Source organism: Bradyrhizobium sp. B025 (assembly GCF_042257955.1).
GTDB lineage: Bacteria > Pseudomonadota > Alphaproteobacteria > Rhizobiales > Xanthobacteraceae > Bradyrhizobium > Bradyrhizobium diazoefficiens.
Map to the genome: position 1 here is coordinate 3034308 of NZ_CP170150.1, position 55969 is coordinate 3090276.

At 64.2% G+C, this 55969-nt stretch carries 55 protein-coding genes (2 of these 55 only partly in view); 36 read left to right on the forward strand and 19 right to left on the reverse strand.

Annotated features, from left to right (window positions below):
- The 8 genes from ACE10W_RS13885 to ACE10W_RS13920 all read left to right on the forward strand — a co-directional run.
- Positions 1-291, forward strand: partial view of a Rieske 2Fe-2S domain-containing protein gene (locus tag ACE10W_RS13885; RefSeq protein ID WP_304552203.1) — the end only. 1050 nt of this gene lie to the left of the window's left edge; the window shows 291 of its 1341 coding nt (coding positions 1051-1341); its start codon lies beyond the left edge, outside the window; the stop codon is at positions 289-291.
- On the forward strand, positions 288-764 hold the full coding sequence (locus tag ACE10W_RS13890) for an aromatic-ring-hydroxylating dioxygenase subunit beta (RefSeq protein ID WP_304552205.1): 477 nt from the start codon (positions 288-290) through the stop codon (positions 762-764). The genes ACE10W_RS13885 and ACE10W_RS13890 overlap by 4 nt, the downstream gene beginning before the upstream one ends.
- Positions 765-771: 7 nt before the next feature.
- Positions 772-2388, forward strand: a complete 1617-nt coding sequence (locus ACE10W_RS13895) for an ATP-dependent acyl-CoA ligase (protein ID WP_304552207.1) — start codon at positions 772-774, stop codon at positions 2386-2388.
- Positions 2389-2407: 19 nt separating this feature from the next.
- Positions 2408-3136: an SDR family NAD(P)-dependent oxidoreductase gene (locus ACE10W_RS13900; protein ID WP_304552209.1), complete on the forward strand. Its 729-nt coding sequence runs from the start codon at positions 2408-2410 to the stop codon at positions 3134-3136.
- A 747-nt stretch (positions 3137-3883) separates the two neighbouring features.
- Entirely contained in the window at positions 3884-4540 is a 657-nt protein-coding gene (locus ACE10W_RS13905) for an antibiotic biosynthesis monooxygenase (protein WP_271613344.1), read from the forward strand.
- A gap of 17 nt (positions 4541-4557) precedes the next feature.
- The gene (locus ACE10W_RS13910; RefSeq protein WP_304552213.1) at positions 4558-5667 is read left to right on the forward strand and encodes a D-alanine--D-alanine ligase family protein; all 1110 of its coding nucleotides are present in this window, start codon (positions 4558-4560) and stop codon (positions 5665-5667) included.
- A gap of 164 nt (positions 5668-5831) precedes the next feature.
- Positions 5832-6317 (forward strand): GNAT family N-acetyltransferase, encoded by a 486-nt coding sequence (locus ACE10W_RS13915; protein ID WP_060911374.1) that lies wholly within the window; start codon positions 5832-5834, stop codon positions 6315-6317.
- 128 nt (positions 6318-6445) lie between these two features.
- Entirely contained in the window at positions 6446-7327 is an 882-nt protein-coding gene (locus ACE10W_RS13920; protein ID WP_304552216.1) for a DMT family transporter, read from the forward strand.
- A gap of 138 nt (positions 7328-7465) precedes the next feature.
- Here ACE10W_RS13920 and ACE10W_RS13925 read toward each other — a convergent pair whose 3' ends face one another.
- The 4 genes from ACE10W_RS13925 to ACE10W_RS13940 all read right to left on the reverse strand — a co-directional run bounded on the left by ACE10W_RS13925 (position 7466) and on the right by ACE10W_RS13940 (position 12319).
- Positions 7466-7948, reverse strand: coding sequence for a MarR family winged helix-turn-helix transcriptional regulator (locus ACE10W_RS13925; RefSeq protein WP_011086192.1), 483 nt, complete (start codon positions 7946-7948; stop codon positions 7466-7468).
- Entirely contained in the window at positions 7948-8442 is a 495-nt protein-coding gene (locus tag ACE10W_RS13930) for a MarR family winged helix-turn-helix transcriptional regulator (RefSeq protein WP_011086193.1), read from the reverse strand. The genes ACE10W_RS13925 and ACE10W_RS13930 overlap by 1 nt, the downstream gene beginning before the upstream one ends.
- Before the next feature lie 155 nt (positions 8443-8597).
- Positions 8598-10163 (reverse strand): indolepyruvate oxidoreductase subunit beta family protein, encoded by a 1566-nt coding sequence (locus tag ACE10W_RS13935; RefSeq protein WP_304552219.1) that lies wholly within the window; start codon positions 10161-10163, stop codon positions 8598-8600.
- Positions 10160-12319 (reverse strand): indolepyruvate ferredoxin oxidoreductase subunit alpha, encoded by a 2160-nt coding sequence (locus tag ACE10W_RS13940; protein ID WP_011086195.1) that lies wholly within the window; start codon positions 12317-12319, stop codon positions 10160-10162. The genes ACE10W_RS13935 and ACE10W_RS13940 overlap by 4 nt, the downstream gene beginning before the upstream one ends.
- 367 nt (positions 12320-12686) lie before the next feature.
- On the opposite strand from ACE10W_RS13940, the gene ACE10W_RS13945 reads away from it, so the two are divergent.
- From ACE10W_RS13945 to ACE10W_RS13960, 4 genes are read left to right on the forward strand one after another with little or no spacing between them, the layout of a single operon-like run.
- Positions 12687-13793, forward strand: coding sequence for a cupin domain-containing protein (locus ACE10W_RS13945; RefSeq protein WP_304552221.1), 1107 nt, complete (start codon positions 12687-12689; stop codon positions 13791-13793).
- A 43-nt stretch (positions 13794-13836) separates the two neighbouring features.
- Complete coding sequence (locus ACE10W_RS13950; protein ID WP_011086197.1) at positions 13837-14745, forward strand: fumarylacetoacetate hydrolase family protein; 909 nt, start codon at positions 13837-13839, stop codon at positions 14743-14745.
- Positions 14745-15182 carry a thioesterase family protein gene (locus ACE10W_RS13955; RefSeq protein ID WP_304552224.1) on the forward strand — a complete coding sequence of 146 codons (438 nt, stop codon included), beginning with the start codon at positions 14745-14747 and terminating at the stop codon, positions 15180-15182. Before ACE10W_RS13950 ends, ACE10W_RS13955 begins: the two co-directional genes overlap by 1 nt.
- Complete coding sequence (locus ACE10W_RS13960; protein WP_304552226.1) at positions 15179-15901, forward strand: hypothetical protein; 723 nt, start codon at positions 15179-15181, stop codon at positions 15899-15901. Before ACE10W_RS13955 ends, ACE10W_RS13960 begins: the two co-directional genes overlap by 4 nt.
- A gap of 2 nt (positions 15902-15903) precedes the next feature.
- On the opposite strand, the gene ACE10W_RS13965 is transcribed toward ACE10W_RS13960, so the two are convergent.
- The 4 genes from ACE10W_RS13965 to ACE10W_RS13980 form a co-directional block, all read right to left on the reverse strand.
- Positions 15904-16791, reverse strand: coding sequence for an alpha/beta fold hydrolase (locus ACE10W_RS13965; protein WP_304552227.1), 888 nt, complete (start codon positions 16789-16791; stop codon positions 15904-15906).
- Between the two features lie 101 nt (positions 16792-16892).
- Complete coding sequence (locus ACE10W_RS13970; RefSeq protein ID WP_304552230.1) at positions 16893-17348, reverse strand: carboxymuconolactone decarboxylase family protein; 456 nt, start codon at positions 17346-17348, stop codon at positions 16893-16895.
- 76 nt (positions 17349-17424) lie between these two features.
- A complete protein-coding gene (locus ACE10W_RS13975; protein ID WP_304552232.1) occupies positions 17425-18759 on the reverse strand; it encodes an epoxide hydrolase family protein in 1335 nt (444 codons plus the stop codon).
- Positions 18760-18806: 47 nt separating this feature from the next.
- On the reverse strand, positions 18807-19484 hold the full coding sequence (locus ACE10W_RS13980) for a VOC family protein (RefSeq protein ID WP_028172004.1): 678 nt from the start codon (positions 19482-19484) through the stop codon (positions 18807-18809).
- Positions 19485-19633: 149 nt separating this feature from the next.
- Here ACE10W_RS13980 and ACE10W_RS13985 point away from each other — a divergent pair, with 149 nt between their 5' ends.
- A complete protein-coding gene (locus ACE10W_RS13985; RefSeq protein WP_231166677.1) occupies positions 19634-20140 on the forward strand; it encodes a MarR family winged helix-turn-helix transcriptional regulator in 507 nt (168 codons plus the stop codon).
- Positions 20141-20194: 54 nt separating this feature from the next.
- Here ACE10W_RS13985 and ACE10W_RS13990 read toward each other — a convergent pair whose 3' ends face one another.
- Positions 20195-20701, reverse strand: coding sequence for a peptidoglycan-binding domain-containing protein (locus ACE10W_RS13990; protein ID WP_304552235.1), 507 nt, complete (start codon positions 20699-20701; stop codon positions 20195-20197).
- Positions 20702-21183: 482 nt separating this feature from the next.
- Between ACE10W_RS13990 and ACE10W_RS13995 the strand changes: the two genes are divergently transcribed.
- Complete coding sequence (locus ACE10W_RS13995) at positions 21184-21426, forward strand: hypothetical protein (RefSeq protein ID WP_028172001.1); 243 nt, start codon at positions 21184-21186, stop codon at positions 21424-21426.
- Between the two features lie 397 nt (positions 21427-21823).
- On the opposite strand, the gene ACE10W_RS14000 is transcribed toward ACE10W_RS13995, so the two are convergent.
- The 4 genes from ACE10W_RS14000 to ACE10W_RS14015 are packed head-to-tail and all read right to left on the reverse strand — an operon-like array spanning position 21824 to position 26534.
- Entirely contained in the window at positions 21824-22537 is a 714-nt protein-coding gene (locus tag ACE10W_RS14000) for an ABC transporter ATP-binding protein (RefSeq protein ID WP_011086207.1), read from the reverse strand.
- Positions 22534-24303, reverse strand: a complete 1770-nt coding sequence (locus tag ACE10W_RS14005) for an ATP-binding cassette domain-containing protein (RefSeq protein WP_011086208.1) — start codon at positions 24301-24303, stop codon at positions 22534-22536. Before ACE10W_RS14005 ends, ACE10W_RS14000 begins: the two co-directional genes overlap by 4 nt.
- Positions 24300-25343: a branched-chain amino acid ABC transporter permease gene (locus ACE10W_RS14010; protein WP_028172000.1), complete on the reverse strand. Its 1044-nt coding sequence runs from the start codon at positions 25341-25343 to the stop codon at positions 24300-24302. Before ACE10W_RS14010 ends, ACE10W_RS14005 begins: the two co-directional genes overlap by 4 nt.
- Positions 25344-25385: 42 nt before the next feature.
- Positions 25386-26534, reverse strand: a complete 1149-nt coding sequence (locus ACE10W_RS14015; protein WP_304552239.1) for an ABC transporter substrate-binding protein — start codon at positions 26532-26534, stop codon at positions 25386-25388.
- Between the two features lie 631 nt (positions 26535-27165).
- On the opposite strand from ACE10W_RS14015, the gene ACE10W_RS14020 reads away from it, so the two are divergent.
- From ACE10W_RS14020 to ACE10W_RS14050, 7 genes are all read left to right on the forward strand, one after another.
- Positions 27166-27957, forward strand: coding sequence for an aspartate/glutamate racemase family protein (locus ACE10W_RS14020; RefSeq protein ID WP_038965978.1), 792 nt, complete (start codon positions 27166-27168; stop codon positions 27955-27957).
- 21 nt (positions 27958-27978) lie between these two features.
- Positions 27979-28416 (forward strand): organic hydroperoxide resistance protein, encoded by a 438-nt coding sequence (locus ACE10W_RS14025; RefSeq protein ID WP_060911388.1) that lies wholly within the window; start codon positions 27979-27981, stop codon positions 28414-28416.
- 16 nt (positions 28417-28432) lie between these two features.
- The gene (locus tag ACE10W_RS14030) at positions 28433-29611 is read left to right on the forward strand and encodes a thiolase family protein (RefSeq protein WP_304552241.1); all 1179 of its coding nucleotides are present in this window, start codon (positions 28433-28435) and stop codon (positions 29609-29611) included.
- 125 nt (positions 29612-29736) lie between these two features.
- Positions 29737-30849 (forward strand): SDR family NAD(P)-dependent oxidoreductase, encoded by a 1113-nt coding sequence (locus tag ACE10W_RS14035; RefSeq protein WP_369525320.1) that lies wholly within the window; start codon positions 29737-29739, stop codon positions 30847-30849.
- Positions 30850-30883: 34 nt separating this feature from the next.
- Positions 30884-31666, forward strand: a complete 783-nt coding sequence (locus ACE10W_RS14040) for a cyclase family protein (RefSeq protein ID WP_304552245.1) — start codon at positions 30884-30886, stop codon at positions 31664-31666.
- A 57-nt stretch (positions 31667-31723) separates the two neighbouring features.
- Complete coding sequence (locus ACE10W_RS14045) at positions 31724-32881, forward strand: ABC transporter substrate-binding protein (protein WP_028171993.1); 1158 nt, start codon at positions 31724-31726, stop codon at positions 32879-32881.
- A 9-nt stretch (positions 32882-32890) separates the two neighbouring features.
- On the forward strand, positions 32891-34555 hold the full coding sequence (locus ACE10W_RS14050; protein ID WP_304552248.1) for an ATP-dependent acyl-CoA ligase: 1665 nt from the start codon (positions 32891-32893) through the stop codon (positions 34553-34555).
- A gap of 13 nt (positions 34556-34568) precedes the next feature.
- On the opposite strand, the gene ACE10W_RS14055 is transcribed toward ACE10W_RS14050, so the two are convergent.
- Entirely contained in the window at positions 34569-35075 is a 507-nt protein-coding gene (locus ACE10W_RS14055; protein ID WP_011086218.1) for a MarR family winged helix-turn-helix transcriptional regulator, read from the reverse strand.
- Positions 35076-35368: 293 nt separating this feature from the next.
- Between ACE10W_RS14055 and ACE10W_RS14060 the strand changes: the two genes are divergently transcribed.
- From ACE10W_RS14060 to ACE10W_RS14070, 3 genes are read left to right on the forward strand one after another with little or no spacing between them, the layout of a single operon-like run.
- The gene (locus ACE10W_RS14060; protein ID WP_304552252.1) at positions 35369-37687 is read left to right on the forward strand and encodes a bifunctional salicylyl-CoA 5-hydroxylase/oxidoreductase; all 2319 of its coding nucleotides are present in this window, start codon (positions 35369-35371) and stop codon (positions 37685-37687) included.
- A 16-nt stretch (positions 37688-37703) separates the two neighbouring features.
- Complete coding sequence (locus ACE10W_RS14065) at positions 37704-38882, forward strand: acyl-CoA dehydrogenase family protein (protein WP_271555385.1); 1179 nt, start codon at positions 37704-37706, stop codon at positions 38880-38882.
- An 18-nt stretch (positions 38883-38900) separates the two neighbouring features.
- A complete protein-coding gene (locus ACE10W_RS14070) occupies positions 38901-39341 on the forward strand; it encodes a RidA family protein (RefSeq protein ID WP_161535544.1) in 441 nt (146 codons plus the stop codon).
- Between the two features lie 11 nt (positions 39342-39352).
- Here ACE10W_RS14070 and ACE10W_RS14075 read toward each other — a convergent pair whose 3' ends face one another.
- The 3 genes from ACE10W_RS14075 to ACE10W_RS14085 all read right to left on the reverse strand — a co-directional run bounded on the left by ACE10W_RS14075 (position 39353) and on the right by ACE10W_RS14085 (position 41360).
- Positions 39353-39652 carry a hypothetical protein gene (locus ACE10W_RS14075; protein WP_060913022.1) on the reverse strand — a complete coding sequence of 100 codons (300 nt, stop codon included), beginning with the start codon at positions 39650-39652 and terminating at the stop codon, positions 39353-39355.
- Between the two features lie 75 nt (positions 39653-39727).
- Positions 39728-40222, reverse strand: coding sequence for a flavin reductase family protein (locus tag ACE10W_RS14080; RefSeq protein ID WP_304552257.1), 495 nt, complete (start codon positions 40220-40222; stop codon positions 39728-39730).
- Positions 40223-40277: 55 nt separating this feature from the next.
- A complete protein-coding gene (locus ACE10W_RS14085) occupies positions 40278-41360 on the reverse strand; it encodes an LLM class flavin-dependent oxidoreductase (protein ID WP_011086224.1) in 1083 nt (360 codons plus the stop codon).
- A 123-nt stretch (positions 41361-41483) separates the two neighbouring features.
- Between ACE10W_RS14085 and ACE10W_RS14090 the strand changes: the two genes are divergently transcribed.
- On the forward strand, positions 41484-42401 hold the full coding sequence (locus tag ACE10W_RS14090) for a LysR family transcriptional regulator (RefSeq protein ID WP_028171985.1): 918 nt from the start codon (positions 41484-41486) through the stop codon (positions 42399-42401).
- A gap of 12 nt (positions 42402-42413) precedes the next feature.
- On the opposite strand, the gene ACE10W_RS14095 is transcribed toward ACE10W_RS14090, so the two are convergent.
- Positions 42414-43298, reverse strand: coding sequence for an SMP-30/gluconolactonase/LRE family protein (locus tag ACE10W_RS14095; RefSeq protein WP_304552261.1), 885 nt, complete (start codon positions 43296-43298; stop codon positions 42414-42416).
- 109 nt (positions 43299-43407) lie between these two features.
- Here ACE10W_RS14095 and ACE10W_RS14100 point away from each other — a divergent pair, with 109 nt between their 5' ends.
- Complete coding sequence (locus tag ACE10W_RS14100) at positions 43408-44082, forward strand: TetR/AcrR family transcriptional regulator (RefSeq protein WP_011086227.1); 675 nt, start codon at positions 43408-43410, stop codon at positions 44080-44082.
- 26 nt (positions 44083-44108) lie between these two features.
- Here the strand turns inward: ACE10W_RS14100 and ACE10W_RS14105 are convergent, their stop codons facing one another.
- On the reverse strand, positions 44109-45086 hold the full coding sequence (locus ACE10W_RS14105; RefSeq protein ID WP_304552263.1) for a tripartite tricarboxylate transporter substrate binding protein: 978 nt from the start codon (positions 45084-45086) through the stop codon (positions 44109-44111).
- A 188-nt stretch (positions 45087-45274) separates the two neighbouring features.
- Here ACE10W_RS14105 and ACE10W_RS14110 point away from each other — a divergent pair, with 188 nt between their 5' ends.
- The 10 genes from ACE10W_RS14110 to ACE10W_RS14155 form a co-directional block, all read left to right on the forward strand.
- Complete coding sequence (locus ACE10W_RS14110) at positions 45275-46045, forward strand: enoyl-CoA hydratase/isomerase family protein (RefSeq protein WP_271613332.1); 771 nt, start codon at positions 45275-45277, stop codon at positions 46043-46045.
- Between the two features lies 1 nt (position 46046).
- Complete coding sequence (locus ACE10W_RS14115; protein WP_304552265.1) at positions 46047-48179, forward strand: acetate--CoA ligase family protein; 2133 nt, start codon at positions 46047-46049, stop codon at positions 48177-48179.
- A gap of 62 nt (positions 48180-48241) precedes the next feature.
- On the forward strand, positions 48242-49456 hold the full coding sequence (locus ACE10W_RS14120; RefSeq protein WP_304552267.1) for an ABC transporter substrate-binding protein: 1215 nt from the start codon (positions 48242-48244) through the stop codon (positions 49454-49456).
- A gap of 57 nt (positions 49457-49513) precedes the next feature.
- Entirely contained in the window at positions 49514-50725 is a 1212-nt protein-coding gene (locus ACE10W_RS14125) for an acyl-CoA dehydrogenase (RefSeq protein ID WP_304552268.1), read from the forward strand.
- A gap of 46 nt (positions 50726-50771) precedes the next feature.
- Positions 50772-51542: an SDR family NAD(P)-dependent oxidoreductase gene (locus ACE10W_RS14130; protein ID WP_028171978.1), complete on the forward strand. Its 771-nt coding sequence runs from the start codon at positions 50772-50774 to the stop codon at positions 51540-51542.
- Positions 51543-51581: 39 nt separating this feature from the next.
- Positions 51582-52607 carry an acyl-CoA dehydrogenase family protein gene (locus ACE10W_RS14135; RefSeq protein WP_231166678.1) on the forward strand — a complete coding sequence of 342 codons (1026 nt, stop codon included), beginning with the start codon at positions 51582-51584 and terminating at the stop codon, positions 52605-52607.
- A gap of 11 nt (positions 52608-52618) precedes the next feature.
- Complete coding sequence (locus ACE10W_RS14140; RefSeq protein ID WP_011086235.1) at positions 52619-53392, forward strand: SDR family NAD(P)-dependent oxidoreductase; 774 nt, start codon at positions 52619-52621, stop codon at positions 53390-53392.
- A 13-nt stretch (positions 53393-53405) separates the two neighbouring features.
- A complete protein-coding gene (locus ACE10W_RS14145) occupies positions 53406-54221 on the forward strand; it encodes a carboxymuconolactone decarboxylase family protein (protein ID WP_304552269.1) in 816 nt (271 codons plus the stop codon).
- A complete protein-coding gene (locus ACE10W_RS14150; protein WP_028171976.1) occupies positions 54218-54685 on the forward strand; it encodes a tripartite tricarboxylate transporter TctB family protein in 468 nt (155 codons plus the stop codon). The genes ACE10W_RS14145 and ACE10W_RS14150 overlap by 4 nt, the downstream gene beginning before the upstream one ends.
- Positions 54686-54697: 12 nt before the next feature.
- Positions 54698-55969 carry the 5' portion of a tripartite tricarboxylate transporter permease gene (locus tag ACE10W_RS14155; RefSeq protein WP_304552270.1) on the forward strand. It continues 228 nt past the right edge of the window, so 1272 of the gene's 1500 nt are visible here — the first part of the coding sequence; it begins with the start codon at positions 54698-54700; its stop codon lies beyond the right edge, outside the window.

The window sequence follows — 55969 nt, forward strand, 5'->3', positions numbered from 1 at the left end:
GGCGCGCCCGACAAGCTCTACGAGCGGGCGCTGATGTACAACCGCTTCATCAACGCGCCGACCTCGATCGTCGGCCACGACGACCTCGAAATGTACGAGCGGGCGCAGGAAGGCCTGAAATCCAACGGCAATCAATGGGTCAATCTGCGGCGGCTCTACGAGAGCCATGAAGAGCAGGACGTCACGGCGGTGATCAACGGCACCTCCGAGCGGCAGATGCGCAACCAGTTCCACGCCTGGGCGAAATTCATGACCATGGATATGGACAAGCGTGTCGAGGCCGCCGAATGATCACCGAGAAGACGATCACGGACTTCATCTATCGCGAGGCCGAGCTGCTCGACACGATGCAGTGGCAGGCCTGGCTCGATCTGTTTCACCCCGAGGGGCGCTACTGGATGCCGCTCGAATGGCAGCAGCAGGACCCGGTGCTCCAGCCGTCGCTGATGTACGAGGACCTGCTGCTCCTGAAGGTGCGGGTCGAGCGTCTGGCCGGCGAGCGCACCTTCAGCCAGAAGCCGAAGAGCCGTTGCCATCATCTTTTGCAGGCGCCGCAGATCGTGGAGTGCGACACGGCTGCCGGCGTGTTCAAGGCGCGGACGTCCTACATCTACACCGAGACGCGCGGCGACATGCTGGAGCGCTATTCGGGATGGGCCTCGCACGATCTCGTCCAGGTCGGCGATGCCCTGAAGATCAAGCTCAAGCGCGTCGATCTCGTCAATTTCGACGCGCCGTTCGGCAACATCCAGCTCTTCATGTGAGACGAATTTGACCGCAGCGACCACAGTCTACGCCCGCTTTCGCGAGACCGCGCTTCGCCGCGGCGAGGCGGGCTTCCTCAACGTCCTGCCGGAGACGGCCGCCATCTACGGCATCGCGGCAGGCGAGATCTCCTATCGCGCCATGCTCGATCGGGTCGAGCGCTGGCGCGCCGCGTTCGCGGGCCGCGGCTATGGCGAGGGCCACAGGGTCGGGCTGCTGCTCCAGAACAGGCCGGCGTTTGTCGAGCTGTGGTTCGCGCTCAACGCGCTCGGCGTCTCCGTGGTGCCGATCAATCCGGATTTGCGGCTGAGCGAGCTGGAATACATCATCGCGCATTCCGAGATGAACGCCGCGTTCGTGCTTGTCGAGCGGCGCGACGAGGTCGAGACGGCGGCGCGCCAGGCCGGTCGGCCGATCCCCGTCGTGACCAGCGAGGACGACGTGCCCGCGCCATTCGGCGGCGTGCGGCCGGCGAGCACGGGTGACGGCTCGACCGAATGCGCGCTGCTCTATACGTCGGGGACGACAGGTCAGCCCAAGGGCTGCGTGCTCACCAACACCTATTTCCTGCATTCCGGAAACTGGTATCGCGACGTCGGCGGGCTGATCGCGCTCAAGCCCGACGGCGAGCGCATGATCACGCCGCTGCCGCTGTTCCACATGAACGCGATGGCGGTGTCGCTGATGGCGATGCTGTCGGTCGGCGGCAGCCTGACCATGCTCGATCGCTTCCATCCGCGCAGTTGGTGGGCTTCCGTGCGCGACAGCCGCGCGACCTGCCTGCATTATCTCGGCGTCATGCCCTCGATGCTGATGAGCGCGCCGCCGTCGGAGCAGGACCGCGCGCGCACCGTTCGCTTCGGCTTCGGTGCCGGCGTCGACAAGCTGCTGCACGCGCCGTTCGAGGACCGCTTCGGCTTTCCGCTGCTGGAGGCCTGGGCGATGACCGAGACGGGCAGCGGCGGCGTCATCGCCGCCAACGTCGAGCCGCGCAAGATCGGCACCAGCTGCTTCGGGCGACCCGCACCCGAAGTTGACGTTCGTATCGTTGATGACAGCGGCAATGACGCCCCAATTGAGACGCCGGGCGAGCTCCTGGTGCGGCGGGCAGGCGCCGACCCGCGCTACGGCTTCTTCCGCGAATATCTGAAAAACCCGGAGGCGACCGCCGAGGCGTGGGAGGGCGGCTGGCTGCATACCGGCGATATCGTGTCGCGCGATGTGGATGGCGATCTCCATTTCGTCGATCGCAAGAAGAACGTGATCCGCCGTTCCGGCGAGAACATTGCCGCGGTCGAGGTCGAGTCCGTCCTCAACCGCCACCCCGCGATCCGGCAGGCCGCGGTTGCGGCGACGCCCGATCAGGTGCGCGGCGACGAGGTTGCCGCCGTCATCATCGCCGAGGAGGCCGGCGCCGGCCGCGCGCTCGCCGAAGACATCGTCCGCTGGAGCCTGGAGCAGATGGCCTATTACAAGGCGCCGGGCTGGATCTGCTTCACCGACAGCCTGCCGCTGACCGCAACCGAGAAGATCCAGCGCGGCGGGCTGAAGGATTTTGTCGCAAGGTTGATGCGCGATGGCGCTTTCTTCGACCTCCGCGACCTCAAGCGGCGTCAGGTCTGACGCGGGGAGGGAGGCGATCATGAGCGAGATACGCACCACACTCATCACCGGCGGCAATTCGGGGATCGGCGAGGCGCTGGCGAGAAAGCTGGTCGAGAAGGGGCAGCGCGTGGTCTCGGTCGGGCTGGAGAAGCCTGATTGGACCCATGATCTGCTCGCGGCCTATCGCGCCGATCTGACCGACATCGCGGAGACGCGCGCGATCGCGCAGGAGATCGGCCGCGATCACGCCATCGACTGCCTCGTGCACAATGCGGGCGTCATCCTGCCGAACCTGCTGCCCGACGCGAAGCCGGAAGACATTCTGATGCTGGCGCAGTTGCACCTCGGCGCGCCGATGCTGCTGACCCAGGCGGCGCTGGAAGGGATGCTGTCGCGTCGCTTCGGGCGCATCGTGTTCGTCTCTTCGCGGGCGGCGATGGGCGCGGTGACGCGCTCGGCCTATTCGGCGACCAAGGCCGGCGTGCATGGCATGGCGCGGACCTGGGCGCTGGAGCTCGCCGCGAGCGGCATCACCGTGAACGTGGTCGCGCCGGGGCCGATCCTGACCGACAATTTCTGGGGCGTCATTCCCAAGGGCTCCGAGCAGCAGGCGCGGATGGCGCGCAACGTCCCGGTCGGGCGGCTCGGCTCGCGCGAGGACGTGGCGCACGCCATCACCTTCTTCCTCGACGAACGTTCCGATTTCGTCACCGGCCAGGTGCTCTACGTCTGCGGCGGTACCAGCCTCGTGGGCCTGGGGCCGTAAGCGCTATTCGGCGGGCAAAATTGGACGCCGCCGATTGACGGTCATCTAGCGGGAGCTATCCGGCCGACACTCCGCGCTGCATGACGGCCCCGCATTGTGCACGTCAACGGATTATCCGGTCGACAACCCGTGTGGCACGGTCGATCTCCCTCTCATTCCATGCCGCAAATCCAAGAAACAATCCTCGCTCTTTTGATTTGTGAAACAGCTTGCCCGACAACCGGCGATATTGCGCCAGCCTCGAAGAGTTGTGCCGTAAGTTTCCCCGGCTTGAAGGGCGTGGACGCCATCGGCGGCCAAGCTGCGCGGCACATGGAGGCGTTGGCCGGTGGTCGGGCGTCCGCTCGTAATGAGCGTCCTCACCCCCCAAGACAGTTGCAGCAACAAGGTCCGCTCACTCCCGGCGACAAGAGCAGCGTCCCCTCCAGCAAGAGCATCTTTCTGGCTCTCTGTATTTTTTAGAACTGGCCCTTTTCATAGAGCCACCTGAAACCTTATGCAAAATGCAAATTTGGTCGCGCTATTTGAGCGGAATGTCCCAGGGTTTACTTGCGATTCCAGACGTTGGCATCATGAGCGCCGCCATCAGCCTCAATGACCCCGTTGAGCCATCGTAGTTTCTGGCAATGGGCCTAATCATCGGCGGGATCGCTCTTGGCGCATCAAGAACGGAACTCAGAGTGATGATATGCGGTCCCACCTCCAACCGCGCGGTGCATGCAGACCCGACAATCTAGTGGAGCGGATATGATTGGATTGTTCTTCGAAGTTATGCCGCGACCAGGACACGAGCAGGCCTATTTCGATATTGCCGCCGGTCTACGACCCGAATTGGACAAGAATCCCGGCCTTCTGTTCATTGACCGCTTCAAAAGCGTCGGTCGGCCAGGCATCGTGCTTTCGCACTCTCACTGGCGCGATGAGGCAAGCCTTGCCGGATGGCGTACCCACGCAAAGCATCATGCCGCGCAAATCGCGGGAAGAAAGCTGCACTTCGAGGACTATCGCCTGCGCATCGGCCAGCTCGTCTGCGAGTGGACTCCTCAAGCCGGCGCTCCGCGTCAATTCGAAACCACCAACAGCTACAACGACCCGGTTCTGCGGCCGGAACGATTCATGATCGTTTCCACCGCCAACTCGCCCATCCAAGCGGGCGTTGAAGGTGACATTCTGGCGAGCATTTCTCGCGAGCGAGAATACATCGTCCTGGCCCTGGCATCGTCGCTTGCAGACGGGCTTCGAATGGCAGAGGAATTCTTGTTGGCAGGCGTCGTGACATCGATCCGATTGTATCTCGTGTCTCGCGACTACGGCATGTTCGATCGAAAGGAGGCGCCTCAATATTATCCGCCCGTGACCCAGGTTCAAGAGCTTGGCTCGAAGCCGACTGATGCTGGTTTGTGACAGCATACGGTGGAGAGATGACGAAAGAGCGACGTAAGATTACTGTCGGGCTGCTGTTTGGAGGGCGCTCGGCTGAGCACGAAGTCTCCAGGGCATCCGCTGCCAATATCCTTCGAGCTCTGAACAGCGATCGCTATGACGTTTATCTCATAGGCATATCGCGAGATGGTCGCTGGTTTGCCTGCGATTCAGGGAATGGCGCGGGAACGGGTTCTAAGGCGCTCACAATTTCGGACGAGGCACCGGAGATCGGCCTTGTGCCGGGCGGGCGAGGCCGCCTCGTTCATTGCGACGGACCAACAGGAAGTGACGCGGGGAGTATCGACGTTGCATTTCCGATCTTGCACGGGCCGAACGGAGAAGATGGGACGGTGCAGGGAGCACTGGAATTAGCCGACGTGTCGTTCGTCGGTTCGTCGGTGACGGGTTCTGCCGTGGCGATGGACAAGGAAGTTTCCAAGCGGCTGATGCGCGACGCTGGCCTTCCCGTGGTGCCGTTCCTAACAACGACTGCCTCGTCCCGAATCGAATACGCTGCGGCAGTTGCCGCGCTCGGGACGCCGGATTTGTTCGTAAAGCCCGCCAATCTGGGATCATCGGTCGGCGTCTCCCGCGCGCGGTCCGAGGAGGAATTCGCAGCGTCGTGCGCTCTCGCGTTCCGCTACGACCGCAAGATCCTGGTCGAGCAAGCTCTGAACGGAGCGCGGGAGATCGAGTGTTCTGTCCTGGAGGAATCGACAGGTGATATTCGAGCGTCTGGGCTCGGCGAGATTGTTCCCGCGAGCGAGCACGGCTTCTATTCGTATCAGGCAAAATATATCGACGCCGATGGCGCCGCTCTGCACATCCCGGCAGACCTTCCCCTGCTACAGGCTCGCCGTCTTCAGGAACTTGCCGTTGAAGTCTTCAACGTGCTCTGCTGCGAAGGTATGGCCAGAGTCGACTTCTTTGTCCAAGGCGATGAAGTCTTTGTCAACGAGGCGAACACGTTGCCAGGGTTCACATCGAGCAGCATGTACCCCAAGCTTTGGGAAGCAAGCGGCTTGTCTCAAACCGACCTCATGGACAAGCTAATCGCGCACGCGTTTGCGCGCCACGAGGGACGTCGTGCCTTAAGCTTCGGTTGACAAGAATGCGGCGGATAGGACCCAACCAAGGAGCCCTCTGATCTCGCCGCGGAACCAGAGCGACGCGTTACATCTGCATCCGCGTGTTGCCGGCTGGGGAGTCACGCCGAGGGGAAATATGAGGAAGACGGTGTGACGCACGATCTATTTGAAGGCATGGACCGATGATGAACCTTAAGATCGAGCGCGCGTTCAAGACGGATTTGCCATTCGTGATGATGACCGAACGGTCGGAAGGATACCATACACTCGTCGGCCGGTGGGACGAGGCGCGGCATCTGGCGGCTATCGATGACAATCACTATGCCTATTTCATTGCCAGGGATTGCGCGGCTTCTGTTGGATTCGCCATTGTCCGGGATTGGGGGGCTCCGGAGAGAGTGACCTGTCTGAAACGGATAGCGGTGTCGAACCCTGGCAAGGGGCTAGGGAGGCGGCTTGTTCGCGCGGTTGTTGGCACCGTCTTTCGGGAAACCGAAGCTCACCGTGTTTGGCTAAGCGTTTTTCCAGAAAATGAACGAGCCCGCAGAGCGTATGAAGCTGTGGGCTTCAAGGCAGAAGGCATCGCACGTGGCAGCGCCTATTTTGGAGGAATCCATCGCGATGAATTGATAATGGCCGTCCTCAGAACGGAGTGGACTGCGGTTTAGGCAGGCGACGTAGCCCCATGATCGACTTGCCGGGGGATCTCCATACTCATTTCAAACGCAAAGAAACGCTGATCGAGAATGGGTAATCGTCATCTTGGCCTGCAGCCCGGCCCCCCGAGGTTTCTGCAATGACCACAGCGAAAACCCGCCTTGCATACATGGGCGCCGGCGTCGCCGTCGTGATCTGGGGAGCTACTCCTGCAGCAACCGCCATCGTTGCCCGCGAATTGTCACCTGGGTTGATCGGGTTGGCGCGGCTGTTGCTATCGGCTGCCATTCTCATCCCCATCGCCGTCTCATTGAAGCCAGAACTCCCGAGCGACCGGGGTGGTTGGATCGCGCTGCTGATCAGCGCCCTGGTCGGGTTCGCCGGATCATTCGTCCTGCAGGGCGTCGGCATTGCACGCACCAGCACCTCGCACGCCGCCCTCGTCCTTGCCTTGGCTCCGATCTTCACGGCGACCGTCCATTTCCTGCTTTCCCGCTGCTGGCCAAGGCCGCTCTGGTGGCTTGGAAGCGCGATCGCGCTCATGGGCGTGGCAATTCTCATTCCCGGCCGCAACCCTGCCGGAAGCGTGGCAGCGCCGACGCTCTTCGGCGACCTTCTTGTTCTTGCCGGTACGGTCACGGTCAGCGTTGGCTATGTCGCAGGCGCACGGCTCTCAGCGCGGATCGGCCTGTTCGCGGCGACCTGCTGGTCGCTTCTTCTCGCTGGGTTGATCACTCTTCCCGCATTTCCGGCCTTGGCTGCCGGTCTTGGTCAACTCTCGTTCGCCGTCTGGGGCGCGCTCGGTTTCCTGGCCGTCTTCTGCACGCTGATCGGCTTTGCAGTGTGGTTTTGGGCGCTTGAGCACGGTGGCGTCACCTCGATCGCCCCGCTTCAGTTTGGCCAGCCGCTGGTGAGCCTCGTGATCGCCGTAGCTTTCCTGTCCGAGGATATTTTCCCGGCGACCTTGTTGGCGTTGAGCCTGGTCATCCTCGGCGTCCATTTATCACGTCGAGCTGCTTGATCCTGCTCCACTTTCTGGAGAGGAAGGCTGTCAAAACGAAGCTGGATGTATCCATCAGGGAAACCGCGTCCCCAACCTCTGGTTTTCCCCGCGACAAACGCGGAACGCGATTTGGGCGGAGATGCTCAAGCAACAACGTCAGATCTGGTTCTGGCGGATGTTCTCGACCATCTTGGCCAGCACCCGCGCGCAGACCTCGATGTCGTCAGGGGCGATGCCTTCGATCAGCTTGTCGTAGTTGTTCGCCATGACCGGCCAGATCTTGCGCAGCAGCGCTTCGCCGTCAGGCGTCAGACCCACGACGCGGCGGCGCTGGTCCTCCTCCGCGATCTCGCGCTTGACGAGGCCCGACGTCACCATGGATTCGACCATGCGGCTCGCCGTCGACTGCTCGGTCACCGCGAGAACGGCGATCTCGTTGACGGTGAGGGTCTTGTAGATGAACAGCACCGACAGCGTCCGGAACACGACATTGTTGACGCCGTGCTCGCTCAGGTCGCGGTTCTGGTCGAGATTCCAGCGATTGGCGAGCCGGTTGAACAGATACGGGATGTAGGTCTGCAGCTGGTCCCTGGTCCTCGGCGGACCCGACTTCCATCTGCTCTTGGATTCTCTGGCCATTATCTCTTGCGACTTTGCTTCTTGCCGTCAGTGTGAAGTTTTGAAGAAAGGGATTTCAGCACGGACAGCGCGGTGTCCAGCTCCTGGGCCGAAACGTTCTCGAGCCGTTTGCCGAGATGCTTCTTGTGGATTTCGGCTGCCTTCCTGAACAGCGCTTCGCCTTTCGGCGTCAGGCGCACGATGAAGGACCGCCGGTCCTCGCTCGACATCTCCCTGCTGATGAGGTCGTCGGCGAGAAGACGCTGCACGAGGCCCGACACATTGCCGCCGGTCACTTTCAGGTTTTGCGACAACTGACCGAGCGCAAGCCCATCCCGGTAGCGATCGAGCTGGGCCAGCACGTCGAATTTTGCGAGCGACAGGCCGAACTCGGAGTTCAGCATCGAATTCAGCGAGGCGAACAGCTCGCCATGCAGCGACAGCAATTGGAGCCAGAGCCGGGTTTCAATCTGCCCGGGGACGGGAACAATGTTCTCTTTGAGTGCTGCCGGCATCGCATGACCATCGAGGACAAGGTGTCTCGTCAATTGGAGGGATTATCGCGGGTCTTTCGCTCCGATTAGCAACCTGAGAATCGCAGTCAAGCCGTTTGATCCTGACGTTCTCCGGTCCGAACGGCAATCCAATCCTGTGCTGGGCTCGACCCGCATCACGCAAAAGTCTTGATGGTCTGGATCACGCCGTCGAGCTCCTTGCCGGCGCTGTCCTTCAGCGCAGCCTCGCGCAGGCGCCGCGCCCAGTCGGCGGCATCCTCGCGTCGCTCGACCAGCTTGATCGCCGCCAGCGTCTTGTCGAATTTCGACAGCCCCCGGCTGTGAGTATCGGAATAGCCTTTCACGAGGCGGCGGCATTGCAGGATCTCGACACCGAGCTGGTAGTTGGTGCCGACCGCGTCGATGGCGGCCTTGAGCCATCCGTCCCGATGCGCCGTCTCGATGGCGTGACGCAGCGAGCGGCGGCGCAGGCCGCGCATGCCGCCCACGAGATAAAGCGCCAGGAACCAGGGCAGCGAATAGGTCCGCACCCGGCGCCCCTTGTTGACGCGGCGATCGAGCCAGCCGAGCAGGCGTGGCCGCGCGCCAAGCCAGCGGCCGAAGCCCGCGGGAAGCACGCCCATGACCTCCTCCATGCGGGGATGCATGAACTCGGTGGTCTGGAGCACCTGTCCTTCCGACATCTCGAGCTCGCTCTCGATGCGCGCCCGGCGACCGGCGCGCGTCTTGAGGTCGGCGACGCGGATGACGTCGTCATAGCTCATGGCGTTGGCAAGATACTTTGCCGCGGCTTCCGTGAAGGCATAGGTCCGGGCCGCACCGCCGGCGCTGCGGTCGGCCGCGTGCAGCGTCCTGAGAATGTCGAGATACTCGGTGCCATAGGCGACGTCCTGGAAGTCGACCACCTTCTTCAGGCCGGCGCGGGCCATGGTGAGCGCGGGCTCGGGTAGCTCCTGCGTCAGCCTTGCGACAAGCCCGGCGAGATCCGGATCGGGCGTTGCGGGAGAGGGGATATTGCCGGCCTGTTTCGGTTGCGGCGGCGCCACAACGTCGGGTGAGCCGGTCTTGACCCGGTCGAAGGCGGCCTCGAAAGTCCCGATGCTGGCCTTCGCGCCTTTCCCACCCGCGCGGATGACGTCGAGATAGCTGTCGCGGCTGAAGGGCAGCACACCGGCCGCCGCGAGCGCGCCGAACATCGCGGCCGAGATGACGCTGCCATGCGCGATCGCCAGCGCGTTCAGGTCGAAGATGATCTCCGTCTTGGCGGCGATCCCGATGGCGCCGGTGACGGCGCCGCCGTCGGCGATGCCGTTGCCCGGCGCGATCTTCTCGCCGATCGCAAAGGACCGGTGGTTGGATGCGATCAGCGTGGTGCGGTCCGGCGTCACAAGGCCGCGCAGGATCGATCGGCCGGCCTCCATGAATTCCGCCGCCATCACCACGTCGACGTCGCCGGGCGTCGGCATCAGCGACAGGATCGGCTTGCGGCCGTCGAGCGGCGGCATCGTCTCGATATAGTAGATCGTGGCGCCGGTGCGCTGCGCGACGCCGGGCACCGAGGTCGACTGCGCGACCCAGCCGTGGTTCTCGGCAAGCTGGACGATCCAGTCGGTCAGGACGCCGCCGCCCTGACCGCCCATCGCGACAATCGCGATCGAGATCGGCCGCTCAGTTGCCTCGCCCGCGGCGGGGAGGGCCAGCCGGATCGTCTCGTCCCTCATGCCAGTGCCTCGAGCGCCGGACGCCGGCGATCGCGCCGCCGTTGCAGCCAGCCGATCACGGCCATCGCGACTTTGGATTTGAACATGTCCCAGCGGGTCGGATTATGGATGACGTCGGCGCGGTAGAACGAGGGGCAGAGCACGGCGGCCTCGGAGACCTCGCCGCAATTGCCGCAGCCGACGCAGGAATTGTCGATCGCCGCGACCGGATCATCGCGCAAGGGATCGTCGAGCTGCTTCACCGACAGCGATGGGCAGCCGGAGAGCCGGATGCAGGCGTGGTCGCCGGTGCACACGTCCTCGTCGACGCCGAAACGCTCCTTGACGGTACGGACGCCGTCCTTGATCGCCTTGTTGATCAGCGGCTTCACGCGGCGCTGCTTGTTCAGCATGCATTCGGAGGACGCGACGATGACCTTGGGACCTTCGTCCTTGGTCGTCAGCGCTTCCTTCAGCGTGTCGCGCATCTTGCCGACGTCATAGGTGCGGTCGATCTGACGCACCCATTGGCCGCCGATGCCCTTCACGGCCTGCACGATCGAATTGTTGGTCTTGCGCCGCTTGTTGGTCGCGCGCGACGACAGGATGTCCTGACCGCCGGTCGCCGAGGTGTAGAAATTGTCCACGATGACGAACACGCCGTCATGCTTGTTGAACACGGCATTGCCGATGCCGCTGGTCAGTCCGTTGTGCCAGAAGCCGCCGTCGCCCATCACCGCGATCGAGCGCTTGTCGGCCTTGACGTTGAAGGCCGAGGTCGAGGCCGGGCCGAGGCCGAAGCCCATGGTGGTCGCGCCGATATTGAAGGGCGGCAGGATCGAGAACAAATGGCAACCGATGTCGGCGGAGACGTGGTGCTGGCCGAGCTCTTCCTCGACCAGCTTCATGGCGGCGAAGATCGGCCGCTCCGGGCAGCCGGTGCAGAGCCCGGGCGGGCGCGCCGGCACGACCTGCTTGAGCTTCTCGACCGCGGGGTGATTGAGCACGGGCGCGGCATCCGGCGCCGGCGGCCGGTTGCCGAGCAGCCGCGGCTCGGTCTTCTCCAGGAATTCCCTGACGCCGCCGAGCAGGACCTGCGCGGTGTAGTCGCCGCCCATCGGCAGCACGTCCTTGCCATGGATGCGCGCCTGGATGTCCCTGCGGCGCAGCACCGTGTTGATCGCCTGCTCCAGATATTCCGGCTGGCCCTCCTCGACGATGAGCACGGCATCCTTGTCGACGCAGAACTCCGCGACCTCGGTGTCGATCACGGGGTAGGTGACGTTCATGACGTAGAGCGGGACTTGCGTGCTGCCATAGGCATCCGACAGCCCGAGATATTGCAGCGCGCGGATCACGTTGTTGTACATGCCGCCCTGCATGATGATGCCGACCTTGCCGTGCTTCGGTCCCATCCACTCGTTCAGCTTGTTGTCCCGGATGAAGCCGACAGCCGCGGGCATCCGCGTCTTGATCTTCTCCTGCTCATGCTCATAGGCCGCCGGCGGCAGCACGATGCGGTTGACGTCCCGCTTGGGATTGTTGAGCGCGTCCTTGATGGTATGCGCCGGCTTGACGTTGTCCTTGCAGGCGAAGGTGCCGTGCATGTGACAGGCGCGGACGCGAACCTCGAGCATCACCGGGGTGTTCGAGACCTCGGAAAGCTCAAAACCCTTCTCGATCAAATTGACGATGCACTCATGGTCGGGGCGGGGATCGAGCAGCCACATCTGCGACTTCATGGCGAAGGCGTGGGTGCGCTCCTGCATGATGGAGGAGCCTTCGCCGTAGTCCTCGCCGACGATGATCATGGTGCCGCCGGTGACGCCGCCCGAGGCCAGATTGGCCAGCGCGTCGGAGGCGACGTTGGTGCCGACGGTCGACTTCCACGCAACAGCGCCACGCAGGGGATACATCACCGAGGCCGAGAGCATTGCGGCTGCGGCCGCTTCGTTGGCGGAGCTCTGGAACACGACGCCGAGATCGTCGAGCACGTCCTTGGCGTCGGCGAGCACGTCCATCAGGTGCGAGATCGGCGAGCCCTGGTAGCCGCCGACATAGGCGACGCCGGATTGCAGCAGCGCCTTGGTGATGGCGAGGATGCCTTCGCCGCGGAACGTATCGCCGTCGCCGAGCCGGAGATCCTCGACTTCGCGAGCAAAAGACCGTTCAGCCATTGCACCCTCCAGAAATATGCGATAGCATACGTTTACATGTGAAGTAAGTCAACGCCGCGCCATGCTATCACGCTTGCGGATCTTCTCTCCGGCAAGGCGGTCATGAGCCAGCGACAGGGTAGGGCCGATGCTGAAGCTGCCTCGCTTTAGAGCTGCCGCCGTCCAGGCTTCACCCGTCTATCTCAACGCCGGCGCGACAGCGGACGAGGCGGCTTCACCGGTCCGTGAAGCCGCAGCGAATGCACGACATCGTCGATCTGCGGGTCAGTCGGCGTCCGCTGGCGCCGCTTGGCCCGCGCGCAAACCGGAATGAAAGCTCGGGACGCGTCGCACCGACGACGCCACGAGACAGGACTTGGAGGATAGGATGCGCGAAAACACCATCGGCCGGGCCAATGTCGAGGACACCCCCGAGCTCAAGGCCTATTACAAGGATCTCGAAAAGTACGAAGCCGGCGCGCTTTGGACGGTCGCCAACAAGATCGAGCCATGGGCGCCGCAATCGGCCTCCGTTCCCGTGCTCTGGCGCTACAGCGATCTGCGCGAGCACGTGCTGCGTTCGGTCGAGCTGGTCTCGCCGGAGAAGGCGGGACGACGGGTGATCTACCTCAACAATCCCGGCCGCCGCGACGTCTCGGCCGCGGTCGGCTGGCTCTATTCGGGATTGCAGGTGATGCACCCCGGCGAGGTCGCATCGGCCCACGCGCACTCGGCCTCTGCCCTGCGCTTCATCATGGAAGGGGCGGGCGCCTACACCATCGTCGACGGCCACAAGATGACGCTGGGCGCGCGGGATTTCGTGCTGACGCCGAACGGCACCTGGCACGAGCATGGCGTTGAAGCCAACGGCTCGGTCTGCATCTGGCAGGATGGCCTGGACATCCCGCTCGTCAATGCGCTGGAGGCGAACTTTTTCGCGGTCCATCCCAAGGTGCAGCAGGAAGACTCCGGTTATCCCGTGGACGATATGACCAAGACCTGGGGCAATCCCGGTCTGCGGCCGGCGGATTCGAAATGGTCGAAGGGCTATTCCCCCATGTTCAAATACGAATGGGAGCCAACCTACGAGTCCTTGCGGAAATACGCCGCCGCGACCGACGGCTCGCCCTATGACGGCATTCTCATGAACTACGTCAATCCGATCACCGGCGGGCACGTGATGCAGACGATCGGCGCGAGCATGCAACTGCTCCGGCCGGGCGAGAAGACGAAGTCGCATCGGCACACCGGCAGCTTCATCTACCAGGTCGCCAAGGGCCGAGGCTATTCGATCATCGGCGGCAAGCGTTTCGCGTGGGAGGAGCGCGACATCTTCTGCGTTCCCTCCTGGGCCTGGCACGAGCACGGCAATGCGTCGGAGAGCGAGGACGCCTGCCTGTTCTGCTTCAACGACCTGCCTGTCATCGAAGGTCTCGGCTTCTATCGTGAAGAGGCCTATGGCGATAATGCCGGCCACCAGCCAGTGGCTGCCTGACGTACCCTCGCAGAATTCAACCGAAAGAGCCGGATAAAGCTTCATGCGCCTTGTTACCTACACTTTGGGCTCCAGCGGTGCCCGTCTCGGGGTCCTCGTTGACGGATTGGTCGTGGACGTCGAGCACCTCGGTGCGTCGCAAGGCTTTGCATGGCCGAGCGACATGCTGTCGCTCATCGACAACAGCGTGACACTGCTGCCGGCGCTCAGGGAATGCCTGGACAATACCAATGGACGCCTGCCGGCCGGCTCCGCCGTTCCGGTCGAGGACGTCAAGCTGCAGGCGCCGATCCCGCGTCCGCGAAAGAACATCTTCGGCATCGGGCTGAACTACCGCGCGCATGTGGCGGAATCCGCCAAGAGCCTGGATACCGACAAGGACCTGCCGAAGCAGCCGGTCGTCTTCTCCAAGCCGCCGACGTCCGTGATCGGCCCGGGCGCGGCGATCCAGCACAACGCGAAGATGACGCAGCAGCTCGACTGGGAGGTCGAGCTCGCCGTCATCATCGGCAAGACCGCGACGCGCATCGCGACCGAGAAAGCGATGGAGCACGTCTTCGGTTATTCGGTGATGATCGACATTTCCGCGCGCGACAATCGCCGCGCCGGCCAGTGGATCTTTTCCAAGGGCATGGACACCTATGCACCGTTTGGCCCGTGCATCGTCACCGCGGACGAAATTCCCGATCCGCATGACCTGCGGCTGTGGCTGACCAAGAACGGGGTCATGAAGCAGGACTCCAATACCAAATACATGATCTTCGATATCCCGGTGCTGATATCGGACATTTCGTCGGGCATGACGCTCGAGCCGGGCGACATCATTGCGACCGGAACGCCCGAAGGCGTCGGCGCCGGCATGAGCCCGCAGGAATGGCTGTGGCCGGGCGACGTGGTGGAAGCGGGGGTCGACGGCGTCGGTGTCATCAGGCACCCCGTTGTCGCGATCTGATGACGACGTTTTCGTTCGAGCGCGAGCTGAGGTTCGGCGATTGCGATCCCTCGGGCATCGCGTACTTTCCGTCCTATCTGAACATCCTCAACGGCGTCGTCGAAGAGTTCTGGGCGGAAATCGGTTTTCCCTGGCCGGAATTGATCACGGTCCGGAAGATCGGGACGCCCACGGTGCATCTGACTTGCGACTTTTCCCGACCGTCGATGTTCGGCGATCGCCTGACGTTCGGATTGCGCATCGATCGGGTGGGCGGATCGTCGCTCCATCTGGAGCATGTCGTCTCGGGCGCGAATGGCATGCGCTGGCGCGCCCGCCAGGTCCTTGCCGCGACCTCGCTGCTGGATCACCATGCGATCCCGTGGCCCGATGACATTCGCGCCGCGCTCATGGCGCACCTGAGCGTGGGCGAGGGCGCTGAGGCAACGCCGGCATGATCTCGCTCTTCATGACGTTCTCCGATCCTTCAGGTGAACGGGGGATTCGTTCCGACGAGGTTGCCGCCGTCGCTGAGCTGGTCGGATCGATCCCTGGGATGACCGAGGGCCTGCTGTTCACGCCGCTGCAACAGTCGGTCGATCATCCCTACAAAGCCGATGGCTCGGGCCCTGTGCTTGCGCTTCAACTGCGCTTTCCCGACCTGCTCATATGCGAAGCGGCGATGGATCGCGGCGGCGTCTTGGCCAGCTTGGCGACAGGTGCCGGATTGTCAGGCCTCGCCGGATTGTACGTCACGCATCAGGTGATGGTGACGCGGTCATTCCCCGTCGATGTCGCCGAACATCCGGCAGGAACGACAACTCCGTGCAGTTACCTCGTGCACTATCCCGGCCCGGCCGAGGACATGAACGCCTGGAACCTGCATTATCTGGAGCACCACCCGGCGATCATGCGGACCTTCCCTGATGTCCGCCAGATCGAGATCTACACCCGCATCGATTGGGTCGACCGGCTGCCGTCGCAGCGGGTCGAGCACATGCAGCGCAACAAGCTGGTGTTCGACAGCCCGCAATCCCTCGCGCACGCGCTCGGCTCCGACGTGATCAAGCGCATGCGCGCGGACTTCGTGAAATTCCCGCCATTCGCTGGCGGCAACAAGCATTTTCCGATGCTGACGCGGGCCGTGCGGCCCCCGCGAGATCCGAGAGCACGGTGAGATCAAGTTGACGTGCCGCGTAGCGAGGCGCGAACCTCGTCGACGGTGCGCTTCGGGTCCTGGAGGTGAGGGTAGTGCCCGATGCCGGGAAGAAGCGCCAACTCGGCGTCGATCCTTGCGGCGAGATCTATTCCCATCTCCTTCTTGATGTAGAGGTCCTTCTCGCCCCAAACCACCTTCACCGGGGTTTTGAGCCGGGCTAGTTGCGATTCGAAGTGGTCTTGGTCTCGCGTGAAGTGCGAGTAGTAGTGGGAGAACGCGTCTACGGTCGTCATCGCGCCGTGGCTCCATCCGTGGGACATGTCGTCCCTAAACTGCTGCGAAAGTTCGAACTGCGCTTCCTTGGGCAAGCCTCTTGTGAAGATGTTTTCCAGGATCTCGTCGCGGTTGCTGTTCATGTTGGCGCGGACCTGCTCCATGGCAGGCCCCGCCTTCAGATTTTGCAGCTTCTCGGACATGAACTGCGGCCTGTTGAACGGGGCGAAGTCGCCAACGATGATTGTCCTTGCGATATCGGGTTTTTCCACCGCCAGCAGGAGTGCCGGCAGGGCCCCGATGTCCGTTGCGTAAATCGTGAGGCTCGACGTGTCGATGCCTGCTTTCACGATGTACTGATCCAGAACATGCGCGTAGTCCTTCGGCGCATAGGAGAACCTGTCCACCATTGGCCTCGATGAAAGACCGTAACCCGGCCAATCGAAAGCGTGGACTTCGTAGTCGTCGGCGAGGGCCTCGGCAATGTCCTTCCAGGCGTACAGGGTCTCCGGAAAGCCGTGCAGAAAGAGAACGGTCCCCTTCGGTCTCGGGTTACGCAGAACCACTCTTCTGAGCGTGATGTCTTCGTTGATCTCGAAGAAATCGATTGTTGTGTTGTTGATCCGGTATGACATGATCAGCGTCCTTTCGTCCCGTTATCCGATCAGCGTGCAGGCCAAGTTGATCTGGAGTCTGAAAGAAGCTCGGCAGAGAACTTCCCGGCGCCTCCTGGGGCTTACGTCCCGAGTGCTGCCTGTGGCGTGTTCCGAAAGCTGATCGCCATGCGATTGTAGGCGTTCATCAGGCCAATCGCGATCGTGAGGTCCACGAGTTCTCGCTCGTCGAACACGGCGCGGGCGTCCTGATAGGCTTCATCCGGCACGCCGGTATCCGCGACGCGCGTCACCGTTTCGGCCCACGCAAGGGCGGCGCGTTCACGCTCGTCGAAGAGGGCGCCGGCTTCCTTCCACGCCTGCACCAGCGCGATCTTTTCGATCTTCACTCCCTTCTTGAGCAGGTCACGGGTGTGCGTATCGAGGCAGTACGCGCAATTGTTAATCTGGAAAATTCGCAGGTAGACCAGCTCGACCAGCGTAGGGGAAAGGCCGCTCTGCATGACGTAGCCACGGACACCGCCCAGCGCTTTCACGCCTGCCGGTGCAATCTGATTGTAGTCGAGACGCTGACTCATGTTTTGTTCCTTGGTGATGAATTCTGCTCGATGGAGATCATTTCGTGCTCTCTTGGTTTGGGCAGAATGTTCAGATCTATTTGCGTAGCGGCCGGAAGCCTGCGCGAACCTCTTGCGTGAAAAGCTGCGGCTGTTCCCAGGCCGCAAAGTGTCCGCCTTTGTCGACCTTGTTGTAGTGGATGAGCTTGTGGTAGGCCCGCTCGGTCCAACTGCGCGGAGCCTGGTAGATTTCGCCGGGAAAGATGCTCACGGCGGTGGGAATCGAGATGTTGACCGCGTTCAGCGCGCTCATTCCCTTGTTTTCCCAGTAGAAGCGGGCCGCCGAGATCGCGGTGTTCGTCAGCCAGTAGAGCGTGATGTCGTCGAGGACGTCGTCGCGGGTCACGGCGCCGGCTGGATGCCCGTTGACGGTGCGTCCGAGCACGGCCGAAGTGATCGCCGCCGCCGGCTGCGCGTCACCGTCGCCGTGATCGAGAATCCACGCGGCCAGGCCGACCGGCGAATCCGCCAATCCGTAGAGTGTCTGCGGCCGGGTCGCCATCATGGCGGCGTAGGCAAAATGCTTGGCGCGGAAATCCTTCACCTGGTCGAAGGCGTGTTGCTCGTCGGCCGAGAGACCGGAGGGTGCCTCACCGCTCTGCAGCGCCTTGGTGATCTCCGGCGGAATCGTGCCGGGGAAGTTGGTGTGGATGCCCAGCAGTTCCGGCGGCGCCTGCTCAGCCATCGCATTGGAAATGAGGGCGCCGATGTCGCCGCCCTGCGCGACAAAGCGTGCGTAGCCAAGGCGCTTCATCAGCGCGACCCAGGCGCGCGCGACGCGGGCAGGGCCCCAGCCGCTGGTGGTTGGCTTGCCCGAAAACCCGTAACCGGGAACTGACGGGATCACGACATGGAAGGCGTCCGATGCGCTCGCGCCGTACGCCGTGGGATTGGTGAGGGGATCGATGATCTTCAATTGCTCGATGATCGAGCCTGGCCATCCATGCGTGACGATGAGCGGCAGCGCATCTTCGTGCTTCGAACGAACGTGAATGAAATGAATGTCCAGCCCGTCGATCTCTGTGATGAACTGCGGCAGGGCGTTCAGCTTTACCTCGATCTTTCGCCAGTCGTAGTCCGTCGCCCAATAGCGCGCGAGGTCCCGGAGGATCGCAAGCTGCACGCCCTGCGATTCGTCGGCGACTGTTTCCTGCTCCGGCCACCTCGTCGCGTTGATGCGTCTGCGCAGATCGATCAGCGCCTCTTCTGGAACGTCGATCCGGAAGGGGCGGATTTCGTCAGCTGTGGCCGCCGGCGCCGGGTGCGCGGGGAAAAGGCTCGCGGCGGCCGCCGCGGCCATTCCCACCGCGGCGGAACGCAAGAGCTGGCGCCGGTCCGGGTTGATGACTTCAGAAACTGATTGCGCATGCATTGGGACTCTCCCTCACTCTTTCGGTTGGGTGACGTCGCAGCCGCGGCTCAGACCGGGAGCGGCTGGCCGGCCTGCTCACGGGCGATGTAGTCGGCGTACCAGTCCGGCCAGTTCGCATCGTACTGACCGCCGTTCCGCTTCTCGTGCTCGCCGTGTGCCGCGGACGCACGCCGGAGCGCGCTCGCAAGCTCGGTCGAGGAGGTGAATGTCGTGTCTGCTGCCTCGACGCGTCCCGGCAATCGCGTGGTCACCTCCTGGAACAGCCAGCCGTTGCCGTCGGGATCGTGGAACGAAACGTACGAACGATAGCTGCGGTGCGCGGGCTCCGCACCACCAATCCGACGTCGCCCGAACAGATAGGGTTCGTCCGGGCCGGTGTGCACGTCGCCTCCGGCGTGGAAGACCTCGCTGACCTCGACGCCGCGATCGCGCAGATCGTTTCGCGCAGCTTCGATGTCGGAGACGACCAGGTACAGGCCCTGGGCGGAGCCGGGTGCCGCCGCGGTGACGTTCTTGCCGAAAATGACCGAGGAGGGGGAGCCGGGCGGCGTGAACTGGATCACGCGGTAATCATCAGGCCCCGCGAAATCGGCATCGAGCCTCCATCCGAGGTTTGCATAGAACTCCTTGGCACGATCGACGTCGGAAACGGGGATCACGACGACTTCGAGCTTCATGTCGATCGTTGGTGCTCTGGTGGTCTTGTTTGCATTTGTGACTGGCATGGTTCTCTCCTGATTTAGCCCGTATACGATATAATCGGGTGCGAGTCATAAAGTGCCGCCAGGCTCTGATGTCAACCCTTTCGATTTAATCGGATGCGATATATATGCATGCGAGACTTCACATGTCCGTGTCTGAAAGGGCGTCCACAATGAGCCTTACGAACGGTCTCAGAGCCGATTCCAGAGATAATTCAATAGACAATCAGAACCAGGAACCGGCCGCGGGCGACCGGAGCCTCGCTGATTTCCTGTGCTTCGCGATCTATTCGGCCAACCTCGCCTACGGGCGGGCCTACCGGCAGGGCCTCGAGGAGCTCGGCCTGACCTACCCGCAATGGATCGCCATCGTGGCGCTGTGGGAGCAAGATGACCAGACCGTGAGTGAACTCGGCGACAGGATGTTCCTGGAATCCAACACCCTGACGCCGATACTAAAAAAGCTCGAGGCGATGGGCTATTTGCGCCGCGAGCGCGATCCCGCCGACGAGCGGCAGGTGCGCGTCAGCCTCACCGACGCCGGCCGACGCCTGCGCGAGAAGGGCATGCACATGAATCTCGTGAAGTCGAGCGGGCTCAAGCAGGATGATTTCGCGCGGCTGCAGAAAAGCGTCGTCACGCTCCGCGACAATTTGATCAAGGCGACGAAGGACGAGTGACAGGCCCTCTCCCTGTGAATCGGTCAGGGATGTGGACGTCAAGCGGGCAGGGCGTCACCTGCGTCCGAACAGTCCTCCCAGCACGCCGCCGATCAGTCCACCGGGACCGCCCCCACTGTGCTGATGGTGCGCACCCGCGCGACGGCGGGCCGAACGGTCGTCATCGGATTTATCGCTGCCGCTGAAGCTGGCATGCGCCGCCGAGGCGGACTCGGTCAGTAGCGCCTGATGTTGCAGCGGGTTCAGGAAGCCAGTCCTGGGATAGCCGCGTGCCGCCTGCCAGCGCGTGATGACGGCGCGGGTCGACACGTCGAACCGTCCGTTGACCTTGGTGTCGAAACCGAGACCGGTCAGCCGGCGCTGCACGTCGCGACGCTTTCCCTTGTTGAGGCCGATCTGATCTTCGGTTTCCTGAGTTGCCTCACCGGCAACGATCGCCGGATCGATGGATGCGATCAGTTCGCGGTCGGTCGTGCTCGGACCGGCTGCGGCAGCATTTGCACCGAGGAGAACTCCCAAGAAAATTCCCAAGACTGATAACGCGAGGATGAAGACGCGCAATGGCATATCCTTCGCTGATCTTGAGTCTCGCAATGATTTCGCGTTGAACACCTGTATCGGTTCAAATGCACCGCTGTGACACTCGAATTTCGGGTGGTGTCTAAATCAAAGGTCAACTCCGGGTTCCGTCGCTGGCAACTGTTACAGGAGGCACTTGTTCCTTGGCGGGCGTAGCTTGTTACACGGAATTGCGTCGGGACTGCCCGACAGGCGCTTGGCTAACGACCTCGGCACGTTGGGATGCGCACACGCGGTCATCCGTTCTGGCGCACATTTCGGACCCACGTCGACATCGCGGCACTTCCGGAAAGAGTCCAACAGCGGATGCTCGGGATTTGGGCTGCCGCCAAGTCGCGCCTGCTTGCGAGAGTTCGCGGTCAATTTCGTCCGCCGGTTGCACGGATGGTCGATCTGGTATAGTTTTGTGTTAATTCGAGCTTTTGCTTTTTTACCTGTGACTTTTTACTTACCGGATATCGGTAATGATTTACCAGAACGTCGACAGAATTGCTGTCGGTATGCGTTTCAGGATGAGCAAGCTTGGTGCTGCTCGATGCCCGGAGCTTGCTGACCGGAGCGGCATCGTCATTGACGTGAGCCGTCGTACCACGGGCCTCACCGTGCTGTTCGATGGCGCCCGAAGACCAACTTGCCTGCACAGAGATTTCATATCGCCCATCTCGGATGGGGAGGTCGCCGCACCTTCCATCGCTTCAGACGAATGAGGGTCCGTGAAGTTTTCAAAACCGCGCGAATGGTCTAGGCACGACGCGCAGCGATTGACGGCTCTTGCGCGTCAGAAAACCTGCGCCGGAGACATAGCCCGGGAGCTTGATCGCCATGTCACTTCAGTAAGAAAGAAGGCACGCGAACTCGGCTTGCTACTCCCGAAGCGGGCCGTCGTCTCGCAAGTACGTGGGAAGTGAAATCATTCAATGTGGCGCATCGCGCGCCACCGCCGGGATGATGGCATCATGCCCCTGTCTTGCCCGACGGGTCAAACGATTTCGAAAAATCAGTAGTCACTGCGCCGGGCCATCAAGCCATTGATATGGCTGTCCCCGGCTACTGTGCATGGGGTTGTTTTTCGACTTTTTGTTGTGCGGCCTGCAAGAGCCGGTCCTAGTGCCCGCCGAGATAGGCCGTGATCAGCCGGGGATCATGGATGAGATCCTTGGCGGGGCCTGACTGCACCACCTCGCCGGTCTCGAGCACGTAGCCGTAGTCGGCCGTCTCGAGCGCGGCGCGGGCGTTCTGCTCGACCAGCAGGATCGACACGCCGAGATCGCGTAGCGAGGCGATGGTGCGAAAGATCTCGCGCACGATCAGCGGCGCGAGGCCGAGGCTGGGTTCGTCTAGCATGAGAAGCTTCGGCTTGGCCATCAGTGCACGGCCGAGCGCGAGCATCTGGCGCTCGCCGCCGGAGAGTGTGCCGGCGGCCTGGCGCTGCCGCTCCTTCAGCCGGGGGAAGCGATCATAGACCTCGTCCAGCGTCTTCTGGACGCCCGAGCGGTCGCGCAGGCTGTAGGAGCCGAGCAGGAGATTGTCGGCGACCGACATGTCGGAGAACAGCTCGCGCTTTTCCGGGACGAGGCACAGCCGGCGCTCGACGCGGTCCTCGACGGACATCCTCCCGATATCGTTGCCCTGAAACACCAGGCGGCCGCGCGATGCGAGCAGCCCGATGGCGGCCATCAGCAGCGTGGTCTTGCCGGCGCCATTCGGGCCGATGACGGTGACGATCTGCCCTTCCTCGACCGACAGCGAGACGTTGCGGACCGCTTCGACATTGTCGTAGCAGACGGTCACGTCGGTCATCGAAAACATCTCGCTCACGCGACGCCTCCAAGATAGGCCTCTTGAACCCGCTCGTCGCTGCGGATCGCCGCTGGAGCGCCTTCGCAGAGCTTTGAGCCGAAATCGAGCACCACGATGCGGTCGACCAGCGACATCACGAACTCCATGTCGTGTTCGACGATCAGGATGGTCAGGTGGTCCGACCGCAGCGACCTGAGCAGCTCCGCAAGCCGCAGCTTCTCCTGGCGGCGAAGGCCGGCCGCCGGCTCGTCCAGCACCAGCAGCGCCGGGTCCGCGGCGAGCGCACGGGCGATCTCCAGGATGCGCTGATTGCCGAGCGGCAGATTGCCCGCGAGCTCGAACGGTTTTTCGCCGAGCCCGACGCGCTCGAGCTGCATCAGGGCCTCGTGCCGCGCGCTGGCCTCCTCGCGCTGGTTGAGGCGGAAGGCGCTGGCGAACAGGCCGGTGCTGGTGCGGGCGTAGGTGCCGAGCATGACGTTTTCGAGCAGGCTCATGCGCGGCCGCAGCTTCACATGCTGGAAGGTCCGCGCGATCCCGGCCTTGGCGATGCGGGATTGCGCGTCGCGCGTGATGGGGCGTCCCGCAAAGACGATCTCGCCCTTGTTGACCCGCAGCGCGCCGGTCAGGCAGTTGAACATCGTGCTCTTGCCGGCGCCGTTCGGGCCGATGACGGCGAGGATCTCGCCGGACCGCACCTCGAAGCTGACATTGTTGACGGCGACGAGGCCGCCGAACCGCCGCTCGGCACCATCGACCTTCAGAAGCAGTTCGCCCGGGGTCGGCTGCGCGCGGCGGGGCAGGGGCGGCGCCGGCAGCGGCCGATCGCGCCGGACCTTCGGCAGAAAGCGCGCAACGAACGGCACGATGCCCTGCCGCGCCCATTGCAGGAACAGGATGAACAATGCGGAGAAGGCGACGATCTCGAGCTGACCGGAAGCGCCCTTGGCGATCAGCGGCAGATAGTCCTGCACGCTGTTCTTGAGCAAGGTGACGACGGCGGCACCGACGACGCCGCCGAGAAGGCTGCCGGCGCCGCCGACCATCGACATCATCAGATATTCGATGCCCATGCCGGCATCGAACGGGCCAGGGCTGATGAAGCGGCTCATATGGGCGTAGAGCCACCCTGAGAGCGAGGCCAGGAAGGCCGCGATCACGAAGGTCACGAGCTTGATCTGGAAGGCGTTGATGCCGAGGCTCTCGACCAGCGTGTTGCCGCCGCGGAGCGCGCGCATGGCGCGGCCGAGCCGGGAGTCCAGCAAATTATATCCGAGCAGCAGGACGGCGGCGACGATGCCCCAGATCAGGAAATAGATCTGCGCGCTCGAGACCAGCGCGATCGATCCGATGCTGATCGGCGGGATCGACGAGATGCCATTGAAGCGGCCGAGCCCCTCGACATTGCCGAACAGGAAGCCGATCGCGAGGCCCCATGCGACGGTCGAGAGCGAGAGGAAATGGCCCTGAAGCCGCAAGGTGACGACGCCGAGGATGGACGCCACCGAGCAGGTCAGCGCCACGCCGAACAGGAGGCCGAGCCACGGGGAGTACCCGTTCAGCGCGGAGACCCAGGCCGTTGCATAGGCCGCGACTCCGACGAACGCCGCCTGTCCGAACGACACGATGCCGCCGACACCGGTGAGCAGGGCAAGGCCAATGGCGACCAGCGAATAGATGCCGATGTAGTTCATCAGCGTGATGCTGAACGGACTGAGCACGAAGGGGGCTACCGCCAGACACACCAGCGCCGCCATTGCCGCAAGCTGAATTTGGAAGCGCGTCATTCCTCGATCTCCTCCTCGGAATGCAGCGAGGCGAGCGATCGCCAGATCAGGATCGGGATCAGAAGCGAGAACACGATGACGTCCTTCAGCGCGCTGCTCTCAAAGGATGCGAAGCTTTCGAGAATACCGACGCCGACGGCGCCGATCGCCGCGCCGGGATAGCTGGTCATGCCGCCGACGATGGCGCCGACGAAGGCCTTGAGGCCGATCAGGAAGCCGGAATCGTAGAACACGGTGTTGACCGGTGCGATCAGGATGCCCGATACGCCGGCCATCAGCGAGCCCAGCAGATAGGCGATCGTGCCGGCGCGGGCGGGCCGTATTCCCATCAGGCGGGAGCCGGTCCGGTTCACGGCGGTGGCACGCAGCGATTTTCCGACCAGCGTGAAGTCGAAGAAGAGAAAGAGCAGGCCACTGAAGACGAGGGCTGCGATCACGATCAGCATGGTCTGGCCCGAGACCAGCACGCCGGCGAACTCGGCCGACAACGACGTCAGCGGTTCGGTCCTGACGCCTTCAGGTCCGAAGAACAGCAGCCCCAGGCCCACCAGCGCGAAATGCAGCGCGACCGAGACCGTCAGGAGCAACAACACCGTTCCGTCCGCGATGGGGCGGAAGACGATCCGATCCAGCAGCGGAGCGATCGGCGTGATCAGCATCAAGGCAAGCACGAGCCTGACGGCGAGCGGAGGATCGGCGCGCATCGTCAGCCAGGCGAGGCCAACCACGGCCACCGGAAGCACGAGGTAGAAGAAGAGCGCGCGCGGCAGCAGCCGGGTCTCGCCGGAGCGTACCAGCGAGATGATCTCGATCAGGGTCGCAAGGCAGGCCAGGATGACCACCAGCGCCCCCGTGCCCGGAAAGCGCTTCGCATCGAGGGCCGCCAGCGTCAGCGCGGTGAACGCGGCGATGTCGCCGAAGGGAATGAAGATGACCCTGGTCACCGTGAAGATGAGGACGGTCCCGATCGCCACCAGCGCATAGACTGCGCCGGTGGCGATCCCGTCGATCGCAAGAATGGCTGCGATGTCACTCGTCATTGAGACGTCGTTCCCCCGTTCTGACTGTCTGCCGCCTTCCGACTACGGCGCGTACTTCCAGGCACCGCCGGTCAGCCGCACCACGACGAGCGCGCGTTCGTCGACGCCGGTCACCGCACCGGGCTTGAAGTTGTAGACGGCATGCACGCCCGGCAGCTCCTTGGTGCTGAGGACCGCGTCCCGCAACGCAGCGCGGAATTCCGCCGTTCCGGGCTTGGCGGTCTTGAGCGCGCGCTCGGCGGCGTTGGCGAAGATCAGCCAGGCGTCGAAGGAGTAGGCGGAGAAGCCGTCCGTGGTCGGGATGTTATGGGTCTTCTGGTAGACGCTGCGGAAATCCAGCGCGATCTTCTTGGCAAAGTGCTCGTCGGGAAGCTGCTCGGCGACGATCACGGGACCCGCGGAGACCTGAATGCCGTCGGCCGCCTTGCCGCCGACGTTGACGAAGTCCGGATTGACCAGCGCGACGGTACCGTAGGTGTTTCCCTTGAAGCCGCGTTCGGCGAGGCTGAGCAGAGGCAGCGCGCCCTGGGTGCCCGAGCCGCCGTCCAGCACGGCGTCCGGCCGCGCCGCAAGCACCTTCAGGGTTTGCGCGGTGACCGAGGTGTCGGTGCGGGCATAGCGCTCGTTGGTCTGGACCTTGATGTCGCCGGCGGCTTCGGCGGCCTTGGCGCCGTTGTAGACGAGGTCGCCCCACGCGTCGGAGAAGCCGATATAGCCGATGTTCTTCATGCCGTCGCGCTTCATGCGGTCGGCGACGATCTTGACGAGGAGTGAAGCCGGCTGCGGCACCGACACCACCCACTGCTCCGGCGTATCAGGCAATTTGGCGATCGGCGAGACCGCGATCATCGGCACCTTCAGCTCGCTCGCCACGGCCGCCATGGCGATGGTCGAGGGGGCCGTCGCGGTGCCGATCAGGAGGTCGACTTTCTCTTCCTCCACCAGCTTGCGCGCATTGCGGGTCGCGGCCGACGGGTCGGAGCCGTCGTCGAGCTGGATCAGGCGAATGGTCTCGCCGTTGATGGTCTTCTTGTATTCATAGGCGGCGTTGATGCCCCGCCCATAGGGGATTCCGATCGACGAGCCGTTGCCGCTGAGCGAGGTGACGAAGCCGATCGTGATGTCGGCCCGCGCAGCCGGGGCTGCGAAGATTCCGGCGACAAGTGCAAGTAGGCTCAGAGTCTTGCGCATTTGCGTTCTCCTCCGTTGATGCTGGATAGGAATGCCTTGATGCCGCCACGCGGGGAGCCCGAACGACGAACGAACCGATTGAAAGCATTGCTGCAGCGCCAAATCCCGGGCGCGGCCGAAGAGAGTTTGCTCGGGCGGGCGTCAGCAGCCATGGCCCTGGTTGCCGTTCGAACAACGAGCCCATCGGCGAATGCGGGCGGGCCTTTTCTGAAGCAATGAAAGGTCGTTGGCCCTGCCGCGATGCGCGACCGGCGGTGCTGCTGCTGCCGGCTGTTCGAGCACGGCGACTGTCCACACGATCGAGTCTCTCAAAATCGGTGCCCTGCAACATCATTGTCATGGCCACCGGTCCCTGACCGGCGAGGAATTACTTAAAGCCTAAAGTATTATCGGTGGGGCCGTCAACACGTGTCACGGTGCTGTCAGAAAAAAATGTCGTTGCATACAATTTCGCCAGAGCGCGGCGCTTCTTTGCCATTCGATTGGACGAAAAGGCCGTGCCTGCCTTGCCGTGGCGGTGGCCGTCGCCAGCGCCGCGGCGTGCATTTGACGCGTGAATTAGTTTATGATTGAAATATATTCATCGGCAGCCGACGACCGATCCTCCGATCACCGCTTGAGGAGAAGGACGATGCGCATCTTCTGGCAGAGCTTCGTTGATGCGAGCGTGAACGCGCCCTACATGGCGCGGCTGTCGGAGTACCTCAACAACATCGCCGCATCCGGCACGACGGTTCATGTCGAGGGCATTTCGCCGCCGGACCGCGAGTTCGGACGGCTTGCGGAATTGCGCTGCGCCGTCCAGGCGATCGACAACGGCATCGCGGCCGAGGAGGGCGGGTTCGACGCCTTCGTCATGGGGCACTTCCAGGATCCGGGTCTCTACGAGCTGCGCTCGACGCTCGACATTCCCGTGATCGGGACCGGCGAGGCGACGTTGCTGGCGGCCTCGCAGCTCGGCCGGCGATTAGGCCTTGTGACGCTCGATCCTGTCTTCGAGGTCTGGCATTACGAGCAGGCCGAGCGCTACGGCCTCGGCGATCGCGTGGTCCACGTGACGGGCCTTGGCTGCAAGCCGGCGGATTTCGCCGATGCGTTCGCCGGAGATCAGGCCGCGCAAGCCCGCATGATCGAGGATTTTGTCGCCTGCGCACGTCCGCTGGTCGAGCGCGGCGCCGACGTCGTGATCCCCGCCGGTGTGCTGCCGGGCCTCCTGATCGGCAGGGAGCATGGCCTGAAGGTCGGCCACGCGCCCGTGGTCAACTGCGCGGCCGTGGCCCTGAAGAGTGCGGAGATGTGGGTGCAGCTCCGGAAGCTCAATGGCACCGAGCCCAGCCGCGGGCCGAGCTTCAAGCGGGCCAGCGCACAGGCGCGCGACGATTTTCGCGCACTTCTCGCCCGCAACAGCCGCCAGTCCCGGTGAACCAGCCTTGGAGAACCAGCCATGATGACTCCCGAAAAGATCCTGTACGAGACCGAGGTGACGGCGACCGGAGGTCGGGATGGCAAGGCCGCCAGCACTGACGATCGGCTGTCGGTCTTGCTGTCCGTGCCGAAATCGCTGGGCGGCCCCGGCGGCGAGGGCACCAATCCCGAGCAGCTCTTTGCGGCCGGCTATGCCGCGTGCTTTCTCGGTGCGGTCAAGCTGGTCGCGCGCACCCGCAAGGTCGCGCCATCCGCCGAGCCCTCGGTGACCGCGAAGGTTGCAATGGGGCCGGTCCCCGTCGGATATGCGCTCGCCGTTGAACTGAAAGTCAACCTGCCGGGTGTCGAGAAATCTGTGGCCGAAGAGGTCGTCGCCGGCGCGCACGAGCGTTGCCCCTATTCGAACGCAACCCGCGGCAATATTGCCGTGAAACTGACGGTGGTCTCAGGCGGATGAACGAGGCGGGCGCTCGGTGACCAATTCCTTACGCACACCGTACGACGGCGTCGTGATTGCGGCTCCCGTCACGATTCCCTATGTGCGCTACTCCATCGAAAGCGCGCAGTGGTGGATCGGCCGTGCGCTCAGCGCGCTCGTCGCGCAGGCCGGCATCAAAGCCTCCGACATCGACGGTCTGTGCGTCTCCAGCTTCACCATGGGGACTGACAGCGGGATCGGATTGACGCAGCATTTCGGGCTTTGCGTGCGATGGCTGGATACGATCCCGCTCGGCGGCGCCAGCGCCGTCGCAGGATTGCGAAAGGCGGCGCGTGCGGTTCAGGCTCATGACGCCGACATCGTGGCGTGCGTGGCGGGTGACACCAACCACGTCGATTCCTTCCGGCTGACGCTCGAGAACTTCTCGCGCTTCAACCAGGATGCCGTCTATCCCTATGGCGCGGGCGGCGCCAATGCGAGCTTCGCGCTGATCGCGCGCAACTATATGCGCACCTTCGGCGTCACGCGGGAGGATGTCGGCAGGATCGCGGTCGCCCAGCGCGCCAATGCGCTGCGCAACCCGCACGCATTGATGAAGGCACCGTTGACGCTCGAACAGTATCTCGCGGCCCGACCGATCTCCGATCCCATCCATCTGTTCGACTGCGTGATGCCCTGCGCCGGCGCGGAAGCGTTCCTCGTCATGCGCGAAGATACCGCGGCGTCGCTCGGGCTGCCTGTGGCGCGACTGCTGTCGACGATCGAGCGGCACAATGCCTTCGCCGACGATCCGATGCAGGTGCGCGGCGGCTGGGCGATGGACATCGGCGAACTCTATGCGATGGCCGGCGTGAAGCCTGATGATCTCGATGTCGTGCAGACCTATGACGACTATCCCGTCATCACGATGATGCAGTTCGAGGATCTCGGCTTCTGCAAGAAGGGGGAGGGGGCCGAGTTCGTGCGCCAGCACGATCTCACCATCGATGGCGACTTTCCGCACAACACCTCGGGCGGACAACTCTCGGCCGGGCAGGCCGGCGCGGCCGGCGCCTATCTCGGCCTCGTCGAAGGGCTGCGGCAGGTTCTGGGGACTGCAGGCTCCACCCAGGTCAGGAATGCGAACCTCGCCTTGGCCTCGGGGTTCGGTATGATCAATTACGACCGCGGTCTCGCCTCGGGCGCCGCGATCTTTGCAGGGCCGTCGCGATGATAGAGCCGATCGAGCCGCCCCGGCGCAAGAACCCGCTGCTGCGGACGCGGCTGCCTGCTTCGCCACCGCGACCGCGCAGCAGGACGTCGCATGGGTTCACGCGGGCCGCCGCCGAAGGCCGCTTCATGCTGCAGCAGTGTGATGCCTGCGGTGCCTTCGCCTATCCCGCGCGGGAGGCTTGTCCGTCTTGCCTGTCGGCCAACCTCGCGTTCGCCGATGCGCCACGACGAGGCGTCCTTCTCGCGGAAACGACGGCACGCGTGCCGAGCGACGTCTATTTCCGTGAACGGGCGCCCTGGCGCATCGGCCTCGTCAAGATGGACTGCGGTCCGACGATCGTCGCACATCTCCATGCCGACGCCGCGGAGGGCGCGCCCGTCCGCATGTCGTTTCAACTCGACAAGAGCGGCCAGGCGGTGGCTTTTGCCCATCCCGAGGGGGAGACTCCCAACATGGCAGACGACAAGCAGTGGCGGGAAATGACGGCCGATCCGAAATTCCGGCGCGTGCTCGTGACCAACGGCCGCAGCGTGATCGGCCAGGAAGCCGTCGCCGCATTGAAGGCGGCAGGCGCCAAGACGGTCTTTGTCGGTGTTGCCGAACCATGGCGGCCTTTCGCCGGCGAGAATCTGCTGCGCGGTCAGGACGGGATCGAAATCGTGACCCTTGATGCGGCCGACGAGAAATCCGCAGCTGATCTCGCCGCCGACATCGGCGGCAAGGTCGATATCCTCGTCAACACGACGGAATATGTGCGGCCGGGCGGCCTGCTCGACCGCAGGGGCACGAGCATCGCACGGGACGAGATCGATCAGGCCTATCTCGGCTTCATCAACCTCGCGCAGGCCTTTGGCCCCGGCATGCGGATGCGGGGAGCCGATGGCATCAATAACAGCGCCGCGTGGGTCAACATTCTCTCGGTCTATGCGCTGGCGAACTGGCCTGCCTTTGGCGCCTACTCGGCCTCGCAAGCGGCGTGCCTGTCGCTCTCGCACTGCCTTCGTGCCGAGCTCAGGCCCGGCGGCGTCAAGGTGATGAATCTGTTCACCGGGCCTGTCGACACCGAATGGTTCCAGACCGTGCCGCCGCCGAAGGTCGCGCCGCGCGCCATCGCGCAGGCGATCGTATCGGGGCTGAGAGGCGGGCTCGAGGAGATGTATGTCGGAGATGTCGCCGAAGAGATCCGGCAACGTCTCGCGGCCAATCCGAAAGCGCTCGAGCGCGAGCTCGACAGGTGACATCGAGATTTCAACCAAGCCGGAGGACGTGACGATGCAAAGCAACAATCTCCTGGAGCTGGCGGGTGCGATTTCTTCCGGCGCGGTGCGCGTCGTCGATCTGACTTTCACGCTCAGTCCGGACTTTCCGGTCATCGTGCTGCCGCCGGAGTTCGGCCAGGCGGCGCCGGTCCGCATCCAGGAAATCTCGCGATACGACGGTCGCGGCCCGGCCTGGTACTGGAACAATGTCACGTTCGGCGAACACACCGGCACGCATTTCGATGCGCCGATTCACTGGTTCACCGGCAAGAACCTGCCGAACAATGCCGTCGACACGATGCCGGCCAAGGACATGATCGCGCCGGCCTGCGTCATCGACTGCTCCGCGCAGGCGGCGCAGGATCCCGATTTCCTGCTGACCGTCCCGCTCGTGGAAGCCTGGGAAGCCAAGCACGGCCGGATCCCCGAGCGGAACTGGGTGCTGCTCAGGACCGACTGGTCGAAGAAGGGCTGGCGCGACTACTCCAATCTCAGGGATGACGGCGCGCACACGCCGGGCCCGAACCCTGATGTCATGAAGTGGCTGGTGGAGGAGCGCGGCGTCATCGGATTTGGCACCGAGACCATCGGCACGGATGCAGGGCAGGCCGGCCATTTCGAGCCGCCTTATCCGGCGCATCACTTCCTGCACGGCGCGGGTCGCTACGGCCTGCAATGCCTGTGCAACCTGGATCAGCTTCCCGCCACCGGGGCTGTCATCGTCGCCTCGCCGCTGAAGATCCAGAACGGCTCCGGCAGTCCGCTTCGCGTCATCGCGCTGGTTTCGTTAACCTGAACTGAATCCATGGCGCTTGCCAATCGGAACAAGACATTCTCACGAAGGACAGGTGCCATGAACTTGATCAAGAGTCTGCTGGCCTCCACTGCGTTGCTTCTTGCCGTCCCGCACATTGCGCAAGCCGATATTCTCGTCGGCTTCGTCACCGGTCTCAGCGGGCCGGTGTCGTCGATTGGGATTCCGAACGCGAAGGGGATCGCGGCGGGCCAGGCCTATATCGGCGAGATCGGCGGCGAGAAGATTCGGGTCATCCAGCTCGATGACGGCTCCGATCCGACGTCGTCGGCGCGCAATGCCCGCAAACTCGTCGAGCAGGAAAAAGTCGATGTCCTCATTGGCACGTCCGGTGCGCCCCAGACGCTCGCAATGGCGACTGCGGCTATCGAGATGAAGATTCCGATGATCGCGGTGTCCCCGATCGCGCCGGTGCCGCCGGGCGAGGGCGGTCCCTGGGTCGTGCAGACGCCGCAACCGACGCCGCTGCTGTTGCAGGGCATCGTCGACAACATGAAGGCGAAGGGATTGAAGAGCGTCGCCTTCATCGGCTTCTCCGACGCGTTAGGTGACCTCTTCTACGATTCCCTGGTGCAGGCCGCCAAGTCGGCGGACATCAAGGTGATCGCCAATGAGCGCTACGCGCGTTCGGACTCTTCTGTCACGGCCCAGGTGCTGCGCGCGATCGCCGCGCGTCCCGATGCGATCATGCTGGGTGGAACGGGAACGCCCGGTGCGCTGCCGGTCATCGCGCTGTCCGAGCGCGGCTACAAGGGGCCGCTCTACGGCAATCACGGCATGATCAGTGCCGATTTCCTCCGTCTTGCCGGCAAGGCCGCCAACGGCATCATCTGTCCGACCGGACCGGTGACCGCGGCGGAGCAGCTTCCTGCCAGCAATCCGATTCAGAAGGTTGCGCTGGATTTCCGTGCGGCCTTCGAGAAGGCCAACGGCGAGGCGCCGACGGATTCATTCTCGTCCTATTCCTTCGACGGCTGGCTGGTGTTCGCCGATGCCGCCAAGCGTGCGATGGCAACCGGCGCCAAGCCCGGCTCGCCGGAATTTCGGACCGCGCTTCGTCAGGCGCTGTTCACGACCAAGGAGGTCGTGGGGACGCAGGGCGTCTACACCTACACGCCGGCTGATCGGCATGGCGTCGACGATCGCTCGCGCATCCTGGTCCAGATCGAGGACGGCAAATACAAGCTGTTGCCCTGAGGCGGACGCATGATCGTGGCGGAAAACGAGGGGCCGGCGAACGCCGGCGCAGCGGCCGGACGGGAGAACGCGACGCCGGCCTGGGCGCGCGCGGTGACGTCGTTTCCACCGTCGGAGCGGATCCTTTCCACCATCCTCACGCGGCAGGCGGAACGCTATGGCGATCGCGTCCTGCTGGTCGCGGGCGAGACGCGCTGGACCTTTGCGCAGACCGCGGCGATCGCGGTCGCGGCGGCCCAGGCGCTCGTCGATGCGGGGATCAAGCCGGGCGATCGGGTCGCGCTGATGTGTTCGAACCGTCCGGAGTTTTTACAGGTCTACCTCGGCTGTGCGTGGCTCGGGGCCATCGCGGTCCCGATCAATACAGCGCTCCGCGGCTTCCAGCTCTCCCACATCTTCCGCAACTCGCGTCCCGCGCTCCTTGTCGTCGAGGCTCAGTTCGTTGCCGCGATCGAGAGTGTCGAGGCAGGTGTCGAGCTGCCGCCTCGGACCTGGATCGTCGGAGCTGCCGGCGGGGCGGTCGATGCCGGGCTTTCCGCGTTGCCATTGCCGGCTCTCGGAGCCGCGGCCCCGGCGGGCGCCGTGCGCCCCGGCGACACCGTTGCGATCCTCTACACATCGGGTACCACGGGGCCTGCAAAGGGTGTGTGCTGCCCGCAGGCGCAACTGTTCTGGTGGGGCATCTATTCGGCGCGGGCGCTTGGCGTTCGCGAGGGCGATGTGCTGTTCACGACGCTGCCCTTGTTTCACACCAACGCGCTGAATGCGTTCTACCAGGCGCTCCTGAACGGATGCACCTACGTGCTGGAGCCGAAGTTCTCCGCCTCCGGCTTCTGGGCCGCCGCGCAACGGCACAATGCGACGGTCGGCTATCTGCTCGGTGCGATGGCGTCGATGCTTCTGGCGCAGCCGAAGAATCCGAACGATTCGGCGCATCGTCTTCGCGTTGCGCTTGGCGGCGGCGTGCCGCCGCAAATCCACGCGCCGTTCCTCGAGCGATTTGGCGTGCCGCTGGTCGACGGCTATGGCTCGACCGAGACCAATTTCGTGTTTGCAGGAACGATCCCATCCGATCGTCCAGGGACGATGGGCTATCTCGCCAACGGGATCGAGGCGCGGATCGTCGACGAAAATGATTCAGCGCTTGCTGACGGACAGGCCGGGGAGCTGCTGCTTCGCGCAAAAGAGCCCTTTGCTTTCGCCACCGGCTATTTCGGCATGCCGGAGAAAACGGTCGAGGCGTGGCGAAATCTGTGGTTTCACTCGGGCGATCGGGTCGTCCGGGATGCTGACGGACACTATCGCTTCATTGACCGCATGAAGGATTCGATCCGCAGGCGTGGCGAGAACGTATCTTCGTGGGAGGTCGAGCAGACCATCCAGTCCCATCCCGCGGTCGCCGCTTGCGCGATCTACCCGCTGCCGTCGGAATTGGGAGAGGACGAGGTTGCGGCTGCGATCCTGCTGGAGCCGGGCCAATCGCTGGAGCCCGTCGACATCGTCGGGCATTGCGAAGGGCAGATCGCCTATTTCGCCATCCCGCGCTATGTGCGCATTCTGAGCCAGATGCCGCTGACGGAGAACGGCAAGATCAAGAAGGGCGTGCTGCGTGACGCCGGCGTCACCGCGGATACGTGGGATCGCGAGGCGGCCGGAGTAAGATTGCGACGCTGACCGTCGCGTCCGCTCAGGGTTTTTGCAGCGCGTCCCTGACGGCGCCCTTGAGGTCGTCGAGCTCGCCGATCAATCCGTCGAACCGGTCCGCCGGGAAATCCGCCAGCAGCTCGGCGAGCCATGCGCCGTGGCTCTTGGCCATTCGCCTGAAGGTCTTGCGGCCTTCGACCGTCATACAGACGATCTGCACGCGGCGGTCGAGGTTCGACGCTGTGCGGGTGATGTATCCATCCGCGACCAGGCGGTCCACGATCGGCGTGAGGTTCCCGGCCGAGACCATCAGGCGCTTGGGCAGCTCTCCCAGCACGAGTCCGCTCGGCTCGCGGTCGAGCTGGGCGAGAACATCGAAGCGGGGCATGGTAAAATCGAACTCTTCACGGAACCGGCGCCGCAGCTCCCCCTCGATCAAGGTCGTGCAGGCGAGCAGCCGGAGCCAAACTCGCGTTTGAGCCCTGTACTCGGCCTCCTGATCCGCCCCATTCCTGGCTGAAACAGGCGTGGACTCCTTCGCGAGCGCCAATCGAATCTCCCGGGCTTGGTGGCCTGATGAAAGCTGGTGCAGCTCTCGTGGATGCTCGCAAGATAGTTCGTGCCAAAAGTAAATTCAAGGCTGAGCCTGGGTGCCTCGGATTCGGCTCTGCCGTGTGTCCACTTTGCATTGTATCTCAAGATCGGCGCTGTGGCGCCGGGCGCGTCGCCCAGGCTCCTTGCAGAACCCACCTTGACAAGGCCCATGCCGACAAAATACTTTATGCTTAAAATAATTCGAGCGAGAGCTCAGGCACACGGCGCGGCGCGCGAAAGCGAGGGATCATGCGCATAGTCTGTATCGGCGGCGGCCCGGCGGGTCTCTATCTGGGCCTGCTGATGAAGCGCCGGCATCCGGAGCACGTCATCACGGTCGTCGAGCGCAACAAGCCCTACGATACGTTCGGCTGGGGAGTCGTGTTCTCCGATGCCATGATGACCGCGATGCGCCTTGCCGACCCCGAGAGCGCGACCGAGATCGAGGACGCCTTCAATCACTGGGACGATATCGAGCTCGTCTTCAAGGGCACGCGCCAGCGCACGACCGGCCATGGCTTCATCGGTATCGGGCGCAAGCATCTGCTCAATATTCTTCAGAGGCGCTGCGAGGCGCTGGGTGTCGAGCTCGTCTTCGAGCGCGACGTCGAGTCCGATCTCGAATTTCCCGAGGCCGACCTGATCGTCGCCTGCGACGGCGTCAATTCCAGAATCCGCGCCCGCTATGCCGAGCAATTCCAGCCCGACATGGTGATCCGGCCGAACCGCTACATCTGGCTCGGTACCAAGAAGGCGTTCGACGCCTTCACGTTCGATTTTCAGAGGACCGAGCACGGCTGGTTCCAAGCGCACATCTACAAGTTTGATGCGGAGACCTCGACCTTCATCGTCGAGACCACGGAAGAAGCCTACAACGCCCACGGGCTTGGCGAGCTCGATCAGCAGGCCTCGATCGACTTCTGCGAAAAGATATTCGCCGAGACGCTCGATGGCGCGAAGCTCCTGACCAACGCCCGTCATCTGCGCGGCTCGGCCTGGCTCAATTTCAGCCGCCTGATCTGCGGCAAATGGAGCGTGTTCAATGGCAAGTCTCATGTCGTGCTGATGGGAGACGCCGCGCACACCGCGCATTTCGCGATCGGGTCGGGCACCAAGCTCGCGCTCGACGACGCCATCGAGCTCGCCAATCAGTTCGATCGCCACGGTCACGGCCGCGCCGGCATCGAAACCGTGCTGGAAGCGTATGAGGAGGTGCGCCGCGTCGACGTGGCGCGCATCCAGAACGCGGCGCGCAACGCCATGGAATGGTTTGAGGTGGTCGGCCGGCGCTATGCCGATACGCTCGAGCCGCCGCAATTCTTCTATTCGATGCTGACGCGCTCCCAGCGCATCAGCCACGAAAACCTTCGTTTGCGCGACCGCACCTGGCTGGAAGGTTTTGAGCGCTGGTTCGCCGCGCGCTCGGGCATCGCTGTCAAGGACGGCGAGCGAGTGCTGCCGCCGATGCTGACGCCGCACCGCGTGCGCGGCCTTTCGCTCGCGAACCGCATCATGGTGTCGCCGATGGCGATGTATTCGGCTGAGGACGGGCTCATCAACGACTTCCACATCGCCCATCTCGGCGCGCGCGCCATGGGTGGCGCTGCGCTGATCTTTGCCGAGATGACCTGCGTTTCGCCGGATGCGCGGATCACGCCGGGTTGCCTCGGCCTCTGGAACGATGCGCAAGAGGCGCAGTGGCGCCGACTGGTTGGCCTGATCCACAGCCTGGGACACGCCAAGGTCGGAATCCAGCTCGGCCATGCCGGGCGCAAGGGCGCGACCAGAGTGCCATGGGAAGGGATCGATCAACCCCTTGAATCCGGTGAATGGCCTCTGATCTCCGCGTCGGCCTTGCCGTATCTGCCCCACAGCCAGTTGCCGCGCGCTATGGACCGCAGCGACATGGACCGCGTGCGCGACGATTTCGTCGCGGCGACACATCGTGCGGCGTCGGCCGGCGTCGAGTGGCTCGAGCTCCATTGCGCCCACGGCTATCTGCTGTCGAGCTTCCTGTCGCCGCTGACCAACCGGCGCACGGACGAATACGGCGGCAGCCACGAGAACCGCGCGCGCTTTCCGCTCGAGGTGTTCAAGGCGATGCGCGCGGCGTGGCCGTCCGATCGGCCGATGTCGGTGCGCCTGTCCTGCCATGACTGGACCGAAGGCGGCAACACTCCGGCCGATGCGGCGATCTTCGCCGCGATGTTCAAGGAGGCGGGGGCGGACGTGATCGATTGTTCGTCGGGGCAGGTCTGGAAGGAGGAGCGGCCGATCTATGGACGCCTGTTCCAGACGCCGTTCGCCGACCTGATCCGCAACGAAGTCGGCATCGAGACCATTGCAGTCGGCGCGATCTCCGAGGCCGATCACGCCAACTCGATCCTCGCGGCCGGCCGCGCCGACCTCTGCGCCATTGCGCGGCCGCATCTGGCCGACCCGGCCTGGACGCTGCACGAAGCCGCGCGCATCGGCATCACGTCGGTCAATTGGCCGAAGCAGTATCTGTCCGCCAAGGGGCAATACGAAAGCAATCTGGCGCGCGCCGCGGCAGCTAGCGCGCAGTGAGCGGAGGAGGGATCAGATGAGCGCCGTGGCAAAGGTCATCAAGCGCGACTGGCTGGACTGGCCGTTTTTCGAACCGCGCCATCACACGATCGGCGAGCGGCTCGACCGCTTCGTGCAGTCGGGGGCGCTCGAGACAATCGATCATCGCGATGTCGATGGCGCCTGCCGCAAGCTCGTGCGCGCGATGGGCGAGGCGGGCCTGCTCGATTGCGCGGTCGCGGCGCCCGACGGCGATGCGACGACGATCGATTCCCGCTCGATCTGCCTGTCGCGCGAGTCGCTCGCCTATGCCGACGGCCTTGCCGATTTCGCCTTCGCCATGCAGGGGCTCGGCTCCGGTGCGATCGCGCTCGGCGGTTCGGCCGAGCTGCGCAAGGCCGTGCTGCCGAAGGTTCGCTCCGGCGAATGGCTTGCGGCCTTCGCGCTGTCCGAGAAGGAGGCGGGATCGGATGTCGCGGCGATGTCCTGCGCGGCGCGCGCCGACGGCGACGACTACGTCATCGACGGCGAGAAGACCTGGATCTCCAACGGCGGCATTGCCGACGTCTACACGCTGTTCGCCCGAACGGGCGAGGCGCCGGGCGCCCGCGGCATCTCGGCTTTCGTCGTCTTTCCCGATGATCCTGGTTTCGGTATCGCCGACCGCATCGACGTCATCGCGCCGCATCCGCTGGCGACGTTGCGCTTTGCCAATTGCCGGATCCCGGCGAGCCGTCGCCTCGGCGCGCCGGGCGGCGGGTTCAAGCTGGCGATGCAGACGCTGGACATTTTTCGCGCGTCGGTCGCGGCCGCTGCCCTCGGCTTCGCCCGGCGGGCGCTCGACGAGGCGCTGTCGCACGCGCGCAGCCGACGCATGTTCGGCGCGACGCTGGGAGATCTCCAATTGACCCAGGCCGCGCTCGGCGACATGGCAACCGACACCGACGCTGCCGCGCTCCTGACCTATCGCGCAGCCTGGCGCCGCGATGTCCAGAAGCTTCCGACGACGCGCGAAGCGGCCATGGCGAAGCTGACGGCGACCGAGACCGCGCAGCGCGTCATCGACCGCGCGGTTCAGATGTTCGGCGGACGCGGCGTGCGCAAAGGTGAGGTGGTCGAAAGCCTCTACCGCGAAATCCGGGCGTTGCGCATCTACGAGGGCGCGACCGAGGTTCAGAAACTGATTGTGGCGCGTGATTTACTGAAATCGCGCTGAGACGATAGAGAGAAGCCGATGAGTGTGACGAGACAGCCGGGCGCAGCGGCGCCCGACATGGCGAACGGTTTGCAGGTGCTCCAGCCAGGTGGCTGGCCGCAGCCAAAGGGATATGCGAACGGCATGATGGCCGACGGGCGCTTCGTCGTGACCGGCGGCGTCGTCGGCTGGGACGTTTCAGGCCGGTTTGGCGATGGATTTGTTGCGCAGGTCCGCCAGGCGCTCGAGAACGTCGTCGCGATCCTGGCCGAAGGCGGCGCAAGGCCGGATCATCTGGTTCGTCTGACCTGGTATGTCGTGGACATGGACGAATACGTCTCCAATCTCAAGGCGCTCGGCAAAGCCTATCGCGAGGTGATCGGCACCCACTATCCGAGCATGGCGCTCGTTCAGGTCGTGCGTCTTGTCGAGCCGTCAGCGCGCGTCGAGATTGAAGCGACGGCTGTCGTTCCGCGCTGAAGGATTGCGGCCTACAGGGCTGGTTCGACGTGGGCCCGGATCGCATTTCGCGGGATATCGATCCAGCCATGCTCGCGGGCCTTGGCTACCATCTCGGCATATTGCCGATCCCAGCTTGCATCGTTGGGGCGGCCCTCCAGGGTGGGGACCAGATCAATCGAGACGAGCGCATCGCGATCATCAAGAAGCGTGATCCCGGTCCGGGCCAGCACTTCCGGCGATGCGCCGGCATGCAACACCAGCTTGAACTTGCGAAAGTCGAGCGGTTCGTCCAGTCGGACGCTGCCGCCGGCGAAGCATTCGATGATCACGGTGCCGCTCCTTTGATTCTGGCGCGCCGGGACGCGATGGTACCGGCCTCGGCAGGCCTGAAGTCCATTTAACCCTTAACCCTGCGGCAACGCGCGCAGCGCGCCCTGAAAATTGACCAGGGGATTGCCGTTCCCACCGCGGGTGGCCACGATCCTGCCGATGAAGAGGCCGTGCGTGCCGACCATTTGATGATGGTGCAGCACGCATTCCAGCGCGCCGATCGCAGGCTCGAGCAATGGCACGTCAAGCACGCCTTGCTCCCACGGCGCCGTCGCGAAGCGGTCGATGCCCTTGGCGCCACCGGCGAAACGCAGCGCCAGATCTTCCTGCCCGCTGCCGAGGAGACTGATCCCGAAGCGGCCGTTGGCTAGGATGGCGGTGTGGGTTTCGGAGCTCGAATTGACGCCGACGAGCAGGCAGGGCGGGTCCATGCACAGCGAGGTCACGGAGCTGACCGTCAGCCCGCGCCGCGCCGTCTCTGTTCCCGTCGCCACGATTGCGACGCCGGTCGCGAGGTTACGCATGGCCAGCCGAAACTCCGCGGCTTCGACTGAGCGGAAATCGGTCATTTGAGACATCTGACATCCCATGACGTACCTCCGGGCTCGCTTCTCGCCGGTTGCGTTACGCCGAAACGGCTTCGCCTGCGACCTTGCCACGGCCGGATTTCAGCTCTTTCCGGATCGCGGGAATGATCCTGCTGCCCCACAGCTCGATCTGGCGCAGCATCGTGCGCTGGTCGAAATCGCCGAGCTGGGTCTGAAGCGCGATGTGGGTCGGCCTGAGAATGCTGATCTCTTCCAGCATGCGGTCGATCACCTGGTTGACGCTGCCGACGGGCAGGTTGTCCCGCATCGTCTCCAGGCTCATGTCGTTCGGCCCGGCCTCTTCCTTGATCAGATAGCCGTCGTCGCTCTGGGCGCGTCGGAACTTCAGGCTTTCGGAGAGCCGGCGCTGGAAGCGCGCATTGTCCAGGTACGACTGGATCTCGCTGTCATTGTCGCTGGCATAGGCGCAGCGCAGGAAGCCGAAGCGCGTGTCGTCGATGGAGCGGCCTTCGTTGGCGGCGATCCCCTCGAGGCGTTCGCGCAGGGCCTTGATGGCATCGAGGCCGTTCAGCAGCGCAGTGACGAACAGATTGTGGTTGTCGCGAATGGCGCGGCCGAGCGTCTCGCCGTGGCCGGACGTGACCCAGATCGGCGGCATCGGCTTCTGCACCGTGCGCACCGCGATGGCGGTCGGCGGCATCTTCAGGTGCTCGCCGGAATAGGAGAAGATGCGCTGCTGCATGCCCGCGTGAAGGACGTCGTAGAATTCGGCGAACAGCGCGTGCGAATGTTCGAGGTCCACGCCAAAGCGGTCGAACTCGAACTTCTGGTAGCCCGAGCCGATGCCGAGATCGAGACGCCCGTTCGAGACCGTGTCGGCAAAGCCGATTTCGCCGAGCAGCCGCGCCGGGTGATACAGCGGCAACACGCAGACGGCAGAGCCGAGCCGGATGCGCTTGGTCAGGCCGGCGCAATGCGCGACCATCATCAGCGGCGAGGGGCAGAGGCTGTAATTGTTGAAATGGTGCTCGGCATACCAGGCCGTATCGAAGCCGGCCTGCTCGGCGGCTACGGTCTGCTCGACGGCGTTGTTGATGACCTGCTGCGAGCTCTGATGATAGCCGCGCTGCTGCGCCAGAATGAATACGCCGAATTCCATCAGTTGCTTCCTCCACCTGATCGTGGTCGCTCTTGCGATCCGTTCTCAGCAAGCTACGGGCTTGAGCGTTTTCGAACAATTGACGTATTCTGAGCATGTCCTTTGCAGAATCTGAAAAGATCGATGAATCGCCTCCAGGCCATGGAATTGTTCGTCAGTGCCGTCCGTGAGGGCAGCTTTTCCGCGGCCGGGCGCCGTGTCGGGCTCTCCCCGGCGTCCGTGTCGCGCTACATCGGCGAGCTCGAGGCGCAGCTCGGCGTGCAGCTCCTGAACCGCAGCACGCGCCATCTCGGATTGACCGACGCCGGCAAGATCTTCTTCCAGCGGACCGAGCAGGTCCTGCACGGTATCGAGGACGCCGAAGCCGCAGCGCTTTCGTTGCAGACCGCGCCGCGCGGAACGCTACGGGTGCACTCGCGGACGCTGTTCGGCATCAGGGTGCTCTCGCCGCTGATCCCGGGCTTTCAGAAGCTCTATCCGGAACTGAAGGTGGAGCTGCGCCTGTCGGAGCGCCGTCCCCAGCTTCGCGAAGATGAATTCGACGTCGATTTCCAGATCCAGGCGGCGAAAGACCCAGGCCTCATGCAGCGAAGGCTGCTGCGGAGCGAGCGGATTCTCGTGGCCTCGCCGGACTACGTCGGCCGGATGCCGAAATTGCGCGAGCCGGAGGACATCACCCGCCACAATTGCCTGACCTACTGGATGGGCCCTGACGACGTCGTCTGGAAGTTCATGCGCAGGAACAGGCTGCGCGAGATTGTCGTGCCGTCGTCCTTCGGCAGCAACAATGGTGTGGTGCTGTGCGATCTCGCCGTTGCCGGCCACGGCATCGCCCTGTTGGACGACTATACCGTGGCGGAACAGCTGAAGAGCGGGCGCCTGGTCCGCCTGTTGCCGGGCTTCCGGGTGACGAACTCCACCTTCGACGAAGGAATCTACGCCACCTTCCTCCAGAGCAGCTATCTGCCGGAGAAGATCAGGGTCTTCGTGGACTACATGGCCGAGAACGTGCCAAGGCAGGTCAAGAGATCGGCGCAGTAGTGGAGGGGCCGCTCAGGCCGGGCCAAACCGGTGCGCCGGCGGTCCGCGAACGCCGAGGCCTTCGACGGCGAACAAGCCGCCGGCATCCGGGCGGTCATCGCCGAGAGCGTGGCTGCGCGAGATCGATGTCACGTACAGAATATCGAGATCGGTTCCCCCGAACGTCACGCTGGTCGGATGGCGGATCGGCATGTCGACCGTCCGCACGATCGTGCCGTCAGGCGCAAACCGCGCGATCTTGCCGATGCGCACGAGGACCGACCAGATATACCCCTCCGCATCGATCGTCGCGCCATCGCAACCGGAGTCTTGCGCCTCCGTGTTGACGAAGACGCGCTTGTTCGCGAGGGGGCCATCCTGGCTGTAGTCATAGGCCCAGATGATCCGTCTTGCGCTGTCGGCAAGATAGAACGTCCGTCCGTCGGGGCTGAAGCACGGTCCGTTACTCACGGCGAGGTCCGTCTCCAGCAGCTCCAGCGCGCCCGATGCGTCCAGGCGGTAGAGGCCGCCGAGCGGCGCTTCATCCGGGGCGCGGTCGCCGTGCATCGTGCCTGCCACGAACCGTCCATAGGGATCGGCCTTTCCGTCGTTCAGCCGCACCTTCGGGTGGTCGAGCCCGATCGACGGACCTTCGGTCAGCACGCGCATGTCGAAATCGTAGCGCGCAAATCCGTGGCGTAGTGCGAGCACAGCGCCGCGGTCGCGCCGCAGCGCCAGCGACCCGATCGGCGCGGGCGCGCTGAATTGCTCGGTCGCGCCGGTGACGGGGTCGAAGGCGCGGATCAATCCGGCCAGGGCGTCGATCCAGAAGAGGCGCTGTCGGCGCTCATCCCAGACGGGGCTCTCGCCGAGCTGGTCCTTCGTCGTGCCGATTCGCGTGATCCGGACCGCGCTCATGGTTCCTCGCGCAGGGATCGCCGGGCTTGACCGATCGGTCCGTGAAAACCTAGTTTCATTCTAAAGGCCCTCATGTTGGCGCCAGGCTGACGAACGGATTGCGGAGTTCATGACCGAACTGTCAACGATGAAGGATGGCGTTGCGAACCAGGCCGAGGCCTCGGACCGCGTGCTTCAGATCCTCGCCGAGGCCGGGCGGCTGTTCGCCAGCAAGGGATTTGAGGGGACTTCGATGCGCGACATCGCGCTCGCCTGCGGCATCTCCAAGTCGCTCCTCTACCATCATTTCTCCAACAAGGACGAGATCTACGCGCGGGTGGCGGTCGGCTCGACGCTCGAACTCTACCTTTTCGTGCGCGACCGCATTCCCGACGGGCCGCCGTCGCAGAAGATCCGTGCTTTCATGGTCGCCACGGCGGAATACTTCCGGCGCTATCGCTGGGCCTGGATCGCCTCCACGACCGCCTTCTGGAACGATCCCGACCGACGGCGGCACAAGGAGAGGCTGACGCGCCGCGACCGTTTCGAGAACTTTCTGCGCGGCCTGATCCAGGAAGCCATCGACGCCGGCGAAATCCGCAAGGTCGACGTTCCCATGACCGGGCGGCTGATCCTCTCCTCGCTCAATTGGATGCATCGCTGGTACAATCCCAACAAATCCGCAACCCCGGAACAGATCGCGGAGATCTTCTTCGACATGCTGTTCAACGGGCTGCGGAGCGGGGAGTTGATCGAGCTTCCCGGCGCCGAGCCGCCTCGCGCCGGTCGGCGAAAATCACGCTGACCGGTGGCGGCACCGCGTGCAACGCCTCATTCCAGGGCGATGTTCTGCGCCTTGATCACCGGTCCCCAGAGCGCGGCGTCCTTGGTCAATTGGGCGTCGAGCCGCTCCGGTGCGCCGGTATCGACCATCAGGCCATCGGTTTCGAGCTGCTTTGCGATCTCGGGCTTCTGCATCGCGGCGTTGGCTGCCGCGTTCAGCCGCGCGATGACATCGCGCGGCGTGCCCGCCGGAGCGTGGAGCGCGGTCCAGAACGATGCCGTGAGGTCGGGATAGCCGGATTCGGCCAGCGTCGGTATCTCGGGCAAGCTCGCCATACGCTTGTCCGAGGAGACGGCGAGGATGCGAAGCTGGCCGCCGCGCGCATGCTCGATCACGGCGGCGGGCGTTGCGAAGTTGAGATCGCATTCTCCTGACAGTGTCTCCATGATGGAGGCCGGATTGTTGCGATAGGCAACCTCGGTGACGGCAAATCCCATCGACTTGCCCATCATGATCCCGAACAAGTGCGTGACGCTGCCCGGACCGAGCGTGGCGTAGAACAGCGGCTTGTCGCGCCCCTTGGCGTAGGTGACGAAGCTCTTCACGTCGGCGGCGGGCGTGCGCGCATTCACGGTCAGTGACAGCGGTCCGTTGCAGAGCATGGCGACGGAGGCGAAGTCCTCGAGCTTGTAGGGCAGGCTCTTGCGGAGCAGCACGTTCAGCGAAATCGGCCCGGTGCCGCCGGCCAGCAGAACCGATCCGTCCTTCGGCGCGCGCGCCACATATTGCGATCCGACGATGCCGTTGGCGCCGGGCTTGTTGTCGACCAGGACCGGCTGGTCCAGGTTTTCCGCCATGGCCTTCGCGATCGAGCGCATAAGGCTGTCGATGGAGCCGCCGGGCGCATAGGGCACGATGATGAAGATCTGCGACGCGCGGGCCCTCACGATTGCAGGCGCGCCAAGCGGGGCGACGAGGGCGCCGGCGATGAGAGTTGTCGCCTGGCGTCGGCTGATCCTGGGCATGGGAGTCCTCCTCACGGTCGTTCTTGCTTGTCGCGAAATCTAATAACTGACCGATCGGTCGGTCAATAGGACATCGATAGGATATTGCAAGTCACCGCGCTTGATGTTATCAGCGCAAAAAGCTGACCGATCGGTCAGGAATAGCAAGCAAGACAAACACAAGACAAGCAGAAGCCCAGGAGGAAGCCATGTCAGGAGATATCGTCACCCTCGAAGTGTCCGATCACATCGCGCTGGTGACGCTGAACCGTCCTCCCGTGAACGCGCTCGATCGTGCCATGCGCGATCGCATCGTGAGCGTGTTCGACGAGATTTCCGAGCGTAGCGATGTCAGGGTCGCGATCCTGACCGGAGCCGGAAAGGTGTTCTGCAGCGGTGCGGATCTGAAGGACCGTCCGGATCCGGCAAAGATCGGCGCGTTTCACAGCCACAACCGGATCACGCGCGAGACCGGCAATTGCATTCGCGAATGTTCGAAGCCGGTCATCGCGGCGATCAACGGCGTTGCGCTCGGTGCCGGTGTGGGCCTGATGGCCTCCTGCGACATCTTCTACGCCTGCGAGGAGGCGGTGTTCGGCATGCCCGAGATCAATGTCGGGTTGGCCGGCGGTGCCGCCATGCTGAACACGCTGTTCGGTCGCTCCCTGATGCGCCGCATGTTCTTCACCGGCTATCGCGTGCCGGCCGCCGAGCTCTATCGCCTCGGCATCATCGAGGCTTGCACGACCAAGGAGAACCTGATCCCCGAGGTGATGAAGCTCGCCCGCGAGATCGCCTCGAAGAGCCCGATCGCGATGGAATATGCCAAGAATGCGGCGAACATGGTCGAGCTCATGCCGCCGCGCGATGCCTACCGCTTCGAGCAGAACATCACGATGGCTCTCTCCAAGACCGAGGACGCCAAGGAAGCGCGGATGGCGTTCCTAGAGAAGCGCACGCCGGTGTTCAAGGGGCGCTGAGATGCGGCCGGGAGAAGGTCTCGACGCGCTGATGTCGCCGCGCTCGATCGCGATCATCGGCGCCTCGCAGGAGGCGACCAAGATCGGCGGTCGGCCGGTCGACCTGTTGCGCCGCCACGGCTATGCAGGCCGCATCTATCCGGTCAACCCGAAGGCCGCGACGGTGCAGGGACTGAAGGCCTATGCTTCCGTCGCCGAAGTGCCGGAGGCACCGGATCTCGCCATCATCGCGGTCGATGCGGAGCGTGCCGGCGAGGCCGTGGAACAATGCGCGGCCCGCGGCGTCCGCAGTGTCGTCGTGTTCTCGTCGGGCTTTGCCGAGCTCGGCGAGCAGGGCCGCGCGATGCAGGACCGGCTGCGCCTGGCCGCGCGCAACAGCGGCATGCGCTTGCTGGGGCCGAACTGTCTTGGCGCGGTCAGCGTCGCCGAGAAGAGCATCGCGACGTTCTCGATCGTGCTCGAGCACGGCATGCCGGCTGCCGGCTCGCTCGGCATCGTGTCGCAGAGCGGCAATCTCGGCAGCTACACCATGCGGCTCGCCAGCGAGCGCGGTGTCGGCGTCAGCCGCTTCATCACCACGGGCAACGAGTGCGACGTTGATATCGCCGACGGTATCGCCTGGATGGCGCGCGATCCCGCCACCAAGGTCATCCTGTGCTGCCTCGAGGCGTGCCGCGACGCCGGCCGCCTGATCTCCGCGCTGGAGGAGGCGCGCGATGCCGGCAAGCCCGTCATCGTCATGAAGATCGGCATGTCAGCGGCAGGTCAGGCCGCCGCGGCTTCGCACACCGGGGCGATGGCAGGATCGGACGCGGTGTTCGACGCGTTGTTTGCCCGTTGCGGTGCGGTGCGCGTCCGCAGCATCGACGAACTCATCGATCTCGGCCACGCTGCATCGATCCTGCTGCCGGACCGCCTGCCGAAGGGGTCGGGCGTGGCAATCCTCACGGCGTCGGGCGGTTTCGGTGTGCTGCTCGCGGACGCCGCGCAGTCGGTCGGGTTGACATTGCCGGAGCTTGGACAGGAAACGCAGCGCCAGATTCTTGAGCTGGTGCCCTTCGCGTCGGCGCGCAATCCGGTCGACGCCACGGCGCAGATGTCGAGCCGCCCAGATCTTCTGGAGAAGATCATGACCGCCGTCGTGGCGGACGATCGGGCCGATACGGTGATCCTGCCGCTGCCGTTCTCGCTGCATCTGCCGCGCTTGCGCTCCATCTACATGGACACGCTGCGCAACATCCGCGCGCAGTTCCCCCAGCGTCCGATCGTCCTTTGCGTCGACGGCCCGGAGGACGCGCTGACCGAGCTGCACGCGCTGGGGTTTCCGACGGTGGAAAGCTTCGATGGCTGCTGCGCAACTATCGCTGCCTTGGTGCGGCTGCAGGGGGTGTCGAAACGTCCGCAGGACGTGCCAGCTGCGATCGAGCAGGCGGGGCCGCTGGCAGCCGATGCATTCCGCCACGAGCTCGGCGCCAAGCGCGCACTTGCCGAGGCCGGTGTGCCGGTGCTGGCCGAGCGTCTGGTACAGGATGCAGATGCAGCGGCGCGCGCTGCCACCGAGATCGGTTATCCCGTGGTGCTAAAGATCGCCTCGCCCGACCTGCCGCACAAGACGGAGGTCGGCGGCGTGGTCGTCGGCGTTGGCTCGGAAGCCGAAGTCCGGCGCGCCTATGCCCAGATGCTCGACCGCGTCGCCACCAATGCGCCCAACGCGACAATCGACGGCGTGATTGTGGCGCCGATGGCCAAGGGCGTCGCCGAGCTGATCCTGGGCAGCCGCATCGATCCGGTGTTCGGGCCGGTGGTGATGGTCGGCCTTGGCGGCATCTTCGCGGAGAGCCTCCAGGATTCTGCCGTGCAGATGGCGCCGGTCAGCGAGACGCAGGCCATGGCGATGCTGAAATCTCTCAGGGCGTTCGCGGTGCTCGACGGCGCGCGTGGCCGGCCGCGCGCCGACCTCGACGCCGCGGCTCGGGCCGTTGCCGCGTTGTCGCGCTTTGCCGCCGCGCATACCGACACGATCGCGGAGATCGACGTCAACCCGTTGCTGTTACGCGCCAAAGGCGAGGGAGCCGTGGCGCTCGACGCGCTGCTGATCCCGCACGGCGAAGGGCCAAGCCAGGATCGACACTGAACTCTAAGACAAGAGGCCGCAGAAGCGGTCCAGAGGAAACGCAGGAAGCAGGAGGATAAGTGATGAGATCGACGATTGCCGCGCTCGGCATGATTGCCCTGCTGCTGACGCATGCGCCGGTGTCCGCGCAGGGCATATCGGGCGATGTGGTCAAGATTGGTATCATGAATGACCAGAACGGTCCCTATGCCGACAATTGCGGCCTCGGTTCGGTCGCGGCCGCCAAACTCGCGGTCGGCGATTTCGGTGGAGCGGTCAATGGCAAGAAGATCGAGCTCGTGATCGTCGACGACCAGAACAAGCCAGATGTCGGCGTCGCCATTGCGCTGCGGTGGGTCGACAATGAAGGTGTCGATGCCATCGTCGGCTGCTCGGCGTCGTCGATCGCGCTGGCGGTGCAAGACATCATGAAGAACCGCAAGAAGCCGTACATGCTGGCCGGCACCGCGGGATCGTTCTTCACCAACGACAAATGCTCGCCCATGACCACGCAGTGGGTCGTCGATACCTATGCCCAGCCGAAAGCCACGGTGAAGGCCCTGCTCGCGCAGGGCATCGACTCCTGGTTCTTCCTGACGGTGGATTATGCCTTCGGCAAGGCCTGGCAGGCGGACGCGACGAAGTTCATCCAGGCGGGTGGCGGCAAGGTGGTGGGCTCGGTGCTGCATCCGCTCAACTCGTCGGATCTCTCCTCGTTCCTGCTGACGGCACAGGCCAGCGGTGCCAAGGCAATTGCGCTCGCCAATTCGGGCGCGGATTTCGCCAATGCGATCAAGCAGGCCCAGGAGTTCGGGCTGAACAGGACGCAACTTCTCGTTCCCCTCGGCCTCATGATCAGCCAGACGCATGGCATCGGCCTCAAGGACCTCCAGAACGTGCGGCTGACGACGCCGTTCTACTGGGACATGACGCCGGAGAGCCGGGCGTTTGCCAAACGTTATGCCGAGGCGACGAACGGTCAGCTTCTCAACGAGGGCAAGGCGGCCACCTACAGCGCCATCACGCATTATCTGAAGGCGGTGGCCGCCGCCGGCTCCGACGACGGCGATGCCGTGATGCGGCAGATGAAGAACACGCCGATCAACGATTTCGAGATGAACAACGTCAGCATCAGGGCTGACGGCCAGGTGATGCGTCCGCTCTATGTCGCGCGGATCAAGGCTCCGTCGGAGTCCAAATACACCTACGATTATTACGAGATCACCGGCACGATCGCGCCGGAGGATGCGTGGCGGCCGGCCTCGGAGAGCGCCTGCGATCTGCTCAAGTCGCAGTGAAGAACGGACAGGCGGCCCAGACATGACGGCACGTATGGCGAAAGCGGAAAGCAGGCGATGAGTGTAGTTGAAGCGGTGTCGACGTATCCGGTCGCGAGCGAGAGCCTGGCGCGCGCAGCCTATCGCGATGCGGTGCATCGCTGGCTGCATGCCAATCTGCCCGCCAGCTTCCGCGGCGACAGTGCCGCATTCGCGCCGCCCACGCTCCAGCAGTCCGTGACGTGGGAGGCGGCGATGTACCGCGCCGGCCTGACCGGCATTACGTGGCCCCAGGCCTATGGCGGGCACGGCCGCTCCTTGCGCGAGCATTTGATCGCCAATCAGGAGATCGGCGCGCTGGCGATGCCGGAGAGCGTCAACTCGATCGGCAAGGAACTCGCCGGTCCGATCATCCTGGCCGTCGGCAGCGAGGAGCAGAAACGGCGGTTCCTGCCCGCCATCCTCGAGATGCGCAACATCTGGTGTCAGGGATTTTCCGAGCCCGAAGCGGGGTCCGACCTTGCCGGGCTTCGCACTCGCGCCACGCGAAATGGCAACGACTGGCAGATCACCGGCCAGAAGATCTGGACCAGCGGCGCGTACCGGGCGCAACGCTGTCTCGTGCTCGCCCGCACCGGTCCGCTGGAGGATCGTCATCGCGGCCTTGCCATGTTCGCGGTGCCGCTCGATGCCGACGGCGTGCGCGTGCGCACCATCAAATCGATCGACGGACGCGAGAGCTTCTGCGAGGTCTTCTTCGACGACGTCGAAGTGGCCCAGGCCGATGCGATCGGCGCGCCGGACGAGGGCTGGGCCGCAGCCATCCGCGTGCTGGAGATCGAGCGGGCGACCAACCGCATGTACCGCGCCTGGCGCTTCGAGAACGAACTGCGCCACCTGATTTCGGCTTGCAAGACGGACCCGGCGCTGTCGGCAATGGTCGCGGACCGGCATTACGCCGTCAGGCTCGGCGAGGTCGCCGTCGAGATCGAGGTGCTGAAGGCGCATGTCGAGACGGCCGTCGAGGCGCTCGTCAACGGCGACAAGATCGGAGCGCGCGGCAGCCTTGCGAAGCTCTATTGGAGCGAATCGCATCAGCGCTTTGCGGCGCTTGCGATTGAACTGCTCTCGCAGGCATCGCTGCCGCAGAACCCGGCGATCACGGTGGCGCGGCGCCGGTTCGAAGCCATCTACCTTCAGGCGCGCGCCGAGACGATTTATGCCGGCACGACCGAGATCCAGCTCGGCATCATCGCCGATCGCATCCTCCAGCTGTCGCGAGGCAAGTGATGGTCTTCCCGCGCATTGCCTCGTCACGAACAACAGGGAGCCGGTGATGTCCGACGGACGGGGGCAGGCGGGCTTGTTGAAGGATCGTCTCGTCGTGGTGACGGGAGCGGGCCAAGGGATCGGGCGCGCCATCGCGTTGGGCGCGGCCGCTGCCGGGGCAAGGGTCGTCGTGACCGATCTGGGGCAGGACCGGGCAGACTCCGTTGCACGCGAGATCCGGGACGGAGGCAAGGAGGCAATCGGCTGTTCGCTCGACGTGACTGATGCTTTGGCCTGCGGCGAGGTGGCCAGGCGGGTCGATGAGGAGCTTGGCCTCGCCGACGTCGTCGTCAACAACGCCGGGATCATCATCCGCGAGCCGATCGACAGCCCGCGCGCTCACGAGAATTGGCGGCAGGTGTTCGATGTCAACGTCAACGGCACCTTCAACGTGGTTCATGCGTTCATTCCCGCGCTACGCAAATCGCGGGGAACCATCATCAACGTTGCCTCCGTCGCGGCCTTCGGTAGCATGGGTGGTACGGTTGGCTATTCATCGTCCAAGGGGGCGGTGAGGCTGTTCACGCAGGCGCTTGCCCGCGATCTCGCGCCCGATGGCATCCGGGTCAACGCCGTCGCGCCCGGCATCATCGCGACCGAAATGAGCGAGAGCACCCGTGGGAATCCGGCGCGGCTGTCCGGCCTGATGGCGCGCACGCCGTTGAAGCGCGTGGGACAGCCCGAAGAGATCGCAGCGCCGGTGATCTTTCTCGCCTCGGCGATGGCGTCCTATGTCAACGGCGTCATCCTGCCCGTCGACGGCGGGTATCTCGCCTAGTGAGCAATTGTAGTCGCGCAGTTTTCGAAGAGGACAGTGATGATCATGGCCGAAGGACTTCAGCCCGACGAGTTCGCCGCAACCGCGGCACGCGCCGTGACCGCATGTGCAGGCCTGGCTGTTCGCGAACAGGCGCAAAATCTCGCCGGTGACGGTCTGCTCGGCGTCATCGCGGATGAGGAGGTCGGGGGGCTGGCCCTGCCGCTCGGCTTTGCGGTGCCGGTGATCGCGGCCGCTCATGCGGGATTGCTCGGATTTCCGCTCCTGGAGACCATCCTCGTCGGTCGCCTGCTGCAGTCGTCGCTGACGCGTCTTGCCGCCGCGATCGTTTCCGGCGAGAAATTGGCAACGATCGCCTGGCAGGGTGAGGCCCTCGCCGAACGGGAAGGGGGGTTGCAGGTGCTGAGCGGCACGGTCGCGCGCGCGGCCTGCGCGGCGAAGGTCGACTACATCCTGGTACGGATGAACGCGGGCACCGCTGCATTGATCCCGACCGATGCCGAAGGCGTTGTGGTGGAGGAAGCGGCCGGCCTCGATCTGACCGTGCCGGAGCACGTGGTGCGGCTCCAGAAAGTTGAAGTCCCGATCGGCTCCGTCCTGCCGGCTGGCACATGGGATTTGCTCAACTCGGACGCCAACGTGCTCCGCGCCGCCGCTATCCTGGGATCCGCCGAAGCATGCCTGGCGCTCGCGCAGGAACATGCGTCGACGCGCCGCCAGTTCGGCCACGCCCTGTCCTACAATCAGGCCATCCGGCATGCCTTGGCGCGCCAGAAGCTCGGGCTCGAAAGCATCCGTCACGCGATCACGCGCTGCCTGTCCGAGGGGGGCGGTCCGGTCCAGCGTGATGCGGCGTTCCTGGCCGCGGCGACCTATGGCAGCTCGATCAGCGAGGGCGCGCTACAGATTCACGGCGGCATGGGCTTCACATGGGATGTGCCGGTGCATCGCCATCTGCGCCGCATCCGTACGCTTCAGGCCCAGGGCGATGCCAGCGGCCTGATCAGCACGTTCGGCCGCCGTTACGTATCGGAAGTTGCACCGTTCGCCGAGGCGGAAGCATGAAGGAGACGACCATGACCGAGACCAGGGATCAGACGCTCGCGGGGCGCGTCGCACTTGTCACCGGCGCCGGAAACGGCATCGGCCGTGCGACTGCGCTTCGGCTCGCCGGACGCGGTGCGATCGTCGGTGTCAACGACCTGAAGCCGGAATTCGTCGATGGCACGGTGGACGCGATCAAGGCGGCCGGCGGCAAGGCCGTAGCCGTCACGCAGGACGTGTCGAGCCGCGACGGCATGCGGCAGGCGGTGCTTGGATTGGCGGAGCAGCAGGGGCGTTTCGACATCCTCGTCAACAACGCGGCCTGGGTCCGCTATCAGTCGGTCGCGGACATCGCGCCGGAGACTGTCGAACGCATGCTCAACATCGGTTTCAAGGCGGTGATGTGGGGTATCCAGGCCGCCGCCGAGGTCATGGATGCGGAACGCGGCGGCGCGATCGTCAACGTCGCTTCGGTGGCCGGCCTGATCTCGGCGAAGAACAGCATCGTCTACAGCGGCATCAAGGCGGGCGTCATGGGCATCACGCGCGCTGCCGCAGCCGAGCTCGGTGCGCGCAACATCCGCGTCAACGCCGTGGCGCCCTCGGCGATTCCGACCGAAGGAACGATGCGCAATCGTAACGCCGAACTCGATGCACGCCGCGTCGCGAGAACGCCGCTGGGGCGGCTCGGCACGGTCGACGATATCGCCAAGGCCATCTGCTTCCTCGCCGGTGACGAGAGCGGCTTCATCTCGGCGCAGGTGCTCACCGTCGACGGCGGCATCACCCTGACGAACATTGCCTGACGGGACCATTACGATGTCCGATCTGACGCCGGAACAGCAGGTTCTGAAAGATGCCTACGTCAAGGCGCGGGGCTATTGGCGGCCCTGGACGGAGGGGCTGCTGCGGCTCGATCCGGCGTTTCTCGACGCATACGGAAAATATGCGGGTTATGCCGCAGAGAAGGGACCGCTGTCGCCCAAGATGCGCGAGCTGATCTACGTCGCGCTCGACGGATCGGCGACGCACCTGTTCCGATCCGGCCTCGCGCTGCATCTTCGCCTTGCACTTCAGGAGGGGGCGTCGGCGCGGGAGATCATCGACGTGTTTCGCCTCGCGACGGTTCAGGGGCTCGATGGCTGCAATCTCGGCATCGGCATCCTAGCCGAGGAATTGGCGAGCGCGGGGCTTCAGGTCGGTCATCCCGAACTGACGCATGAGCAGACGGCGCTGCGGGATGCCTATGTGGCGCAATTCGGGGATTGGCCCGATTTCTGCGAGCAATGGCTGCGGGGCGATCCCAGCTATTTCGCCGTCTTGCTGGATCTCCTCGCGGGCGGGCAGGCCGGGGATGGTCTCGACCAGCGCTCGCAATGTCTGATCTCGCTCGCATTGAACGCATGCTTCACGGCACTCAATCCGCATGGACTGCGGGTGCAGATCAGGCGGGCTTTGCGGCTCGGCATCGGCCAGCGGGAGATCCTTCAGGTTCTCCAGATGACTGCACATCTTGGCGTCCATGCCTGCGCGATCGGCGTACCGGTTCTGATGGAAGCCCTCGACGAGCGCTCCTCGAAGGCAGGTGCGGGCGAGGAGAGCAAGGGACCGGGAGAGGGAGGAGGACGGAAGTGAAGGGATCGGCGATCCGTAACCACAGGGCGTTCGCGTCCGGCGCTCTGTTCCTCGCATTTGCGGTCTTCTTCTTCGTGGCGGCGCTGAACTATCCCGCGGGGACAGCCGCGCGAATGGGGCCGGGTTATTTTCCGCGCCTGCTCGCAATCGTGCTCGCGGCCATCGGTCTGGTCGTGATCCTCAGTGCCATGAAGCCGACCGCGGACGGGCAGGCGCTGCGCAATTGGGATCTCAAGGGGCTCGCCTGGATCACCGGATCCGTGATCCTGTTCGGCGCCTTGCTGTTTCCGCTCGGTCTGGTCGGTGCCCTGTTCGTCCTGATCATGGTGTCGAGCCGGGCCAGCCCCGAGTTCACCTGGATGGGCGCGCTGGCGAACGCTGCGGTGCTCATCGCGCTGTGTCTGGCCGTATTCGTCTACGGTCTCGGGCTGCAACTGCCCGTCTGGCCGTCTCTCCTCAACTGAACGAGCCGATCGATGGATCTCTTCCATAATCTGGCGATTGGCTTTGCGACGGCAGCCCAGCCCGCCAACCTGCTCTATGCCTTCCTCGGCTGCCTGCTCGGTACCTTGATCGGCGTGCTTCCCGGCCTCGGCCCGCTCGCGACCATCGCTATGCTGCTGCCGATCACCTATGCGCTGCAACCGGACGCCGCGCTGATCATGCTCGCCGGGATCTATTACGGCGCGCAGTATGGCGGCTCGACCACGGCGATCGTGGTCAATCTGCCTGGGGAGTCTTCGTCGGTCGTGACCACGATCGACGGCTACCAGATGGCGAAGCAGGGGCGCGCCGGCGTGGCGCTCGCGACCGCTGCCATAGGCTCGTTCTTCGCCGGATGCGTCGCGACGCTCGCCTTGGCGGCCCTTGCGGGCCCGCTGACCGCGACCGCCTTGCTGTTCGGCCCGAAGGAATTCTTCGCGCTCATGATCCTGGGGCTGATCCTCGCCTCGGTGCTGTCGAGCGGGCCGTTCATCGAGGGCATCGGCATGGTCGTGCTCGGCATGCTCTTGAGTCTCGTCGGCACCGACCTGAACAGCGGCAGCCAGCGTTTCGCCTTCGGCGTTCCCCAGCTCTTCGACGGTCTCGATTTCGTGCCGCTGGCGATGGGCATCTTCGGCTTCGCCGAGATCGTCAAGAATCTCGAGCAGGACGACAAGCTGTCGCTGGTCACCCAGAAGATCACCAATCTGTTTCCGACCCGCGACGACTTCCGTCGGATGGTGCCGGCGATGCTGCGCGGCACGGCGCTGGGCACGCTGCTGGGAGTCCTGCCCGGCGGCGGCGCCGTGCTCTCGTCCTTCGCATCCTATACGCTGGAGAAGAAGCTGTCGCGACATCCCGAGCAGTTCGGCAAGGGCGCCATCGAGGGCGTTGCAGGCCCGGAGTCCGCGAACAACGCCGGCGCCCAGACCTCGTTCATTCCGCTGCTGACGCTCGGGGTTCCCTCCAATGTCGTGATGGCCCTGATGGTGGGCGCCATGAACATTCACAACATCCACCCGGGTCCGGAGGTGATGACGAAGAATCCGACCCTGTTTTGGGGCCTGATCGTCTCGATGTGGGTCGGCAATCTGATGCTGCTGATCCTCAATCTTCCGCTCGTCGGGCTGTGGGTGAAGCTGCTCACCATTCCCTACCGCTATCTGTTTCCCGCGATCATGGTGTTCTGCTCGATCGGCGTCTATTCCATCAACAGCGGAACGTTCGAGGTCTACGAGGCGGCCGTGTTCTGTGTGTTCGGCTAC

Coding starts and splice junctions, on each gene's coding strand:
- ACE10W_RS13890 (WP_304552205.1), top strand. CDS start 288: ATGATCACCGAGAAGACGATCACGGACTTCATCTATCGCGAGGCCGAG.
- ACE10W_RS13900 (WP_304552209.1), top strand. CDS start 2,408: ATGAGCGAGATACGCACCACACTCATCACCGGCGGCAATTCGGGGATC.
- ACE10W_RS13905 (WP_271613344.1), top strand. CDS start 3,884: ATGATTGGATTGTTCTTCGAAGTTATGCCGCGACCAGGACACGAGCAG.
- ACE10W_RS13910 (WP_304552213.1), top strand. CDS start 4,558: ATGACGAAAGAGCGACGTAAGATTACTGTCGGGCTGCTGTTTGGAGGG.
- ACE10W_RS13915 (WP_060911374.1), top strand. CDS start 5,832: ATGATGAACCTTAAGATCGAGCGCGCGTTCAAGACGGATTTGCCATTC.
- ACE10W_RS13920 (WP_304552216.1), top strand. CDS start 6,446: ATGACCACAGCGAAAACCCGCCTTGCATACATGGGCGCCGGCGTCGCC.
- ACE10W_RS13925 (WP_011086192.1), bottom strand. CDS start 7,948: ATGGCCAGAGAATCCAAGAGCAGATGGAAGTCGGGTCCGCCGAGGACC.
- ACE10W_RS13930 (WP_011086193.1), bottom strand. CDS start 8,442: ATGCCGGCAGCACTCAAAGAGAACATTGTTCCCGTCCCCGGGCAGATT.
- ACE10W_RS13935 (WP_304552219.1), bottom strand. CDS start 10,163: ATGAGGGACGAGACGATCCGGCTGGCCCTCCCCGCCGCGGGCGAGGCA.
- ACE10W_RS13940 (WP_011086195.1), bottom strand. CDS start 12,319: ATGGCTGAACGGTCTTTTGCTCGCGAAGTCGAGGATCTCCGGCTCGGC.
- ACE10W_RS13945 (WP_304552221.1), top strand. CDS start 12,687: ATGCGCGAAAACACCATCGGCCGGGCCAATGTCGAGGACACCCCCGAG.
- ACE10W_RS13950 (WP_011086197.1), top strand. CDS start 13,837: ATGCGCCTTGTTACCTACACTTTGGGCTCCAGCGGTGCCCGTCTCGGG.
- ACE10W_RS13955 (WP_304552224.1), top strand. CDS start 14,745: ATGACGACGTTTTCGTTCGAGCGCGAGCTGAGGTTCGGCGATTGCGAT.
- ACE10W_RS13960 (WP_304552226.1), top strand. CDS start 15,179: ATGATCTCGCTCTTCATGACGTTCTCCGATCCTTCAGGTGAACGGGGG.
- ACE10W_RS13965 (WP_304552227.1), bottom strand. CDS start 16,791: ATGTCATACCGGATCAACAACACAACAATCGATTTCTTCGAGATCAAC.
- ACE10W_RS13970 (WP_304552230.1), bottom strand. CDS start 17,348: ATGAGTCAGCGTCTCGACTACAATCAGATTGCACCGGCAGGCGTGAAA.
- ACE10W_RS13975 (WP_304552232.1), bottom strand. CDS start 18,759: ATGCATGCGCAATCAGTTTCTGAAGTCATCAACCCGGACCGGCGCCAG.
- ACE10W_RS13980 (WP_028172004.1), bottom strand. CDS start 19,484: ATGCCAGTCACAAATGCAAACAAGACCACCAGAGCACCAACGATCGAC.
- ACE10W_RS13985 (WP_231166677.1), top strand. CDS start 19,634: ATGAGCCTTACGAACGGTCTCAGAGCCGATTCCAGAGATAATTCAATA.
- ACE10W_RS13995 (WP_028172001.1), top strand. CDS start 21,184: ATGATTTACCAGAACGTCGACAGAATTGCTGTCGGTATGCGTTTCAGG.
- ACE10W_RS14005 (WP_011086208.1), bottom strand. CDS start 24,303: ATGACGCGCTTCCAAATTCAGCTTGCGGCAATGGCGGCGCTGGTGTGT.
- ACE10W_RS14010 (WP_028172000.1), bottom strand. CDS start 25,343: ATGACGAGTGACATCGCAGCCATTCTTGCGATCGACGGGATCGCCACC.
- ACE10W_RS14015 (WP_304552239.1), bottom strand. CDS start 26,534: ATGCGCAAGACTCTGAGCCTACTTGCACTTGTCGCCGGAATCTTCGCA.
- ACE10W_RS14020 (WP_038965978.1), top strand. CDS start 27,166: ATGCGCATCTTCTGGCAGAGCTTCGTTGATGCGAGCGTGAACGCGCCC.
- ACE10W_RS14025 (WP_060911388.1), top strand. CDS start 27,979: ATGATGACTCCCGAAAAGATCCTGTACGAGACCGAGGTGACGGCGACC.
- ACE10W_RS14035 (WP_369525320.1), top strand. CDS start 29,737: ATGCTGCAGCAGTGTGATGCCTGCGGTGCCTTCGCCTATCCCGCGCGG.
- ACE10W_RS14040 (WP_304552245.1), top strand. CDS start 30,884: ATGCAAAGCAACAATCTCCTGGAGCTGGCGGGTGCGATTTCTTCCGGC.
- ACE10W_RS14045 (WP_028171993.1), top strand. CDS start 31,724: ATGAACTTGATCAAGAGTCTGCTGGCCTCCACTGCGTTGCTTCTTGCC.
- ACE10W_RS14050 (WP_304552248.1), top strand. CDS start 32,891: ATGATCGTGGCGGAAAACGAGGGGCCGGCGAACGCCGGCGCAGCGGCC.
- ACE10W_RS14060 (WP_304552252.1), top strand. CDS start 35,369: ATGCGCATAGTCTGTATCGGCGGCGGCCCGGCGGGTCTCTATCTGGGC.
- ACE10W_RS14065 (WP_271555385.1), top strand. CDS start 37,704: ATGAGCGCCGTGGCAAAGGTCATCAAGCGCGACTGGCTGGACTGGCCG.
- ACE10W_RS14070 (WP_161535544.1), top strand. CDS start 38,901: ATGAGTGTGACGAGACAGCCGGGCGCAGCGGCGCCCGACATGGCGAAC.
- ACE10W_RS14080 (WP_304552257.1), bottom strand. CDS start 40,222: ATGACCGATTTCCGCTCAGTCGAAGCCGCGGAGTTTCGGCTGGCCATG.
- ACE10W_RS14085 (WP_011086224.1), bottom strand. CDS start 41,360: ATGGAATTCGGCGTATTCATTCTGGCGCAGCAGCGCGGCTATCATCAG.
- ACE10W_RS14090 (WP_028171985.1), top strand. CDS start 41,484: ATGAATCGCCTCCAGGCCATGGAATTGTTCGTCAGTGCCGTCCGTGAG.
- ACE10W_RS14095 (WP_304552261.1), bottom strand. CDS start 43,298: ATGAGCGCGGTCCGGATCACGCGAATCGGCACGACGAAGGACCAGCTC.
- ACE10W_RS14100 (WP_011086227.1), top strand. CDS start 43,408: ATGACCGAACTGTCAACGATGAAGGATGGCGTTGCGAACCAGGCCGAG.
- ACE10W_RS14105 (WP_304552263.1), bottom strand. CDS start 45,086: ATGCCCAGGATCAGCCGACGCCAGGCGACAACTCTCATCGCCGGCGCC.
- ACE10W_RS14110 (WP_271613332.1), top strand. CDS start 45,275: ATGTCAGGAGATATCGTCACCCTCGAAGTGTCCGATCACATCGCGCTG.
- ACE10W_RS14115 (WP_304552265.1), top strand. CDS start 46,047: ATGCGGCCGGGAGAAGGTCTCGACGCGCTGATGTCGCCGCGCTCGATC.
- ACE10W_RS14120 (WP_304552267.1), top strand. CDS start 48,242: ATGAGATCGACGATTGCCGCGCTCGGCATGATTGCCCTGCTGCTGACG.
- ACE10W_RS14125 (WP_304552268.1), top strand. CDS start 49,514: ATGAGTGTAGTTGAAGCGGTGTCGACGTATCCGGTCGCGAGCGAGAGC.
- ACE10W_RS14130 (WP_028171978.1), top strand. CDS start 50,772: ATGTCCGACGGACGGGGGCAGGCGGGCTTGTTGAAGGATCGTCTCGTC.
- ACE10W_RS14135 (WP_231166678.1), top strand. CDS start 51,582: ATGATCATGGCCGAAGGACTTCAGCCCGACGAGTTCGCCGCAACCGCG.
- ACE10W_RS14140 (WP_011086235.1), top strand. CDS start 52,619: ATGACCGAGACCAGGGATCAGACGCTCGCGGGGCGCGTCGCACTTGTC.
- ACE10W_RS14145 (WP_304552269.1), top strand. CDS start 53,406: ATGTCCGATCTGACGCCGGAACAGCAGGTTCTGAAAGATGCCTACGTC.